47 protein-coding genes (2 of these 47 only partly in view) are annotated in these 57,671 nt (G+C 33.6%); 14 read left to right on the plus strand and 33 right to left on the minus strand.

What is annotated here, in order from left to right:
* Window positions 1–603: the end of an AIPR family protein gene (locus OA85_RS02085; RefSeq protein ID WP_039107853.1), read on the plus strand. It extends 1,785 nt beyond the left edge of the window; 603 of the gene's 2,388 nt are visible here — the last part of the coding sequence; its start codon lies off the left edge, out of view; it ends in the stop codon at window positions 601–603.
* Between the two features lie 12 nt (window positions 604–615).
* The gene (locus OA85_RS02090; protein WP_039107854.1) at window positions 616–1,038 is read left to right on the plus strand and encodes a very short patch repair endonuclease; all 423 of its coding nucleotides are present in this window, start codon (window positions 616–618) and stop codon (window positions 1,036–1,038) included.
* 55 nt (window positions 1,039–1,093) lie between these two features.
* Here OA85_RS02090 and OA85_RS02095 read toward each other — a convergent pair whose 3' ends face one another.
* The 4 genes from OA85_RS02095 to OA85_RS02110 all read right to left on the minus strand — a co-directional run bounded on the left by OA85_RS02095 (window position 1,094) and on the right by OA85_RS02110 (window position 4,640).
* Window positions 1,094–1,372, minus strand: a complete 279-nt coding sequence (locus tag OA85_RS02095) for a hypothetical protein (RefSeq protein ID WP_039107855.1) — start codon at window positions 1,370–1,372, stop codon at window positions 1,094–1,096.
* Between the two features lie 32 nt (window positions 1,373–1,404).
* Entirely contained in the window at window positions 1,405–2,229 is an 825-nt protein-coding gene (locus OA85_RS02100) for a hypothetical protein (protein ID WP_039107856.1), read from the minus strand.
* Between the two features lie 153 nt (window positions 2,230–2,382).
* Window positions 2,383–4,239 carry a tetratricopeptide repeat protein gene (locus OA85_RS02105; RefSeq protein WP_039107857.1) on the minus strand — a complete coding sequence of 619 codons (1,857 nt, stop codon included), beginning with the start codon at window positions 4,237–4,239 and terminating at the stop codon, window positions 2,383–2,385.
* Between the two features lie 8 nt (window positions 4,240–4,247).
* On the minus strand, window positions 4,248–4,640 hold the full coding sequence (locus tag OA85_RS02110) for a hypothetical protein (protein WP_039107858.1): 393 nt from the start codon (window positions 4,638–4,640) through the stop codon (window positions 4,248–4,250).
* 484 nt (window positions 4,641–5,124) lie between these two features.
* Between OA85_RS02110 and OA85_RS02115 the strand changes: the two genes are divergently transcribed.
* Both OA85_RS02115 and OA85_RS16950 read left to right on the plus strand, forming a co-directional pair.
* On the plus strand, window positions 5,125–11,520 hold the full coding sequence (locus OA85_RS02115; protein ID WP_039107859.1) for a hypothetical protein: 6,396 nt from the start codon (window positions 5,125–5,127) through the stop codon (window positions 11,518–11,520).
* Window positions 11,471–12,148, plus strand: coding sequence for a hypothetical protein (locus tag OA85_RS16950; protein WP_052257114.1), 678 nt, complete (start codon window positions 11,471–11,473; stop codon window positions 12,146–12,148). Before OA85_RS02115 ends, OA85_RS16950 begins: the two co-directional genes overlap by 50 nt.
* Window positions 12,149–12,908: 760 nt before the next feature.
* On the opposite strand, the gene OA85_RS02125 is transcribed toward OA85_RS16950, so the two are convergent.
* Window positions 12,909–14,456: a Fic family protein gene (locus OA85_RS02125; RefSeq protein ID WP_039107860.1), complete on the minus strand. Its 1,548-nt coding sequence runs from the start codon at window positions 14,454–14,456 to the stop codon at window positions 12,909–12,911.
* 1,041 nt (window positions 14,457–15,497) lie between these two features.
* Here OA85_RS02125 and OA85_RS02130 point away from each other — a divergent pair.
* Together OA85_RS02130 and OA85_RS02135 are read left to right on the plus strand one after the other, a co-directional pair.
* Window positions 15,498–15,920 carry a hypothetical protein gene (locus tag OA85_RS02130; RefSeq protein WP_039107861.1) on the plus strand — a complete coding sequence of 141 codons (423 nt, stop codon included), beginning with the start codon at window positions 15,498–15,500 and terminating at the stop codon, window positions 15,918–15,920.
* Between the two features lie 22 nt (window positions 15,921–15,942).
* Window positions 15,943–16,122: a hypothetical protein gene (locus OA85_RS02135; protein ID WP_039109286.1), complete on the plus strand. Its 180-nt coding sequence runs from the start codon at window positions 15,943–15,945 to the stop codon at window positions 16,120–16,122.
* A 244-nt stretch (window positions 16,123–16,366) separates the two neighbouring features.
* On the opposite strand, the gene OA85_RS02140 is transcribed toward OA85_RS02135, so the two are convergent.
* The 4 genes from OA85_RS02140 to OA85_RS02155 all read right to left on the minus strand — a co-directional run bounded on the left by OA85_RS02140 (window position 16,367) and on the right by OA85_RS02155 (window position 18,990).
* Complete coding sequence (locus OA85_RS02140; protein WP_039107862.1) at window positions 16,367–16,591, minus strand: hypothetical protein; 225 nt, start codon at window positions 16,589–16,591, stop codon at window positions 16,367–16,369.
* Between the two features lie 10 nt (window positions 16,592–16,601).
* A complete protein-coding gene (locus OA85_RS02145) occupies window positions 16,602–16,997 on the minus strand; it encodes a DUF5675 family protein (RefSeq protein WP_039107863.1) in 396 nt (131 codons plus the stop codon).
* Between the two features lies 1 nt (window position 16,998).
* Window positions 16,999–17,754 carry a hypothetical protein gene (locus tag OA85_RS02150; RefSeq protein WP_039107864.1) on the minus strand — a complete coding sequence of 252 codons (756 nt, stop codon included), beginning with the start codon at window positions 17,752–17,754 and terminating at the stop codon, window positions 16,999–17,001.
* A 1,008-nt stretch (window positions 17,755–18,762) separates the two neighbouring features.
* Window positions 18,763–18,990 carry a DUF4256 domain-containing protein gene (locus OA85_RS02155; protein ID WP_039107865.1) on the minus strand — a complete coding sequence of 76 codons (228 nt, stop codon included), beginning with the start codon at window positions 18,988–18,990 and terminating at the stop codon, window positions 18,763–18,765.
* 185 nt (window positions 18,991–19,175) lie between these two features.
* On the opposite strand from OA85_RS02155, the gene OA85_RS02160 reads away from it, so the two are divergent.
* The gene (locus tag OA85_RS02160; RefSeq protein ID WP_039107866.1) at window positions 19,176–19,679 is read left to right on the plus strand and encodes a hypothetical protein; all 504 of its coding nucleotides are present in this window, start codon (window positions 19,176–19,178) and stop codon (window positions 19,677–19,679) included.
* Between the two features lie 238 nt (window positions 19,680–19,917).
* On the opposite strand, the gene OA85_RS02165 is transcribed toward OA85_RS02160, so the two are convergent.
* From OA85_RS02165 to OA85_RS02175, 3 genes are all read right to left on the minus strand, one after another.
* Entirely contained in the window at window positions 19,918–20,361 is a 444-nt protein-coding gene (locus OA85_RS02165; protein ID WP_039107867.1) for an SRPBCC family protein, read from the minus strand.
* A gap of 264 nt (window positions 20,362–20,625) precedes the next feature.
* A complete protein-coding gene (locus OA85_RS02170; protein ID WP_052257115.1) occupies window positions 20,626–21,147 on the minus strand; it encodes a VOC family protein in 522 nt (173 codons plus the stop codon).
* Between the two features lie 42 nt (window positions 21,148–21,189).
* Entirely contained in the window at window positions 21,190–21,786 is a 597-nt protein-coding gene (locus tag OA85_RS02175; RefSeq protein ID WP_039107868.1) for a dihydrofolate reductase family protein, read from the minus strand.
* 783 nt (window positions 21,787–22,569) lie between these two features.
* Here OA85_RS02175 and OA85_RS02180 point away from each other — a divergent pair.
* From OA85_RS02180 to OA85_RS02190, 3 genes are all read left to right on the plus strand, one after another.
* Entirely contained in the window at window positions 22,570–22,746 is a 177-nt protein-coding gene (locus OA85_RS02180; RefSeq protein ID WP_039107869.1) for a histone H1, read from the plus strand.
* Between the two features lie 440 nt (window positions 22,747–23,186).
* Complete coding sequence (locus tag OA85_RS16955) at window positions 23,187–24,389, plus strand: DUF6600 domain-containing protein (RefSeq protein WP_156129398.1); 1,203 nt, start codon at window positions 23,187–23,189, stop codon at window positions 24,387–24,389.
* 193 nt (window positions 24,390–24,582) lie between these two features.
* Complete coding sequence (locus OA85_RS02190; RefSeq protein WP_039107870.1) at window positions 24,583–24,873, plus strand: YXWGXW repeat-containing protein; 291 nt, start codon at window positions 24,583–24,585, stop codon at window positions 24,871–24,873.
* A 202-nt stretch (window positions 24,874–25,075) separates the two neighbouring features.
* Here the strand turns inward: OA85_RS02190 and OA85_RS02195 are convergent, their stop codons facing one another.
* From OA85_RS02195 to OA85_RS02215, 5 genes are all read right to left on the minus strand, one after another.
* Window positions 25,076–25,516 carry a carboxymuconolactone decarboxylase family protein gene (locus OA85_RS02195; RefSeq protein ID WP_039107872.1) on the minus strand — a complete coding sequence of 147 codons (441 nt, stop codon included), beginning with the start codon at window positions 25,514–25,516 and terminating at the stop codon, window positions 25,076–25,078.
* Window positions 25,517–25,583: 67 nt separating this feature from the next.
* Complete coding sequence (locus tag OA85_RS02200) at window positions 25,584–26,159, minus strand: Crp/Fnr family transcriptional regulator (RefSeq protein ID WP_039107873.1); 576 nt, start codon at window positions 26,157–26,159, stop codon at window positions 25,584–25,586.
* 117 nt (window positions 26,160–26,276) lie between these two features.
* Entirely contained in the window at window positions 26,277–26,789 is a 513-nt protein-coding gene (locus tag OA85_RS02205) for a hypothetical protein (protein ID WP_039107874.1), read from the minus strand.
* Between the two features lie 433 nt (window positions 26,790–27,222).
* A complete protein-coding gene (locus OA85_RS02210; protein ID WP_231557061.1) occupies window positions 27,223–29,259 on the minus strand; it encodes a tetratricopeptide repeat-containing sensor histidine kinase in 2,037 nt (678 codons plus the stop codon).
* Between the two features lie 107 nt (window positions 29,260–29,366).
* Window positions 29,367–29,609 carry a hypothetical protein gene (locus tag OA85_RS02215; RefSeq protein ID WP_197056046.1) on the minus strand — a complete coding sequence of 81 codons (243 nt, stop codon included), beginning with the start codon at window positions 29,607–29,609 and terminating at the stop codon, window positions 29,367–29,369.
* Between the two features lie 112 nt (window positions 29,610–29,721).
* Here OA85_RS02215 and OA85_RS02220 point away from each other — a divergent pair, with 112 nt between their 5' ends.
* The 3 genes from OA85_RS02220 to OA85_RS02230 all read left to right on the plus strand — a co-directional run bounded on the left by OA85_RS02220 (window position 29,722) and on the right by OA85_RS02230 (window position 33,470).
* Window positions 29,722–30,393, plus strand: a complete 672-nt coding sequence (locus tag OA85_RS02220; protein WP_039107877.1) for a response regulator — start codon at window positions 29,722–29,724, stop codon at window positions 30,391–30,393.
* A gap of 523 nt (window positions 30,394–30,916) precedes the next feature.
* Window positions 30,917–31,726 carry an AraC family transcriptional regulator gene (locus tag OA85_RS02225; RefSeq protein ID WP_039107878.1) on the plus strand — a complete coding sequence of 270 codons (810 nt, stop codon included), beginning with the start codon at window positions 30,917–30,919 and terminating at the stop codon, window positions 31,724–31,726.
* Window positions 31,727–31,805: 79 nt separating this feature from the next.
* Complete coding sequence (locus OA85_RS02230) at window positions 31,806–33,470, plus strand: serine hydrolase (protein WP_039107879.1); 1,665 nt, start codon at window positions 31,806–31,808, stop codon at window positions 33,468–33,470.
* Window positions 33,471–33,633: 163 nt separating this feature from the next.
* Here the strand turns inward: OA85_RS02230 and OA85_RS02235 are convergent, their stop codons facing one another.
* A complete protein-coding gene (locus OA85_RS02235; RefSeq protein WP_231557062.1) occupies window positions 33,634–37,089 on the minus strand; it encodes a polysaccharide deacetylase family protein in 3,456 nt (1,151 codons plus the stop codon).
* A gap of 83 nt (window positions 37,090–37,172) precedes the next feature.
* Window positions 37,173–37,952 (minus strand): polysaccharide deacetylase family protein, encoded by a 780-nt coding sequence (locus tag OA85_RS02240; protein ID WP_039107880.1) that lies wholly within the window; start codon window positions 37,950–37,952, stop codon window positions 37,173–37,175.
* A 399-nt stretch (window positions 37,953–38,351) separates the two neighbouring features.
* Between OA85_RS02240 and OA85_RS02245 the strand changes: the two genes are divergently transcribed.
* On the plus strand, window positions 38,352–39,122 hold the full coding sequence (locus OA85_RS02245; RefSeq protein ID WP_052257117.1) for a DUF4382 domain-containing protein: 771 nt from the start codon (window positions 38,352–38,354) through the stop codon (window positions 39,120–39,122).
* A 499-nt stretch (window positions 39,123–39,621) separates the two neighbouring features.
* On the opposite strand, the gene OA85_RS02250 is transcribed toward OA85_RS02245, so the two are convergent.
* The 14 genes from OA85_RS02250 to OA85_RS02315 all read right to left on the minus strand — a co-directional run.
* Window positions 39,622–40,104 carry a hypothetical protein gene (locus OA85_RS02250; RefSeq protein ID WP_039107881.1) on the minus strand — a complete coding sequence of 161 codons (483 nt, stop codon included), beginning with the start codon at window positions 40,102–40,104 and terminating at the stop codon, window positions 39,622–39,624.
* Window positions 40,105–40,322: 218 nt separating this feature from the next.
* The gene (locus OA85_RS02255) at window positions 40,323–40,910 is read right to left on the minus strand and encodes an LUD domain-containing protein (protein ID WP_039109291.1); all 588 of its coding nucleotides are present in this window, start codon (window positions 40,908–40,910) and stop codon (window positions 40,323–40,325) included.
* Entirely contained in the window at window positions 40,903–42,297 is a 1,395-nt protein-coding gene (locus tag OA85_RS02260) for a lactate utilization protein B (RefSeq protein WP_039107882.1), read from the minus strand. The genes OA85_RS02255 and OA85_RS02260 overlap by 8 nt, the downstream gene beginning before the upstream one ends.
* Window positions 42,294–43,031 (minus strand): (Fe-S)-binding protein, encoded by a 738-nt coding sequence (locus OA85_RS02265; RefSeq protein WP_039107883.1) that lies wholly within the window; start codon window positions 43,029–43,031, stop codon window positions 42,294–42,296. Before OA85_RS02265 ends, OA85_RS02260 begins: the two co-directional genes overlap by 4 nt.
* A gap of 1 nt (window position 43,032) precedes the next feature.
* Window positions 43,033–44,394 carry an FGGY-family carbohydrate kinase gene (locus OA85_RS02270; RefSeq protein WP_039107884.1) on the minus strand — a complete coding sequence of 454 codons (1,362 nt, stop codon included), beginning with the start codon at window positions 44,392–44,394 and terminating at the stop codon, window positions 43,033–43,035.
* 13 nt (window positions 44,395–44,407) lie between these two features.
* Window positions 44,408–45,682, minus strand: coding sequence for a TIM barrel protein (locus OA85_RS02275; RefSeq protein ID WP_039107885.1), 1,275 nt, complete (start codon window positions 45,680–45,682; stop codon window positions 44,408–44,410).
* 10 nt (window positions 45,683–45,692) lie between these two features.
* Complete coding sequence (rhaM, locus tag OA85_RS02280) at window positions 45,693–46,010, minus strand: L-rhamnose mutarotase (protein ID WP_039107886.1); 318 nt, start codon at window positions 46,008–46,010, stop codon at window positions 45,693–45,695.
* 88 nt (window positions 46,011–46,098) lie between these two features.
* The gene (locus OA85_RS02285) at window positions 46,099–48,240 is read right to left on the minus strand and encodes a bifunctional rhamnulose-1-phosphate aldolase/short-chain dehydrogenase (protein ID WP_039107887.1); all 2,142 of its coding nucleotides are present in this window, start codon (window positions 48,238–48,240) and stop codon (window positions 46,099–46,101) included.
* Between the two features lie 46 nt (window positions 48,241–48,286).
* Complete coding sequence (rhaT, locus tag OA85_RS02290; RefSeq protein ID WP_039107889.1) at window positions 48,287–49,336, minus strand: L-rhamnose/proton symporter RhaT; 1,050 nt, start codon at window positions 49,334–49,336, stop codon at window positions 48,287–48,289.
* A gap of 277 nt (window positions 49,337–49,613) precedes the next feature.
* On the minus strand, window positions 49,614–52,301 hold the full coding sequence (locus tag OA85_RS02295; RefSeq protein WP_039107890.1) for an alpha-L-rhamnosidase: 2,688 nt from the start codon (window positions 52,299–52,301) through the stop codon (window positions 49,614–49,616).
* A 16-nt stretch (window positions 52,302–52,317) separates the two neighbouring features.
* Window positions 52,318–53,316 (minus strand): alpha/beta hydrolase, encoded by a 999-nt coding sequence (locus tag OA85_RS02300; protein WP_039107891.1) that lies wholly within the window; start codon window positions 53,314–53,316, stop codon window positions 52,318–52,320.
* A gap of 19 nt (window positions 53,317–53,335) precedes the next feature.
* Window positions 53,336–55,723: an alpha-L-rhamnosidase N-terminal domain-containing protein gene (locus OA85_RS02305; RefSeq protein ID WP_039107893.1), complete on the minus strand. Its 2,388-nt coding sequence runs from the start codon at window positions 55,721–55,723 to the stop codon at window positions 53,336–53,338.
* A 31-nt stretch (window positions 55,724–55,754) separates the two neighbouring features.
* On the minus strand, window positions 55,755–56,573 hold the full coding sequence (locus OA85_RS02310) for an alpha/beta hydrolase (protein WP_039109292.1): 819 nt from the start codon (window positions 56,571–56,573) through the stop codon (window positions 55,755–55,757).
* Between the two features lie 331 nt (window positions 56,574–56,904).
* A protein-coding gene (locus tag OA85_RS02315; RefSeq protein ID WP_039107894.1) for a family 78 glycoside hydrolase catalytic domain crosses the window boundary here: on the minus strand, window positions 56,905–57,671 show its 3' end. It continues 874 nt past the right edge of the window; the window shows 767 of its 1,641 coding nt (coding positions 875–1,641); its start codon lies off the right edge, out of view; its stop codon occupies window positions 56,905–56,907.

The following is a 57,671-nucleotide window of genomic DNA, read 5'->3' on the forward strand; positions in this document are numbered from 1 at the left end:
AAATTACTAAAAGAACAAACTTACAATCTTGATTTAAAAGTAATTAAATCTCTTTTGATCGAAGAAAGTGAAGTTTCGAAAAGAGAGATTGAAACTGATATTTTAGAGAATAAATCAGAAAATAATTTAATGGATATTGTCAAGATAATGAGCTTTGGCAATAAGTTTTGGGATGGCTTATCAAAATATTCTTTAACGGATGATTTTTTAAATCCTTTTTCAACAGATATTTGGGAAATTTCAAATAAAGTTAAAAAAGCTAAAAATTTAAATTCAAGAGATATTTCATTAGGTAATAAAGTCTTAAAAATTATTGAAGAGAATAATATTGATATAGAAATTATTAAGGAAATGTCAAATGAAATTGAAAAAGAAATAATTGATATAAAAGCAGTTTACGATAGATTAAAATTAATTAGTAAAAATGACTGGAATAAAATATTTGATATTGGTGAGCAAACAAAAATTTATGATGCACTTGAATTATCAAACTTAAAATCAGTTTTTAAATCTATCATTAAAGACGAAATAATAAAAGAAATAAACCTTATAAAAGCTTTAGAGTCTGTGAAAAAAGTTTCTAAATTTGGTTTACATTTTTAATATCTAATTGTTATGGATGTTCATACTCCATCCCAACGCTCCAAAAACATGCGTGCCATTAAAAGCACCGGAACCAAAGACGAGATCCGTCTGGCAAAAGCGTTATGGCATTTAGGGTATCGATACAGAAAGAACAACAAAACCATTTTTGGTAAACCCGACCTTACTTTTAAAAAATACAAAATTGCAATTTTCGTCGATAGTGAGTTCTTCCACGGCAAAGATTGGGAAACCCAAAAAAACCGTATTAAAAGCAATCAGGAATTTTGGTATAAGAAAATAGAAAGGAATATTCAAAGAGACATTGAAGTCAACAGCTACCTAACAGCCCAAGGCTGGAAAATAATTCGTTTTTGGAGTAAAGAAATAAAGAAAGAGCTGGAAATGTGTATTATGGAAATTCAAAAAGCAATTCATAAAAATATAAAGGAATAGAGCTTTCTAATATAAAGTGTTTTCAGTTTTTTCCATTAATTCGACGATCAAATAATTACTTATTCCCGCATAATTTTTTAAATTCATCTCTTACATCTTCAAAAGTTGGCGCACCTATATCTGATATTTTTTTATAGGAATCTATTCCATTATCTGTTGCCATTGCGCTCCAAAAATACTGTTCAACCTTTTCTGCACTTACTTGATCATTTAATCTCATTCTAGTTGCATTTACTTTTCGCTTGATTGTTACGTCAGCATTAGGGTTCGTTTCAACAGGAACCAATACATTTTCTTCTAAGAATCTAATTAGTTCTTCTTTCGTAGCATTCATATATTTTTATATTATCGATTCGGATGCCTCATTTATAGATTTAAATATTCTAAAAGTTTGGCAATAAATTGTTGTGGCGCACCATCTTCATTGTATGAATCAATAATCTTTGTTAAATTACCAGTCAAAGAGATGCCATTTAAGACATATTTTCCAAGTTTGTCAAGTAAAGATTTTGCTTCTTTTTTATCTCCAGATTTTAAAGCAAGTAAGACTTCGTTAATTGCATTTTTAACATCGTCTAAATCTGTAGCTTCAAGAGTTTTATTTATAATCTTTAAATCGTCGTTTGTAATTGCGTCAATTTTCAGAAATTCAGTATCAATAATTACATCAAAAAAATCATCAGCAGTTATGCTCTCATTTTGAGGGAAGTTTTCATCAGTAACTTTTCTCGCAATGCATTTAAAACCAAAACAAACATTTTGATGGATATTAAAAATTATTGCACTTCGTTTTGCTATCCTATTATATAAAATTTGAAATTGTCCTTGTGCATTTGCTACAAATTGCCCTTGCAGACCAATTGGAATTACGGGTTTATCTTTAAATTTTAAAACGGTTGGTATGTAATTTTCCGGAAATAATATTCCAATTGTAAATCCTTCTGGGACAGCATAATCATCAGCGAATGTGATTTCATTCTCTCGAACATAAATTTTTGTTTCTGGTTGCGGAGGATGACTTTGTATTTTTATGTCTTCACTTAACACTACGAAAGGGAAAATAACTGAATCAGATTCAATTTGCGTTCTTCTATTTTCAAATGTCCATTGTAAATAATCTGATTTAATAAGATGAAATTTCGCATTACCATCTTGCTCTAGCTTTTGTATTAAAAGAAATTTTGTGAACATTTAATGTATTTTGTTGTTTTTAGCTACGATTTTTAAAAGGTTTTCGCTAACGTCCGGTGGCGTGCCTCAGTGGCGTGAATGTCAACGAGCTATCGCAAATATAAAACAAACTTTTAGTTATCAGCGAGAATTAAGCCATTAGCTGCTGCTCTTTTATTTCATTATCATTTTCGTCATTTTGTTAGAGTCTGGAAATTGCTCAGCTCTTGTCAAAGCATTTATTGCAGAAGCTGTATGTGAATGATTCTCGCCAAAGATTTCAGTATAAATTTCAATAGCTTTTTTAAGATGAAAAATTGCAGATTCTTGTTCTCCTTTAAAAAAGTAACAAGTTCCTATGTTATAATATGCAGCAGCTTCACTTGGTCTTATCCCGATTTCTTTTGCAATTTCAAGTCCATTCTTTGAATGCTTAAAACAATTTTCATAATCTTTAATTTGTAAACAAAAATTCGATAAATTATGAAGTGACATACACTCACCTCGTCTATCACCAATTTGTCTCGTTACTTTTATACTTTCCATTACAAAATTAACAGCCTTATCAATGTTTCCTTTTTGAAAAAATGCTATTCCTAAACTGGTCAGCATACTTCCTTCAGATTGTTTACTTCCTGTAACAAGTGCAATAACTAAACCTTTTTGAAGAATTTTGATTGCGTTGTCATAATCTTCAATTTGATTATATACAGTAGCTAAATTACCTAAAGAAGAACACAAACTATCTGATTCGTTTTTTTCGGCTAGTGATACAGCCTTATTGAGAGATTCAATTGCATTGTCGAATTCTCTCAAATTTCTATAGATGTTTCCTAATGCCTGTAATTGAGATATTTCACCTTGAATATTAACAATTTCTCTACAAGCCTTTACAGATTCTTCCAAACATTTTTTAGCATCAGTAAATTTGCCAATGGCATTTAATGCCATCCCAATATTCCCGAGTTGTGCATAGAAAAACACGAGGTTATTTTCTTTTTGTGCAATAGATAAACCTTGTTCCCATAATTTAATGGAAAGACTATATTCGCCAATGTCGTAAAATAGTCTTGCTGAAATTTGATTTTTCATTCCAGAAGAATACACTGCGGCTTCTTGTAACCACTTGTCAATATTTTCTTTCCAAGAAATTTCAAATCGTTTTAATTCGTAAGGTTTTGAAAAAGTGCTTTTCCATATTTGCTTTGTGAATTCATCAGTATGAAAATAAATTCGTTTTCCAATGTAATCTTGAAATGGATTTTTGAAGTCTTTCAATGAAATATCTTCACTTTTAATTTCTGTATCAGATGAATGATGTTCTAGAAATGTGATTTGACTTTTATTATCAGCCACAGATTCAATTATTGGTGATATGTCAAATAAGTCAGAGCAGCTATAGCCGAAAATAAGTAAATTTGGATTGATTGTACTTGAAAAAAAAGATGAGATAAGATTACTTTTATGCTGGTTTATAGTTCTTCTTGCGACTAATTCCAACGTAATTGCCATTTCTTTCGTGTTTGAAATACAGCCGTGAATTTTTATTATCTTGATGATGTCACTTTGCCATTCAATATTTTCAAATTCTTTTTCTGTCGAAAAAACTTGGTAATTTGTACCTTCTGTTAAGCCTATTTTAATCAATGATCTTTCAATTAGAGTGTCGAAGTTGGTAGTCAAAACAGTTTTTACATAACCTAAATTCAATAGTTCTGCAATTAGGTCGTGATTTGTATTTGGTTCTCCTTTCGAAAATATTTCCAAAATATCGTCAACACTTGCTTCTTCTGTCAAAGTTTGAATAAATGCTTCAAATGGTAAATTTGATTGTAAAAGTTTATCGGCATCAATATTATTTACTTCAATTAATTTAAGAATATATTTCAACAAGTCGTTTACTAATGGAAGTCCCGAGTTAAATGAAATTCCAGCTCCACAGAATATAGCAGTTTCTTTGAGCTTTAAATTCTCACATACAGTCGAAATTGTCTTTTCGATTTCTTCGTTATTTTGATTTGAAAATGCCAACCAGTTTCTTATTTATTAGGTTGAGCAAATTCTATTCTGTAATATTCGCCTTTACTTTGCCCAAGCAAAACATTAAATCCACCATCATCTGAACTATAAGTGAATTCTTCTGGTATGTTATCAAGATCAATAGTTTCTTCGTCCAGTTCTTCAAAAACCTGATTTAAAGCCGTTAAAAATTCAGTAATTATTCCGTTTGGAACATACAAAGCAATACTTTTCCAGCCTCCATAATCGGAGTTTTGCCAATATTCATATCTAGAAAAAAAATAATTATGTACATCCTTCCCATCTATTAGAATTAAACCATTTTTGTTGCTTTCTTCAAAATCAAGATTGAATAAATTTCTATTAATTCCTGTTTTTTCAGATAGACTGTCAACTAATTCTTCGTATTCCATAATTTGAGTTTTGATTTAAAAGATAATGTTCTGGGAAATTGGCTATAACATTTCTATATCATCAAATATATACAACTTATTAAAAGGTTTGGAAAAAATATTTTAATCTTTTTCTTATATTTTCGAGTAACTATAGTAAAAAAAAAAAAAACCGCTAGCGCGGATTTGCAATCCGTGCCTTGCTCGCTTGTATCAATATTTAGTATCTTAAATACCGAAACGATAAACCTCTTTTATCATAATAAACCTTATTGGTTTATTATGCAATTTCAAGTTTACTAAACAAGGGCAATCCTTACCCTCAAAAACAATACAAGAGTAATTTTCATGTAAAATCGCCCTCGTTATTTATATTCCTATGTTCACAAAAAATACAAGTTTCCGAAGTAAATGCTCGTTATTGACAGGATTTTTCAGAAAAACAATCTAATTAAAGTTTAGATAACGTTACATTCGTGTATCTGGAACAAAAACATAAAATTTGATGGGAAAAATAAAAACAGTTTCCGAAGCACCTGAATCAAATGCAGGAGATGACTTTCATATTTTATGGGGTATTAAAAAAACTTTTGACCTTTTAAATTTTGATGAATTTGGTTTAAAAGCAATTACAATTGAAGGCATCGGTTTAGCTGAAAGTGAAAAAATCGACCCAACAGGTAGAAAATTATTAGGTATTGATATTGTAGAGTTTTATGGTGAAGAGAATTTTAAGGAAGCAACTAAAGTTATTGTTTCTCAATTAAAATATAGCACTAGAAGAGCTGACGAAGAATGGACTTTCTATAAATTATACGAATCAAAAAATGGAAAGGGAATAGAAAAATCCATTATTAATAAGCTGGCGTTAATATTTAAAACTTTTTTTGATGAACATGGCAGAGACGAAACATTGAGCAAATTATCTCTGAAATTTATAAGTAATAGAAATTTTAATTCTGCTCAAAAAAACACACTTCTAAAGTTCCAAAGCGCTTATAATTTATTGGATAAAAAGCCGGTCGAATATGACAAAATAGGAGTAGATTTCTCGAAATCTGAAAAAACTGCAATTGCGAAAATTTACCACGCGTCAGGATTGTCAAGTTTCGAATTTTCAGACTTTCTCAGTATTTTCGATTTAGATGATTGTGGTGCATTGTCAAGAGAATTTTTAAATGAAGAAATCTACAAAACGATAAGTTCATTAAGTACAAGCTCAACTGATGAATACAATGCGCTTCATACGTTGGTTTGGAAAAAAATGATGCCAGAGTCTAAAGCTAATAATTACATTACAAAAGAAGATTTGTTAATGTGTTTTAAATGTGTTTTAGATGACTTATTTCCAGTCAATCAAAAATTTGAACTAATCCAAAATAAAATTGACCGGGAACAACTTCCTGACATTCTTAATGAAATTAATAATACTTCATCCGCAATTTGCCTGCATGGAGGAGCGGGAATTGGAAAATCTACAATCTCACAATTAATAGCTTCAACCGTTCCGAATCATTGCGAAAGTCTTCTATTCGATTGTTATGGTGGTGGTGATTATCTCAATCCATCAGATAAAAGACACGACCATCGCGAAGCCTTAACACAGTTGAGTAATGAATTGGCAAAAAAACTCAGCACTCCATTTTTATTGTTAAGGCAAGAGGATTCACATATTTTTTTGAAACAGTTTTTTAAACGGGTTCGCAAGGCAATAGACATATTAAGAAAACGAAACCCATCCGCATATTTACTTCTTATAATTGATGCTGCGGACAATAGCATAACGGCTGCGGACAATAGCTTATCAGAAAGTTTTGTACAAGATCTTATGAATGAGAATCTTCCTGACGGATTTAAGCTCGTGGTGACGACCAGAACAAATAGAAAAAATACATTGAAATTACCTCATGGTTACATTGACATTCCATTGCAGAATTTTAGCTTGCCAGAAACTACTGCATATATTCAAAATTATTTTCCTTCCTTAAGTGACCGGGAAATAGCAGATTTCCATAAACTTACTTCAGGTATTCCTCGCGTACAGTCTTATACATTGGATTTCAAGAAAATGGGTATTCAGGAAGTGATTAATTATTTGAAGCCTAATGGTAAAGAAGTAAAAGACCTAATTTTAGATAGGATTACTGAAGCAGCTAAAAGAATTGGAGATAATGGACATCGCATTATTGAAGATTTCTTTAGACTTCTTATTGCCTTGCCACGACCGGTTCCCCTTTCATATCTTCAAAAACTCAATCCGGAAGATTCTGTATTCTATACAGATTTATCTACTGATATATGGCACGGGCTAGTATTGCATAATGGATTGTTATCATTTAGGGATGAGGATTTTGAAAATTTTATACGGGAAAAATTTGAAGTCGACAGTCAAACAAAAACACAAATTGCAAATCTGTTCATCGAAGAAGCTGATAGTAGCGAATATGCATCTATAAACTTAGGTTTTGCATTATATGATGCTGCGTATAAAAATGAGTTGAAAGATATTGTGATTGAAAATAAATTTCGAGATATGCCTTCTGATCCTATTAGAAGCAAGGAAATTTATATCGAGAGGACGAAATTGGCTATGAAACTTAGTAGTCATGAAGATGATAAAATTACCTACTTCAAGCTTTTAATGATTGCTGCCGATGAAGCAAAGAAAGAAACTGCACTCACAAAATTGTTGATTGATAATGCAGAATTATCAGCGCTATTTAGTGATGATTCCTCTCTCTATAAAATAAATAGGAATTCAGAAGAAAGTGCGTGGGGCGGTTCTTTTAATTTTAAACTGGCTGCTATTTATTCAAGAAATGAAGAAACACATAAGAAAGCAAAAGATCATTTAAAGATTGTCGAAAAATGGATTGATTTGCGTCAAAGACTTGCGAAAGAAGAACGCGGAAATTATAGTATAATAAATGAAGATCTTGCATACGGTATGGAGGCATATTTACGACTAAAAGGTGTCGAAAGTGCAATTACTTGGATTAACAGATGGAAACCTAAAGAAGTCCGTTTATTTTCTGCTCTGATCTTTATGGATAATGTTTTTAGCATATCGACAAATGATGAGATAGAAAAATGGATACATCAGATAGATTTGCCACTTGAAGTAAATATACTAATCATTAATAAATTACATCAATTTGAAAAAACAGAATATATAGATATTACCAGTATTGCTAAGCAATTTCTGCAATCTATTGACAAATTACGTTTTGCTAAACATTTCAGAGGTCAGCTAATAGAGTTCTGCGAACTATTGCTTAAAAAAAGAGAAGTTAACCATCGTGATATATTAGAGATTCTGGATCGTATAGAAACAACTTCGCTTAATAGAGTTCCTTCTTTTTACAATAAATATCATCGTAGTCCTGAAGATGTAGAAATGGATTTGTATTTAAGGAAAAAAGCTATTCAGGAAGTAATTAATGATCAGGACTTCAATATTGAAAATTATTACCCTAAAAGTCTTACTATATCTGATAAGGAGAAAGATTATGATACTCGTGATCGCAATTCAAGAGACAAAAATGATTTTCAAAGATTCTTTAATCTTGCTATTCCGATTTATAGACTTAATGCTAATTATTACACAGGAAAAATAACTAACGACCAGGCATTAATAGAATTCCATAAACTAACAAGTAAAATAAAGGGTGATTGGGAAATCAGATATCACAAAAGCCATGAGTCAACCGGTCTCCTAAATTTTTTAGCTATCAAGCTTTTGCCATTAATTAATATAGCAGAAAATCAAAATTCTTTTATTGCAGAAATTATTGAGTCTGCAAAAAATAAGAATGAGTATCAGATTCCATTAAGAATATTAATTGCCCAAATTCTCGTCTACAGCCAGTCAAAAAATACAATTACACTGACATTACTAAATGAAATTGATACATCTGTAGCTATTTTAAATTTGTTAGCGCATGATGCCGTTGAATATTATATTGATTGTGCGCTGATAGCTACAAAAATTGATAGTTCCATTGGCCAGCATTATTTCAACAGAGCCGTTGATGCAGTTTCAGGAATTGATATTGAAGCATTTGATCAGATTAAAGGGTTGAGCAGTTTGACCAAAATGGGCATTCCAAAAGAAAATCCAAAATTGGCATATGAATTTTCGCGATTTATCGAATTCAGTTATGAGAGTTTAAGTGGATATGACCATTTTCCGTTTTATGACGGAATTATTGGTTTGATAAATTTAGACATTCGAAGTGCATATGCAATCACTTGCAGGTGGAATCACAAAGACATTGGATATTTCTTCAGAAGTTTGAAAACGATACTGAAACAAACGTTGGATAACAATGATGTCGATGATAATGTTGTTGCATCATTGCTCACAATACCAGAAGACTATCAAGATGATGATAACCTACACATTTATAAAAATCTTATCGATAGATTTAGCAAAAATAGCAAGGCAACAGAACTGAATTATTTTTTAAAGGCAACAATTAAACAATTTAAATTACGTCACAATCATTCTTTTCTTCAGGTCATTTATGACGAAATAAAAGATAATCGCTTTGTTACAACTGAAATTAAAAATGAATTACATGAACATACTGAATTCCAAAAAATTATAAAGTTTAAAAAGTCAGATAGTAACTATCCAAAATACAAGGATAGAGAACAAAAACACAATCTTGATGTGTCTTCCATAAACTCAACATCTACTGCCTCATTGGAAGAAGCTATAAAAAGCATTTCTATAGATTTAGAAAAATATGAACATCGTCTTACAGTAGATAATTTATTAGAGGATTTAAAAGTAAAATGCTCAGTAAAAGATCAGGCTCCTCAACTAGACGCTATTCTTAATTTGGATAAGGATATAATTGATTTTTTCTCAATAGAAAAGGCATTTGAACAAAGGCTTTCAGAATGGAAAATTAATCCGGTAGTGAGAAATTGGGCTGCGGATAATTTCAAAATATTTATTGAATTATGGTTTTCTGAATTTATTGATGAAGGTTATGGAGTTAAGATTTGGTTAGTATATAGATTTGCAGAACTATTTGGGATTGAAAACAATAAACTCTCAAAACTCTTAACAGATATTTTCGCTGGAAAAATAGATGTCTTATTTTCAGAAGCGATATATTCAGCCATTGAATTATTAAAATACAATCTTACTCCAGAAGAGAATGAAGTTATCATTGCATGGTCGCTTGACAGATGGAATCTTAAAATAAAGAAGGAAACGAATAAAAGCGTTTGGAATGAAAATCTAATTCCTCCCCAAAATCACAACGAGGTCATCGCAGGTGTATTAAGATACATATTGGGACATCCTGATAAAAGAATACGTTGGAATGCTGTACATGCTGTCCGCAGAGTAATCAATTTAGGCTGTATAGATTTATTAAATATTTTATTTAGTGAACAAAATAATCCCCATTGCACTCCATTTCAACAGGAAAATTTTACTTTTTATTGGATGTCATCTAAGCTTTATTTATGGATTGGAATAATGCGGGTGAGTGAAGAAAATCCATCTGCGCTATATGGATTTGCAGACAAAATCTATGCTGAACTGAAAGATGAAACTCTGCCTCACGCGCTCATAAGACATTTAATTAAAAAAACCTGTCTAAACTTAATAAAAGCTAATGGTGAGATATATAATCGTGATACGATTGCATCTATAAAAAGTACTCTTAAAAACAATTTTGAATCTGTAAAAGAAGATAGATCAAAAATGAAATTGGTAAAATCAGGTACAGGCAAAAAAACAATTTTCCATTTTGATTCAATGGACACTTTGCCATATTGGTTTGGTCCTTTGGCTCGAAAATTCAATATGTCTGAAAATGACATTGCCAGATTATGCGATAATTATATTTCAAATATTTGGAACTATCGCGGTGACCCACATAAAGATGACCATACTTTTACACATGGTAATGATTACTACTTAACACGTAATGATCATGGTAGCCTGCCTGTAATTGAGAATTTGAGAACATATTATGAGTACCATGCTATATTTTGCGCAGCCAATGAATTAATTACAACAATTCCACTTGTTGAAAAAAGTTATATGGGGAATTGGAATGGATGGCTAAAATCAAATGCCATTTCTTGGGGGCAGCAATGGCTTTATGACATGACCGATGAAATACCAATGGAAAGTAGGTTTTGGCTATCTGAAACAAGAATCTATGATAAAAAATGGAAAGATGAAATATCAACCGAAGTCTACGATGAAGCTGTTCAGATTAAAACTGAAAATCCTTTTTTAAATGTTTTTTGGAATTTAAAGACATACGATGGCGATGTCACTGAAGATATACATGTTCGCTCATGTCTTGTATCCACAAAAACTTCTGATGCGCTCTTAAGGGCTTTAGTAAATACAAAAGATAGGCATGACTATAGTATTCCTTTAGAAAAAGAGAAAGAAGTAGAAAATGATAATGAAGATTTTCAAATGCTTGGCTGGCTAAGAGAATATAGAGGAAAAGATGATACCTTAGATAAACATGACGGTATGTCAACAGATAATGCAAAATATTTTATATCGCTAGGAAAATACATTCAGTCAATTTTCGAACTTAAATTTTCAGCAAATCGAAAAGAAGGTTATCACGATAACAAATTGGTTTCAAAATTTCAATCTTGGAGTAACGTGGTCGATGAACGATATCATAGTTATGAAACTTCTGGAGATCGTCTGCAGGTAGATAAAAAATATTTATTGAAAATCCTGAAAACTACAGGCAAATCTTTGGTAATTAAATGTTATATAGATAGGCAGCTAAAGGAGCGGGATTACCAGTATGGTACAGCTCATAATACAGTAAAACTTTATTTAATTAAACCCGATGGAACAGTCAAAACACTCAGAGAGCCAGATTTTAGAATTGGGCAGTAAAATTATAAAACAGCTAGGACTTGAAGATAGCCATGATACATTAGGAAAATGGATGGCACAATATGTGGCTGAACTAATGCGCAATATTGAGATTTGTGAAAATCCAGAAGAAAAAAGCAAATTGCAAGCCGAATGTGCAGATTTAATAATGCAGTTATGGAAAAATAAAAAGTTTTTGCCAATCGAACAACCTATAGAAAATCTTAAACCAGTAATTAAAATTATAGAGGGATTAAAAGATAGACAGTATTCATTTTCAAGATTCTTCAACCTCGATAATTTAGATAAAGAGAAAGATGTCGACTGGTACAACTTCATTTTGTTAGTCAAAAATAACACAATGGAGATTTTTGAAATTATAATTTTGGCAAATGCAGTTTTACAAATTTTAGAGCATAAGACTGCTGATAATGTGATACCACTTTCTAAGAAGGAAAATGATCTTGTTGAATCATTATTAGGTCTTCTTCAGTCTAATCATACCATTTACAAATCATCTGAACAAGAATCAGAAATAGAAAAATTCAAAAACGGTAAAAAGTTAAAATTGATATTCGATAAGTTAGATATTCTTGTGAATCAACAAAAGGTGGCATTAACAAAATTGCAAAAAAAAATGATAAAGTAAATAATTTTGTAAGTCATTACCTCATTCATCTGCCAAAAAACATTTGCTTTTTATATGATTCATGAGCACTTTAAACATGATATAATCAATGAGTAAAGGCTAATAAACTTGTTTATAATAGATTTAATACTAGAACGATAAACGTAAATCTGCACAATAAACCAATCAAGTTTATTGTGCGATTTTAAGTTTACCAAACAAGGATAATGGTTACCATCAGAAAACAAAACGAGAGTAATTTTTATATAAAATCAACATCGTTATTTATATCCAATACTCCAATGTTCGCAAAAAACATCCGTTCACGTTTTCGTGAACAAACAAAAAAAGTGAACGCATGTTGCATATTGCGATATGTAATATGAGGTTTAGTATTGAAAAAGATATTAATTCTTTTATAATGGAAAATATTTTCCAAAAACACCATTTTACTGGAAAATTAAATCCGTTTTATCATCATAAAGTATTTATAATGGAAAATAGTTTAGTTTTATTCTTGTTCACAAATAATGCGTGTTCACGTTTTCGTGAACATTAAAAAAAAGTGAACACAGTATCTAAATAAATCCATTACAACGGCGATAATCGCCGTCAAAACACCTTTTTGTAAATAAAATAAGTGCTTTTCACCAATCATAGATACTTTTTACCCGTTTTTCCAAAATAATACTATTTTACACCTGTTTTTCCAAACTAAAACCAATTATTCCAAATAAATAACAATAAAAATTCACATTTCAAACAATCGAAGAGCATTCAATTAAATCTTAGCAATTGGTTTCCCATTGATAGAGGCTTCAACTAAATAGGCAATAAATCTGGCAAAGGGTTCAATATTCTGATCCACACTTGCCTGCTCAAGGGCGTCCATGTAGGCATCTCTTTCTTCAACGGGTATTACGGTCCATGGATAGCCTCCGGAAGACAACATGGCATTCATCAAAAAGCGTCCAATACGTCCATTTCCATCCATATAAGGATGAATAAAAACAAAAATAAAATGACCCAATACCGCTCGAACCGATGCTTCTTCCTCTTGCTCCAATAATTCAAAAAGAGTAGGCATTACATCTCGTATTCCATCTCTATTTATAGGAACATGTTTAGACTGACCTATATAAACCTGATGTGTTCTATAACCTGCTAAATCAGAAGGCTTCAACAAACCAATGGCAACACTGGGTGCAAACAATTCTCGATACCAGTCTCCATGCTCTTCATCAGCTACTTTTCCCGCATTTTTCCCGTCTAAAATATGACTAACACTTATTTTAACAGCATTAAAGGCTTGCCAATAGCCTCTGGCTGCCATGGCATCACGTTGCTTTCTGTCATCTTCATTTTCTTTGGCATTCCATGTCCCACTTCGAACCCTTTCAATCAGTTCTGGAGTTACTCGGTATTTTTCAATCGATAAAGAGTGATAGGCATCTGTGATATAAATTTCTTCAATACGTTTTAAATAACCTGCTTTGTCATTAGGTATTCCCAAAGATTTCGGGAAAACGGCAATAACTACCTTTCGCATCTCATGCCACATCAACCGTATTCTGTTAACATAAGGAGACCGTTCCCGAGTCGACAAAGTTATGGGTGTTTTTTGCTCAAACGGATCCACTTCTCTAACATCATAACCTGCAGACTTCATTGTTTTTTGAATGTCATTTGCAATTTTATCCTGACCAATATTTCTAAAAGCACCTACAATTCTTCCAGCCTTTAGACTATGCCCGCCATCAAGTAGCATTCCTAATAGTTCCGATGCGTCGCTAATTAAACTTAAAGCAGTTCTGACATCTGTTGGATTACTTGTAAATAAAGAAGGGGAACAATAAACAATAGAAGAAGCCAAATTTAAAATTCTAAGTCCCTTTATAATCTCAATCGATTCTATGTCCGACAATGGAGATTTCATGGTAAACAAAGTGGTGTTAAAAAGTAAAGGAGTTAGTGAATTATTCCCTTTTGTAGATCGAATAATCATTTGATGAGGTACAGAATCATTTCCGGCATGCATCAACAAGGATTGGTCTGCAGCAACACAATAATCATCTCCATAACGATCTTTTAAATACCTCGAGCAAAACCCCCAATAGGAAGTATACCAAGAGGTGCTATCTCCTTTTCTTTCATCATGTGGAACAGAAATATACCATCCTTTAAAAACTTCACGAATAAAACCTTGATCTATCAAGCGTTCTTTATGCACCCGACTCAAATCCGTTGCTTTGATACCAACGATTTTTTGGTCCTGTAGCTTTTGAAGCAATTCTAATGATGCAGCTAATTTTTCTCCTGGTGTTGCCATTTAATACCATTTATATTTAGTATACTGTTCGATTGTATAATCGGTATAATTTGTGTTTTAAGCATTGTATTATGCTGTGGGTTATTTATTAAATTATGCCGTGCAAATCTTATTGTATATTGACGTGTGTTTGTTATTATATAATGCAAATATACAAAAGGATTTAAAATATAAAGAGGATGAACTGAAAAATAATTGTTAAACATCACGGGCAATCAAGCGGTCTCTCTTCGGTCGTTCTCTTTGTTCCGTTCGGCAGCTACAGTCAGTCAACCTTACATTTATATAAGAACGCTTTTCGCAAATAAACATTTTATTCTTTCAATACAATAATTAGGTCTCCCTCCATTCCGCAGACACTTCACAGCACTAAAAAAAACAGCAGCTTGAAAATAAGCAGCTGTTTTTTTGCACTGTTTCGTTCCTCATCTTCACACGTTCACTTCCTTCGTTTGGCAGGGCTATTACATCCACAATACCGCTTCATTCCGTTACACTCCGCAAGCTACGTTCCACTACATTCCAGCAGTATTATGTCTGTCGCCCTTTATTTTTTCAGCGGTTGCTCCTTCGCACAGCCATCGGGGTTGGCGCCGTTCCGTGAAAAACGTCACTTCGCCCTAAATCAAGGAACGCCACAGGCTGTCTCTTATTTTCTCCCCCGCCGTTTCACGCCCTTACTCCTTCATTTTGCGTCTCGTCCCTCGCCAGCTGCAATTCTCGGCTTCAGGTGGCTGTTCGATTGCCGCAACCCCGCCTCTGCGCTCCTCGTCTCGTCCGAAAAGGACAAGACTGCGGTGCTTGGGGGTGTTTGATTGCCGTTTCCATAATAAAGTCCCCAGAGGAACCTCAACAAGACAATAGTGCAATTTCTTGAAAAGAAAGAGAAAAAAACACAGCAAACATAGCATCCATTCCTCACTTTCAGTCGGTCGTTCCTTCCTCCATTTTCGTTCTTCATTTCTGCTGTTATAACGGCTTTCTTTTTTTCTCTTTTTTCTTTTCAAAAAATTAAGGTCGAATCCCTAACACCAATGTACGATGCCAAAATTCATCATTAAAACACACCAAAAAAATGCCGTTTACAAAGCAAACCAAATCTTCATACTTAACAAAGGGATGAACAGTGGCAAGCCTCAAAAAGAACCATATACCAATAGTTTTGTAATCCTATTTCAAAACGAAGAAGATGCCGAAACAGTGTATTGGTTGGCCTATAGTTTATGGAAATCCAAATTCTGGCACCAATCATTAGTTGGTTCCATAATTCCATTTTTACGACTTTCGGACTTCAAAAACGAGTTTTACACAAAAGCTAATCTGATGATGCAAGAGCATGATGAACATATTAAAAATGTTGCAGCACTCAAACTTTTAGAGCAAAATGAAAAACAATTGCATAAAAATATAAATCTTATCAATGACTTACGTAAAGTCATTATTTACAAGTATTACAGGAAATAATTATAAACTTAAAGCAAAAAAAATGAAACTTTTTATTTTATATCAAACAGATAATTGGAAGAGTAAAGCTTCAAGAGTTTGCTTTGGAGTTTTTGATACCAGAAATAAGGCAATTGACAGTGCAAAATATAATGGGCTATATTGTTCTTGTGCTGAAGTAGTAATTGAAGAAGTTACTTTAAACCTATTTGAAGAAAATTAATTTTTAGAAATAAAAAATGCCCAATCCATTAGGAAAGGGCATTTTAATGTCTAATTCTAGGTCACCACAACTCGAATCAAACTATTTTTTGTGCTTCTTAATAAAAAATTTGAGTACTAAAGATATTGTAAAACTAACAAAGGCACCAACAGATGCTAGTACAACCGTTTTTAAAACATCTTCCGAATGCAAATTCGGCAATACACTTAAAAATGTACCGCCAGCGGTACCCATTAATGTATGATTACTTGCTTGCATTAGCATCTTCGCTGCTGGTTGTAATCTGACTTACGGCCGATAGTACACCGCCAGCAACAGCCAAATAACCTCCAATTGAACTAACAATAATGGGTAGAGCAACTGGCGCTGCTAAAATAGTTGCGCCAACAGTAGCCAATGCTAATCCTATATTTCGAAGCACTTTAAAAAATTTAGGTGTTGGAGCTTTTGCTCTTTTTACTATATTCATAATTAGAATTTTAAGATTGAATAATTAATAAAACCTTTTCCTCTCGCTCCAAAGTTTTGTATACTAAATTTTTCAATTTAACAAAAGCTTGTCGCGATTGAAGACCTAAGCCAGGTCCAGAAAATTTCGTTATAGGAGCAATACAACCATTTAATTCTTTTTGAGCATTATTGGCAGGATGAAACAAAATCAAACTTCTGTTTTTTACATCAACTACCTCAATATGCCATTGAAATTTCCGACTATATCGCTTTCTTAATAAATATTTCCCTTCCGGAATGCAGGAAACCCTTTTCTCGTTATTTTTCCAAGGTAATTCAATAGTACAACAGATGAATTTGCCCTCATATTCGAGTTTTCCGTTTGTTCCATCAGGGAAATAAGTTCTGGATAGTACTAAAACCATCTTACAATCCGCTTACTTGTACCAATGCTAATGGGTTGTAGGATCCATTTTTCAAGGAATACATTTGCCCATTTACTTCTTGATAAAACTCAACTCCCAAAGCTAAAAATAAAGGTTTTGTACTCCCCGGAGTTACTGGATTAGTTTGACTGATAGCAACTGTAGGAGCGGTATCCCATGGAAGAATAGCAGTTTCTGAATTGGTAACAACAAAAGTTTCTGCTTCAAAATCAATTTCTGCTCCTGCTGAAATAATTTTAAAGTGAGTAGATCCACTTGGAGCTATAATCATATTCGTTGGAATAAAAGAAGCTAAATCAACACTAATATCTCCCGTAGCACGGTCAATTGTTCCCACAAAAGGAGCAAATAAACTAGTTCCCAATTTCCCTCTGATGTTGAACTCAAAACCAGATAATAATTCTGCTTCTCCATCAATAATATTTCGCAACCCTCTCACGCTGGTAACATCAGCTTGAATAACTTTGACCATTTGTTGTGTAAGACGACTTACCATTCTTCCGTCAGCAGAATTTATCAAAACAGCTCTCAAAGCCGTTCTTAAAATCTTTCCAGCCTTTCCAGCTCTTCCAAATTCAGCCCCATTTTCACGGGTTCTTTGAAAAGCAGGATCATTCTTAATTCTGCTAGCGTCAATTCCTCCTTTTTCACGAGCCAAATGACCGTCCTGAGTTTTATAAAAAGTAATATCCCCGATAGTGCCTTTCAATTTAATTATGCCTTTCTGTCTTGCCATAATTGCTAAAATTTAAATTAATAAATTGTCTAAATCATCTTTCTGTTGCAACATCTTCCGATTGATTATGAAGCAAATTTTAGTCAATTAAACCATATAAAAAATACTCCCCCATTCCATATGTCACTTTATGACACAAATGGCATAAATAGACATAAATGCCCTTTTAAAAGCATCATAAATGAAAACAAATAGCCGCTTCTGAACCAAAGGTTTTATTCATTATTTTTATTGACTGGAAGAACTTGAATCATAAGAGTTTCAAGTTAAGCAAATCCTAATCAAAGCTATAGATAGAGTATGAAAACCGAAAACAAGAGATTATGTATCTACCCTAAAGATATTCAACGCATAACAGGAAAGAGTTACCGTCAAAGCATTAGGCTACTACAAAAAATGAGAAAGGAGCTCAATAAGCTCCAAAATGAGTTTGTATCCATCGAAGAATTTTGTCAATACACAAGCCTAAAAATTGAACAAGTTGAACCTTTGATAATTGGGTAGGAATTGTGTTTTAGTAAACTAAATTTTGAACTAATGCCAATACAATAATAGTAGTTAACCAGTTCAAATTTTAAACAATGAAAGACCTTTTTTATCTTTGATATACCTTCAATTATCACTATATTTACAGTGATAAGATTACATGATTTTTTGCCTATCAATTGTAGGAGTAAAATCGAGACCCTTGTTTTAAAATAGTTTGCGAAACAACGTAAACACTGACATAAATAGAGAGATACAAATCCCTCTTTCTCCGCAAAGAAAACCCGAAATGAAAGTTTCGGGTTTTTTATTTAAAAAAATTATTTTAGTTTAGACTTTTTTACAAAGCTAACCCTACCGGTATAAGTAGAGTTTCTTTCTCCACGTCTAGCATTAAAAAAAACTCAAAAGTTTAAAAGCCTCTAATTTAGATTTTAAAAAGTGCTGTATAACTGAACCGCTGTTACTGGACATAGCTTGTTTATTCATCATACCTAATAATCCGTTCTCAGACAATCCGTTTTAAAATTCAATTAGCTGACACAACAATATTAAATTCTTAGCGAACCACGGAATGCCTTGACTGCAATAGTAAGAGGGTGCACTATTATGATACAAAAAGACAGTCCCATAGCGAAAATCAGTAAATAGGGCACCTCCCAGTTTTCTAATCTCAGAAGGTTTTTTTACAATATATTGCAATTGTTTATCTTCATTTTGAGCTGACTGGCCCTTTAGTCTTGTAATCATCTTTTATTTGGGTTAAACCAACAAACGCACAAACATAAAATACTTATTTTTAGATAATTACATTTGTTTTTAATCATAAATTAACGTTTTTTAATCCGCATAATCAAAGAATATATAGTGAGGATTAGCTACCTTTACTAGGATTTTTTTAGAACTGATTAAATAACTTTTAATGATTAAGAAAAATGAAAACCAAGTTTACAATCTTAGCGTTAATCACTACTATTTTAGGTAGTGTATTGTTTTTCGTTTCGTGCTCGAATGAGGATGTGATTGAGACTCAATCCAGTTCAAATTTTGCGCGTCAAACGAGTATTAGTAGCAAGAATAGTACGACAGGTATTGCGAGTGCCATTCCTGCTTATTATGATGCGAAGTTATTCAATATTATATTCGTTGAATTTACTCCACAAGCGTCAGCAATACTTATTGCTCAAAACCCCGGTATTAATTTTATTTATCAATCTGATGCTGGGTTACCAGGTGGTTTGCCATTTATTAGTGTGATAGATGCTATTCCTGGTGATGGTATGAATCCTATTTGGGAAGAAGTGCAAATTGCTTTCAATTCCGGTCACACTGCCCGCCAATTATTTAGTGATGATGAAATATCAGCAGCCGTAGCAAACAATGAAATTACTTTGATCCCGACAGGCGAAGTTTATAAATGTCCTGTCATTGGTAAATAATTACAGAACGATTATATGATCTAAAAACCCGCTTTTACTTGTTTTAAATAGTAAGAGTGGGTATTTTTTTGTTTCATGAAACAAGCTTTATGCAATTACCAGAAGTGTTTTGTCGCAAATTTCATGTTTCATAATCCGTAATTTTTGGTACTGCTCTAGCTAACGTCAGTTTGTCTAAAAAAACTTAAAACTACGTTATTTTATGAATTAGAAAATAAAAAACCAGTCGCTAAAAGATTTAAGCATCCGGAATTTCAGGCTCAACTAATTTTGCCAATTTCTCTAATGATTCCTGCCAACCTAAATAACACATTTCTGTTGGTATAACGGAAGGAATCCCTTCTTGAATAATTTCAAGTTCTGTCCCGCAAGAAACCTCTTTGAGCCAAACCGAAGTGACCATTTCACCGGGCAAATTCGGGTCGTCAAATTTGTCAGTATATTTGATAAATTCATTCAATTCCAAGTATGTTCCGCCAAATGAGTGTCCATTCCCTATTGAAAAATTGATAAAAGACATTCGGTAGTTCCCACCTTCTATTGCATCCATGCTATGAACAACACATAAAAAACCATATGGAGGAATCCATGATGCCATCGCATTTGCATCAGTAAACGCACGATAATTTTTTTCGGGAGATGCTTTAAGAACTCGGTGTAATGATACGCTATTATTTGTCATAGTATTAATTTTGGGTTAGTAATTATTAATTAAGAGGCTGACTTGAAACATTAAACATCCAGCGGATTCTAAATTTGTCTTTACAAGTTCCCCAGTAACCCCAAAATTAATCGTGGGGTGCACATCTTCTGTTCCAGCTTAAAAAAGTTCTTTATACAAGTGGGGTAAGCTTCTTCTTTAGTGTCAGGATTTAAACGGATTGTTATTATAGTATTACCCTCAATAAATGTCCCATGCTTTCAAGCATATCGGTTACTAGTCCACTCACTGCTGTGCCAATCCAATTTTCATTTCTTGAACAGCCTTTTCGCCTTCTTTAGTAATACCCATTATTTCCGTAAAAACACCAATGGCTGACCGTGTGTCAAAAAACACAATTTTAGCTATTGGCGTGTCGAAGCTGCTTATTACTGTAAAGCCTTTATTCTCAAACTCTGAAATTACTTTGTCAAGATTTGCAATTGGCGTGCCGTATGCAATATGTTGAACTCCGCCTGTTGGGTTATGGTCTATGTAATCCTTAAAAATACTTTTTCCCGAAATGGGTTGAATGAGTTCGATAAATGTCCCACCGGAATAAGCCATTGCAAGAAGGTTTTCTGCATCAGATGGTTCTCCATAATAAGTTCCGTCATACTCTTTTAAGCGAGTGGTAACAGTCGGGCTAAAATTGGTAACGCCAAGCATTTCCTGAAAAAAAGTCTTTGATTTCTCTATATCTTTCACCACCCAAGCAATTTGAGTGGGGGTTAATCCAGAGCTGGCTTTCTTATTTGTCTTGTCCATAGATTGAATTTTATTGGTAAATTTATTAACAGCTTAGCCACCTTAAGTTCCAACAGTACCTGTCTTGACTTCTCCAGCTCGCTTGTAGTTGGCAATGATTACTCCAGTTGACGTAGTCAAACTCTCCGTTAATGTAAATGCTGCCGGAATCGTGCCATCGTCAAATAATTTTTTTCCTGTACCAAGAGTCAATGGGTAAATTTTAAGTCGGAGTTCGTCCACTAAATCATTCTTAAATAACAGCTGAATAAGCATACTGCTGCCCCAAACTTGAATATCAGGACCTTCTGAATTTTTAAGTTTTTTGATAGCTTCCAAACTTTCAATAAATACGGTGTTTTTCCAGTTTGACTTTTTCATGGTCTTGGACATAACGTATTTTGTGCCATCATTGATGCCTGGCCAAATGTCAGCATGTTTAGGCCAAAAGGATGACCAAATCTCAAATGTTTTCCTGCCCAAAAGATAATCTACTGGTTGTTTCAGCTCTTTTTGCACCACCTTACCACCTACTTCGTCACCATACGGTGCAGTCCAACCGCCATATTTGAAACCGCCAGATGTATCTTCCTCAGGTCCACCAGGTGCTTGTAGTACTCCATCTAATGTTATCATTGATAAGACAATTATTTTTCTCATATAATTACAGTTTTTAATCGTTAGTAATTATTGTTTGAATTGAAATTGAATTTTGCGTACGATAACCAAACGGCTTTGCAGAAATGGTTTTCGGCTACTGTCCGCTGTTCAATTTGAAAGTTGGAATGTCGCCATACGATTACGACCAACGTATTTACATATTCATTTTTTAGATTAAAAATTGAGTATGATTTTTTATTTTTTGTAGTAAACACGCTACTCTGGCTGAGCATTATAATCCAAACCTACAAAATCATTTCTACTATTCTTTACAGCCTTTTTCATTACCTTAAAGATAACAATCTTATGCATAAAATACACCCATTAAATGCCTAACTTTTTTTGCGGGTGGCATTCAATCTCAATATCTTTCAAACGAACTCAATTTTGTTCATTAGCAAGTAAATATCTAAGATTTAAACTACAATTAAAACTTTTCCTAAAAAAGTGACTTTCTCGTTCTTAAAGAAAACAATCCGTAAAAAGCGTTAAAAACAGCTATTAGATCCTCAAAAATAAAACAGTACTTCGTACATATTGTTTTATTTTTTGGCCAATCAGATTAAAAATCCGGCGCAAATTGTAGGCTAAAAAAATCAATCATTATTTGCTCACCGTTGTGGGCACAATTAAAAAAACTGCGCGCTAACGATTGTGATATATCAGCGTGGTCGGGTTTACATGTCCGAGTTACTCCTAAAAAAAGTGAGAATTTAACAGCAAATTAGTTATATCTAGTAAGCAAATTTTTATTTTTGCGCTCTAATTTAATAAAGCACTATCATGAAAGATTTAATCGAAAAAATCAACGCAGAATTCGAAACATTTAAAACAGAATCTGAATCACTAATTGAGAAAGGTGTAAAAGCTGCCGGACCAAGAGCTCGTAAATCTACTTTGGAACTAGAAAAACTATTAAAAGAGTTTAGAAAAGTTTCTGTAGAGGAATCAAAAAAATAAATTTAATTTTACAATTGTAAAGCTCATTAGCAACGCTAATGGGCTTTTTTATTAATTACTTCGCTTATTGCGTTTTTATTTTCAAATCGCATTCTTTCAAGCTAAAATAGATTCACAGTAATGGACTATCCTATTTTATTTACCATTTAGAACTCTTTCTCTACAATGCCTCTCCCCGATACTTCCGTACGGACTTGAAAATCAAAAAACTTATAATAATTATTAATAGATACAATACTCTACCTCAATTAATCTTCTTAAAATAAAAGGTAGATTATTTTAAAATTGGAAAATAATCTACCTTATTTTTAGAAGTTGTTTAACAGTTATTAATTTATAAAATACTTACCTTTAACATGATACGATTTCAATTGTATTTTTAAAAATCAATAGCTAATTAAACAATTACTATTATGAAAGCAACGGCTAAAATTTTTATTTTGTTCCTTGCTGTCAATTCGGCTCTCTTGATGGCACCTCAAAAAGCAACTGCACAAGTATCCATTAGCTTCCAGATTTTTTATGATGATTTAAGCCCATACGGTTATTGGATTGATACCCCAGAATATGGATACGCTTGGGTTCCCAATATATCCTCCGCGTTTATCCCTTATAGAACTAATGGCTATTGGGTATTTACCAATGTAGGTTGGACTTGGATTTCTAATTATTCATGGGGGTGGGCGCCTTTTCATTATGGACGATGGTATTATGATTCTTATTATGGATGGATATGGGTTCCGGGTTATGAATGGGGTCCGGGATGGGTTATCTGGAGAAGATCCGAAGGTTTTTACGGATGGGCACCGATAGGGCCAGGTATTAGCATTACTATTGCTTATAGTAGTGGTTATCGTTTGCCCTACAATTATTGGACATGTGTAAGAGATAGGGATTTTGGAAGAACGAACATTTATAATTATTATGTTCCTACATCAAATAATGTTACAATCATTAACAATTCAACAGTAATAAATAATATTCAGAGAGACAATTCAACTCGAGTAAAATACAATTCAGGACCAGATAGAACAGAAGTACAAAGACAAACCGGTACAACAATCTCCCCAGTAACGCTAAGGGAAAGAAATAACCCGGGTCAAAATCTGAGTAAAAGAGAGCTTCAAATATACAGACCACGGGTGGAAAAAAATAGGGCTGCACAACGTGAACCTGCCCCTTCCAAAGTGGTGCGCTTGAAAGATCTACAACCTGCTGCGCAAAGAAACGTTAGAATTCAGCCACAGAGAGAAAACCAACCAGCAAGGCAGCAACATGATGATCAGCAACGACAACGTAATGAGCAACAGCAGCCAGCAAGACAACAACGTAATGACCAGCAAGCTAAGGAGCAACAGGTCAAACAACAACAAATACAACAGCAAATGCAACAGCAAGCTAACGAGCAACGGGCTAGACAACAACGTAATGATCAGCAAGCTAAAGAACAACAACGCAATGACCAGCAAGCAAAGGAACAACAGGCAAAACAACAACAAATGCAACAGCAAGCTAACGAGCAACGGGCTAGACAACAACAAATGCAACAGCGAGCTAACGAACAACAGCCCAGACAGCAACAAATGCAACAACGAAATGATCCACAAGCGAAACAACAACAAAAACAGAAGCGAAATGATTAGTAAGCTAAACAGCAGTATTAATGAGCTTCATCACTTAATTCGATAACAGCCTACTATTCGGTAAATTAAACATGGGCAATTGGAATAGTCAGGAATTGGCATTTCGGAGTATAAAAGAAATTTATTTTTTAAATGAAGTATATTGAGAAATGAAGTAAACCGTAAACGATTTAATTTACTTAAAATTAAGAACATGAAAAAATTAATTTATTTAATCAGTTTCGCTGGGGCCGTATTATTATTTAATGCCTGTTCAGCGGGCTATGTTTCTATAGAACCTGCATATCAAGAAGTTTACAGACCAACGCGTCCCGGAGATAGCTATATTTGGATAGAAGGCAACTGGTATTGGAATAATCGAACACGCTCCTATTATCGCGGTGATGGTTATTGGACTATGCCACGTCAAGGTCGGAATTATGAACGAGGTCATTGGAATAAAGCTCGACGTGGTTATCATTGGGTACCCGGTCGATGGCAATAATTCTTTTATTAATTCCATCAATGGAGGGGAAAATCACAATGTAATATCAAAATATAAATACTATATTAACGATGTAATTTTCAGTCATAGTTGCACAAATAATCCAAAGATGATCTAAAAAGCACAAAGTCGGGAGGGTTCATGAAGCACCCCCGACTTTGTGCTTTTTTCTTTTTAAGAAATACTTCGCAAAGCGTTCTTTTTATTTTCCGGGTTCTAATTGTGTACTTACCGCAATTCGGTTCCAGGCGTTTATGGTTACGATTGCCATAATGATTTGAGCGATTTGGTTTTTGTCAAAAAAAAGTACTGCTTTTTGGTAGCTTGTCTCAGATAGGCCTTGATTGTGGATCAAAGTGATTTCTTCGGTCATGGATAGAATTACTTTTTCTTTCTCAGTAAACAAATCAGTTTCACGCCAAGCATTTAGTAAAAAAATACGTTGGTTGGTTTCTCCGTATTTCAAGGCATCTTTGGTATGCATATCGATACAAAAGGCACAACCATTGATTTGTGAAGCTCGAATTTTAATTAATTCTTTTTCCGTTTTAGATATTTGGGAAGTAGCCAGATATCCTTCTAAAGCTAACATGGCTTTAAATGCTTGAGGTTCTGTTTCGTTGATGTTGACTCTTTTTTCCATTTTTGTTTTTCTTTTAAATTAATAAAGCAAAATTCGGGAATAGGCAACAGAAAAAACTTAAACTGGTTTAAGAACGATTTTTATTTCGAATTTCACTTAAGTATTCCGGGGTAAATCCTAGAAAAGAAGCAATTAAATATTGTGGAATTCGCTGTACAAATTCAGGTTGGGATTTGCACAGATGATCGTAGAATTCTTCTTTTGTAAAATCGTATAGGTATTTCATTCGCACTTGTGCAGCAGCATAGGCACGTTGGTATATAAATCTAAAATAGCGTTCCATTTTGGGGAACTTCATTAGTAATTGTTCTTGTGATTCCCTATTGATAATTAAAATTTCAGAAGACTCCACAGCTTGAATATAAAATTCAGTAGGCAATCTATGCTCGTAGGCAAGGTTATCAGTAATCCACCAATTTTCTATGGCGAACTCAGTAGTTTGTTCGACGCCTTTGTTATTTATGAAAAATTTCCTCAAACAACCTTTAAGCACAAAAAAATGTGATTTACAAATAGCTCCTTCAACAACTAAATTTTCTTTCTTTTTGATACTTTTAACTTCAAAAAATGTCATGATTTCCAAAAATTCCTTTTCGTTTATTTCAATGAATTTTTCTAAATGGGTTTTGAAAAGATGAGTCATTGTTTTTATTTGATGTATTTGTTTGTATAAACGAACCTTTTCTTTGTTTCTCAATATCAAAAACAGTAGTCTTCCCTATTCTTTGGTAGATTTATCTATTCCTGTATTAGCACCCACTTACTTTTTCTTTTCTTCGTCAACAATTAGTTTCAAAGAATTAATATAATCCGTATCAAATTCTATAACTCTTATTTTGTTTTGCTTAAAACTCATTTCACCATCAAATTTCCCTTCGGTTCCCAAAAAATCTATTACCAGTTCTTCCTCATTTAGTTCTAGGAGTTTACCGAGATAAACCGCTTTATCTGACTTTTTTGTAATCTGAAAAATCTCATATTTATTTGCTAAAAAATGTATAATGGAAGACAAATCTTTAAGCGGAATTATTTCCGCTGCACTTGTTTTTAAACCTTTAAGTTTAATTACTCTTGCTGTGAATTCATGATCTTTGTCTTGAATAATTGACTTTACATTTTTATTTTTTAATATCGTATAGCCATCAATTATAAAATCAAAAGGGTTATTTTTTAGTAAAATCCAATCTTCAGTCCAATCAATAAGAAAACCACTAAAAATTTCTTTTTTGTCGTCAAATTCTATTGAAATTAATTGTCGTAAGTATTTTTCCATTATGTTTTTTTAAATTTTGAGAGTGTCTGCTACTAGCATCAATTAGCCCGAAGCGTCTGGGTAGAACCTCTAAACGAGCTTTATTTTGTTAATTAAAAAGTAAATATATGAGATTTAAACTTCAATTAAAATTCTTTTCAGAAAAAGTCACTTTATGGTTCGTAAAAGAAAACGAACCATAAAAAGCGATAAAAACAGCTATTAGAACCCCAAAATATAAAGCAATACTTTTAGATATTGTTTTAATAGGTTTTGGTCAATCAGATTAAAAATCCGACGCAGATTATAGGCTAAAAAAAACAATCACTATTGACTCACTGTATGAACACAGTTTAAAAAACTGCGCTAACTATTTTGGTATATCAGCACAATCGATTTAGAAAATAAATTTAAGGGTAAATCCTCGAAAACTAAGCTTAGCCTTTACGAATATTTAATAGGATAGTGCTTGAAGATTAAAAATAACTTCAATTTTTGTTCCTGCTCCAATTTTTGATTCAATGTCAAATTGACCTTTTAAAGAATTCGTTCTTTCTTTCATATTACTTAATCCGATACCTCCTTTTTTAATTTTCGTATCAAATCCTGCTCCGTCGTCAGTAATACTCAGTTGCAAAATATCATTATCCTTTCTCTGAATTTTTACCGTACAATTCTTTGCGTTTGCATACTTATTAATATTTAAAATCGCCTCCTGAATAATACGGTATAAATTAATCTTATATATATTATCAACAGTTGTCCATTCAAACATTTCTTCATTTAAATAGTTAAACTGGGTCTTAGTAAACTCTTTTTGATTTTCTATTAAACTTGACAATAGTACATTAAAATCATTACCATCAAAAAAAGAACCTCGGCTTAAATCATGTGCAATACTTCTAATCTCACTCTCAATATTTTGTAATTCAGTAATATATACTTTCCTTTTTTCAATTGTTTCCTCGTCTATTAAAGAATTAAAGAAACCTAAATTCATTCGAACACCATAAATTTTATTCATTACGCCATCATGTAATTCTTTGGCTATTCTGTCCTTCTCACTCTCTTTTGCAAGATCAATTTTTTTATTTTGTTCGGTCAGCAGATGGTATATTTCATCATTAGCTTTTTGCTGTTTCTTAAAGAACTGTAACTCTTTATTTCTATATTTTAAATATCTTAAAACAATAATTAATATCAGTATTAAGACTAACCCAAACGAACCCATTAAAATAAAAAAGTTCTCTTTTGTCAAAACTTTATTTTCATCCTCTATTCTTGAAGTTTCATACTCAATCCTGGCATACTTATTATGAGCATTTTTTTGAACTCCATTAATGCTGTCACTTACTTTGATGTATTGATTTGCGTAGAACAACCTGTTTTTCTTATCTAATTCGGATAACAATTTTAATGAAGCCAAAATTTCATTACTGTTCTTAATTTTAGTGGCTAATTGATTCGCTTCTTTTAAAGTTTCTATTGATTTTATAGTATCCTTTTGAGTTAAAAAATATTCTCCTATGTGGATCTTTTTATATAAAATTTCCGACTCAATCCCCATACTATCAACAATTCTTAAGGATTCAAAAAACATAGGGGCTACATTTTGATAATCTCTATTTTTCATCTTGGAATAAGCCAAATTACTTAAAACATTAGCATATAATCTCGGGGATCTCTTTTTTAAATCTTCTGTAAGTAAGACTTGTAACTTTTCTATAGACTTCGAGAACTCTTTTTTTAAATCATATAAATTACATATATTCATGACAGAAATCACATTGTAATTATTTATTACATCTTTATTTACACCCTGATTTTTCATTATTTCGAGGTCACGCAATGCTAATTCATGATATCGTAAGGCTTCATCATATTTAACTAGTTTCTCTAAACAATTACCCATTAACGTATTACAAGGATAAATAAAGCGGTGATTGCTAGATTTTTTTAAATACTGTAATGCTTTAGAAATTTCAACTTCACATTCTACATAATTTCCTTCATAAAATAAAACATAGGCTTTATTAAATAGCATTTTGCCCAAATTATCATAATCGTGGATTTTATAATATAATTTTTCTGCTTGTAGATAATAAAAGTAAGCGCTATCCCTTTTTGAGTTTTGATAACAATCGCCAACATAATATAGCGCCTTTGGAATTCTGATACTATCGTTAGCTTGTTTTGATAGTTTTAAAGCCCTTAAACCGGAAGATAAAGATTTTTCTAAATTATTGATATTAAAATATTCCGTTGCGACTTTTAAATAAGTCTCTCTGACAATGGAATCATTATCCTTAGATTTTAATAAATGACCAATTGAATCTAAGTATTTCTCTTTTTTATTTTGACCTAAACCATCTAAATACGTTTTGTCAAATAAGGTAGTGCTGTTTTTTACAGAGGTATCTGAATCATTCTTTTGGCACGAAAAAAAAAGGGACAGCAGAAAAAAACAGATAATTTTAGTAGGGGTACTCAAAATCTAATTATTATTTTATAATTTCAAATGTAGTATTTAGAAATAAGAATACCATATGATTTACAAATAAATCATATGGTATTCTTATTTCAAGTTATAACTTAATACTATCTTGGCATCGGTGGATTAACTGGATCACCATCTGGCGCACTACTTGTTGGTGCTGCATTTATTTTTGTACCTGATTTTACTGTAGTGGAATCAATAGTTTTTGCAGTCAAAACAGTCTGAGGTGTAATCTCAAAATTTTTAGCTTTAACCTCTTGACCTTCATAACTATCATCATTTGAACATGAGTAAGTTAATAACGTAATGCAAACAAGTCCCGCTATGTGTAATTTATTTTTCATAAACATTAATTTAAGTTAGACAATCTTTTTTTACAAAAAAACAACTTTGCTTCAATTAAATAGTACGGTATAACCGTAATATTTAATTAATTTTGCAGAAATTGAAAAACAGATGAAAAGCCTTAATATTTTGATAGTTGATGATCACCCCATGACTGTTGATAGCTATACTAATCTTTTATCTGATAATGACTTTCAAAAAAACACTCCCAAATTCATAAAGAGTTATAACTGTCAAGATGCCTACACCAAAATATTTTTTCATCTCAAACAAAATACAACTATTGATTTAGCATTATTGGATATTAGCCTTCCTCCTTATAAAGAATTTAATATTGAAAATGGTATTGACCTGGCTTTGCTAATTAGAAAAAAATTTACAAATTGTAAAATAGTTCTTCTTACAATGCATAGTGAGCCCCTTACAGTAGATACAATCATTAAAAAGATAAACCCTGAAGGTTTTGTTTCTAAAAGTGATATCAACTTTGAATTATTCCCTATTATTTGTAAAAAAATTATGGATGGAGATACATTTCGAAGCACTACTATACTAGAATCTCAGCGAGAATTGTTTCAAAAAAATATAAATTGGGATAAACATGATAGTCAGATTCTAATCTTAATCTCGCAGGGAACTAAAACGGTTAATCTTCCTGACTATATTCCTCTTTCTATGAGTGCAATAGAAAAAAGAAAAGCAAATATAAAAGAGCAGCTATTAATGGGAAAAGGCAGCGATAGAGACCTAATTACGAAAGCTAAAAAATTAGGTTTATTATAAATTTAACGTAAACATCCAATACAATTGTAACTAAATATTAGCTTGATATTTTTCTTTCAATTCAACGCTCTACCTTCCTTAACAAATTCAAAATAAGACCCCGCATTGCCTCATTAATTTTTTCTAATGCTTTATCAATGGTAAACCATTGTACCTTGTCTATTTCAGGAAAGCTTTTTAATGTCCCTGACTTTGGAGGCCATTCGATCTCAAAAGTATTACTTACTACAGTATCTGTATTAATATCCTTTTCCAGAGACTAATGCCATTAAAGTATTAAAATAGAAAAAGCAAATCCAGAACCAAATAGCGAAAATTGTGTAATTAATGAAGAATGGTATACTATAGAAAGGCGATCGCGCAACACACGTCTCTAGCCATTTGCAAATTTAGTGGAATTACCGTTTTAAATCGTATTTTCGTTTGGCAGAAAATACTCGTTTTCATAACTTGCTAACGCCTAGAGGCATGAGAATGACATTGTGTGCTATTTTAAAGGACCTAAATTCAACCAAAAACAATAATGAAACAATCACAAAAAGGAGAATTTTATGGACAAACTAATAACACTATTAATTTAGAAGGAATTACCTTGACTGATACTGTTTATACTCACGATAAAGTAGATTGGCATTATCACGAAAACGCTTATTTTACTTTTATACTTCAAGGAAATGTAATTGAAGGAAACAAAAATGAAATTTATAATTGTTCTGCAGGTAGTTTACTATTTCATAATTGGCAAGAACCGCACTATAATATCAAACCCGAAGGATTTACAAGAGGTTTTCATATCGAAATAGAAAAATGGTGGTTTGATAATTTGGAATTTAATACAACAAATTTACAAGGTAGCATCAATATTGCAAACCCCGATTTGAAATTTTTAATGTATAAAATTTTTAGAGAAACAAAAGTTGATGATAATGCAACGCAACTTTCAATTCAAACATTATTATTAGAAACTTTAGCAAAAATGCTCCGATATAATCAAACTAAATTTAATAAAAAACCGACTTGGGTTTCTGAAGTAAATATGATATTGAATGACCAGTTTTTAGATCATCTTACATTAGAATATTTGTCAAAAACTTTAAACATTCATCCTGTTCATTTGTCAAGAGATTTTTCAAAATACTTCAATTCCAGTTTGGGAGAATATATTAGAAAATTAAAAGTCCAAAAGTCTTTACAACTAATCTCAGAAAAAAAGCTCGATTTGACATCAATAGCTTTTGAGTGTGGCTTTTCTGACCAAAGTCATTTTACACGTTGTTTTAAAGAAATCAACGGAATTAATCCGTCCGAATATAGAAAAATCCTTTTCCGTTAATATTTTCCAAATGTTAATCCTGTTCTATTTTTCAACAGTATTTGGTTCTACTTTTGAGACTTAACTATATCAAATAATTATGAAACGGATTTCACTTGCATTTTTAGTTATTCTTTTTTTTCAGACAACGTTTGGGCAAACAAAAGACCTTGTAACAACTGACGGAATTACCAGCAGTTTGCACCAATCTAATATTGGCAGGGTTACCTTTATGAATGGGAATATACTATTGGATAAATATACTGCATCTGATTTTCTTAAATCCTTTCACTTAACCTATCGCTCAGACTTAAATATTCGGGTTTTTATGAGCAATTCTGTAACGAATTATCTTCATCAGCTTGCCCCTGATTTATCAGCGGAAGAATTACTTAAAAAAGGGAACCTCCAATTTGCATTCTATATTGATACTAAATTTATCTATAAAGAAAACATTAATTTCGGATGTAACTTTGGTTCTGGGGGCAACAAAAATACTTCCACTACATTCAGGGTTCCTTTGACCAGCACTAAAGGAGAAGATTGGTGGGCCATGTATATGTGGGACAGATTTAAAGGTAATGGTGGCGAAAAAGCATTGAACATAGGTAGTCACAAACTCAAAATCGAGATTAGACCTTATGTGAAAATTGATGAAAATAGTGACGCAAAGGTTGGTGGCTTAATTGCAGAAGGTCAAATTCAACTCGTTATACAAACACCAAAAATAACTACAAAACAAATTGCAGTTCAACCAATACAACCCAACAGTGATTGGAAACTTTCAGATTTAACATTCAACAAAAAGAATATCGAAGCCCTTAATACTGAAATTGCCAATTACAATCTAAAGGAAATTACGAGTGTTGTTGTAATTCATAAAGGGAAGCTTTTGCTGGAAGAGTATTTTAATGGTGCCGATAGAAGTACATTGCACGATACCCGTTCTGCAGGGAAATCTTTTACATCAACGCTTATGGGAATCGCTATTAATGATGGTTATATTAAGAATGAAAATCAAACACTGAATACATTTTACAACTTAAAAACGTTTGAAAACTATGAAGTTAAAAAAGACAGTGTAAAAATAAAAGATTTATTAACCATGAGTTCCGCTTTTAATGGTTCCGATATCGATAGTGATTCGCCAGGAAATGAGGAAAACATGTATCCTACTGACAATTGGGTAAAATTTGGTTTAGACCTTCAAATGGATCAATCAAAAACTAATGGAGGCCGATGGGATTATTTCACTGCCGGTGTGGTGCTTTTAGGCGATATTTTAGATAAAAAAGTTCCTGATGGTCTAGAAAAATATGCAGATAGAAACCTTTTTAAACCATTAAATATCACAAAATACCAATGGCAATATACCCCGCAAAAAGTAGTTAATACAGCAGGAGGTTTACAAATGAGATCTTTAGATTATGCTAAGTATGCTCAATTGTACAAAGCCAACGGTGTCTGGAATGGCGAACAAATAATACCTCTTGAATGGGTGCAAAAAACTTTTACTCGCCAAATTCAAATTCCTGAAAGAGATAATCAATTTTATAGTTATTTATTCTGGAATAAATCTGTTGCTTATAAAGGTAAAAACTATGAAACCTTTTATTGTGCAGGAAATGGCGGAAACGAATTCATAATCTTCAAGGACCTTCCGATTGTGATTATTATAACTTCTAAAGCTTACAATAAACCTTATGGACACTCACAAGCTGATACCATTGTTAAGGATTTTATTTTACCGTCATTAATGCCGTAAAACATCACGCAACAACTAAGGTTGCGTTGCGTGCACAGCACGAAAGATAAACTCTGAAAGTATCCGTTATACCTTTTAATTAATTTTTATAAAAAAAAGATTGTCTACATCTACAAAATGATAAGACCACTATTTTGTTTTTCATTAAGGTAATCTTTTAAACTTACTGCACAGTTTTTACATTTCCAGTACGTTTCAAAACACCCCAACCTTGACTTTCCCCTTTTATGGCTTTTTTAATTGCCTTAAAAAGAATTATATACATCAATTGTCTGTATATGAATCGTTGTGGAATGAGCCATACTAATTTACTTAATTTTTCTTTCTCAAACACAAAAGCTACGATGCTAACCAATACATCCACAAACATAAAAACGACATAATAAATACCTATTTTATATAAATTTTCGGGATTATTATGGTTCCAAATTAAACTAAATATCAAAACCAAATCAGCTAAAGGAGCAAAAATGGGTAATATGATTTGAAAGATCAAAATATTAGGCAAAGCCACCATTCCCAGACCTTTATATTTTGGATTAAAACAAGCATCTTTATTTTTAGAAAAAGCTTGCATAACCCCATAACTCCAACGAAAACGTTGTTTCATAAATTCCTTAAACGTTTCCGGAGCTTCGGTTATGGCAATGGCATCTACACAATTAACAACTTTATATCCTTTTCTTAAAATACGAATAGTCAAATCACAATCTTCTGCCAAGGTATCAATTGTAAAACCACCTGCTTTAGCAATAGCTTCTTTTTTGAAAGCACCAATAGCACCTGGAACAACGGTAATTCCATTAATTAAATCAAATGCCCTACGGTCGAAATTTTGAGCTGTTGTATATTCAATACTTTGCCATTTGGTGAGCATTGTATTTTCGTTTCCAACCTTTACATTACCTGCAACTGCACCAATTTCTTGATTGTTTTTTGTTTTGATCGTAAAACATTTCATCAATTGGGAAAGTGCATCGGTCTTAAGTTGTGTGTCGGCATCGATGCAAACAACATAGTCATTTTGGGTTAAATTTATACCATAATTTAGCGCTGATGCTTTTCCTCCATTAGGTTTAGTATTTACGCTTACTTTTGAATTCATACCAAAAGTATCCATTATCATTTGATAGGTTTTATCTTTTGATCCATCATCAATAAAAACAATATCAAAATTGGGATAATCTTGCAAAAGTAAATTGTTGATCGTTTTTACCGCATTTATTTCTTCGTTATAAGCAGGAACAATGATACTTACTTTTGGATTTATATTTTGCAAATTATAGATAGGCGGCTGTTTTTGATCTTTGTATTTTTTGATAAAAACCATTACAAACATCAATAAGATTCTTAAAAATCCTAAAATAATGGCAACCCAAAATGTAGCTGCAATAAAATGACCAAACCAATAACCAAATTCAAATATAAAATCATCAACGCTCAAAAAACTCTCGTGTGCTTTTGGCATTAAATCATTTTTGGTTTTGCCAAGCAAATGAGCAACAGTTGTAAACTGTATTCCTTTACTTTTAAAATAGTGAATAATTCGTGGCAAAGCTTCTACAGTAGCTTCACGGTTACCGCCCGCATCGTGCAAAAGAATTATTCCTTTATCTGGATTAGCTTCATATTGTTTTATGGTTCTGGCATAAATGCTGTCCGCTTTTACTCCTTTTTCCCAATCGTTGGGATCGATGCTTTCGCCAACACTGTAATAATTTTGTTCTTTGCTTAATGTTATGGGTTTTAATTCGTTTTCGGTTGTAGGTTCCGCATCTGCATTGTATGGAGCTCTAAATAAAACCGTGCTTCTTCCCGTTACAGCTTCTATCAAAAGTCGGGTACTTTCCATTTCGGTTGATGCTCTTTCTAGACTTACTGCGGCAATATTGGGATGAGTAAAAGTATGATTGCCTATTTCGTGCCCTTCAGTATAAATGCGCTGCAGTAACGGTATATTATTTTCGGCTTGCAAACCAACCACAAAAAATGTCGCTGGCACTTTTTCTTTTTTTAAAATATCTAAAATTTGTGGTGTGTATTCTGGATCAGGACCGTCATCAAAAGTTAGAATGACTTGATTATGCACATTTCCATATTTTTTAATAACATATTTAGTGGGCAATTCTAAATAGGTTTGCTTCGAAATAATGTTTTCTTTTTTATTTATGTCCAGCTTTATTTTACCCAGTTCTGGATTGGTAACCACATTTAATATTTCACCATCACCAATATAATCCGGTGTTGAATACCCAAAGTTTACATTTTCTAAGGTTTTATAATCAAAAGGTTTGTTTTCTAAACTCACATCTGTCAAACTGCGATTGTAGAAACGCCAAAGTCGGTCGTCTTCGCTACCCAAACGCCACAAAGCTGTTCCTGCCGTTCCATATTCATCTGCAAAACGAATAGTGTTGAAATTAGTTGCGGCATCAGTAAAATTTACAATATGTTTATTGCCATTTCCATCTGTATAAGTGTAATTGTTGTTGTAACTAGTATTGTCAAAATCTATTTTTGCTTTGTATAATTTTGCGTTTGACAATGCTTCTTGATAAGTTACAGTTTTACCTTCTTTGCCTTGTTGCCAGTCGTATCCGTAGCCTGCAAAACAAAGAATTATTTTGTTTTCGGGAATTTCTTTTGCGGTTTCATCCAGCACACTTTCTATCCATTTTTGACCGCTAATGTCACCAGGAACACTTCCTGCATAATGCTCATCATAAGCCATCAGAAACATATAATCGTTGTATTTGGCAAGCTCCTTTAAATTAAAATCTTCATTATTAACCATTATGTCTTGTGACACAATCAACCCCATAGGATGTAATTTTTCGTATAAATCTTTTTGAAAAGCAATAATAGGCGCATCACTATTTTCTTTAAACTCTTCAAAATCAATATTAATACCTTGGAAATTATATTGTTTCAAAATCTTTGCAATATCATTAATCAATCGGGATTTTTTAGCTGGATTGTTAATAATACGATGAATTAGATTTCCATTAAAATCGCCATCTTCTTTACTAATATCAATATTATTGATTAGTGGAACAATTCTAACATTGTTTTTTCGCATTACTTTTAATGCTGCTGTATCGATTTCGGTTTTTAATGATTCGGTTTTGGGGTCAATAAAAAACCATTCCGGAACCACCATATTGAGCTTCTTGATGTTCTTTTGTAAAGAAAACAAACTTTGTGGATCCCAATCTACATAAAATGCAGCTCTGACTTGGTCTTTATGTTTTGGTTCTTCAAAATTTTTTAATTTTTCATTTTTTTCTTTCATTCTTAAAAAAGCATCAAAACCTTTGTACTTTTTTAATTCATCTTTGCTAAATACGAAAGGAATATTAGGATTTGAAAGCATTTGAACCTCATTGTTGACATTGGTTAATAATGGCAATGCTGGTTTTAATCCTTTATGGAGTGTAATAATAAAAATGGGAATTAATAGCAGTATTCCAAAAATCAAAATTCTAGTTGACCACTTGAAGGCTCTCCATCTTGTTTGGGTTGCGGTCTGAAATATTTGTTTATTATCGCTCATCATTTTATGTTTTAAACCAATTCCTATCTTTCCTAAATGTAAGCATAAAAATAAAAGCCATTCCATTTTTTAATTTATACCGCTTTTACTATCATCACTCTTTACTGCTCATTGGCGAATAAAAAATATTTAATGTATAAATGTTTTAATTAATTGACCATTTCTAAACTATCCAAATCTGATAATTTATAAAATTTCAGATCATTAAGCTTCATATATTTACAAATAAACTCTAAAGTCTCCATCTTTGTTTGATAATTTTCGGTCAAATTTTTAACTGGTTTGTGGCTAGATAAAATCAATATTTTATTTTTTTTCTTGGCATCATCTAATAATTCCAAAAGATAAGGAATATTAAAATGAATATGATTATTGTCGATATCAAACGCATACATTAATTTAGAATTTCTAAAATAACAACCCTCTTTTTCAGGAGCTAGTCCTTCAAAATCTCTACCTCTTATCACTTTAAATATTGGAGATAATGCTTGGTCAAGTTCATCTGATCTTTCGCCATAAGGATAAGCAAAAGATGAAACGTTGAACCCCTTTTTCTTCATCGATAGTAACATTGGGTCTATTTCTTGTTTTATATACTCATCTATTCCATTTTTTGCAACAAACTTAACGGCGTTGTAATGATGGTATCCATGACCTGCAATTTCGTGACCTTCTTTTTGCAATTCGAGTAACTTTTTTATTTGAGGTGCACCAATGGAATCTATTCTGCAAACACAAAAAGTAGCTTTCCAATTGTATTTTTTTAAGACTTTATCAGCTTCAAACCATTCATCTACATAAGCATCATCAAAAGAAATAACAACCCCAGCCTTATACGGTTTAGGTACTGGTGTTGATTTTTTATTTTCACACGAAAACAAAGTTAAGAACAATGAAACAAGTAGGATTTTGAAAAAAAACAACTTCATAAATTACTGTGTTAATTAATAAAAATAGAATGCAGTAGTTCAAATATAAACCATTTATTTAATGATGCTTTATTTATAAAAAAGGATACCTTATTTTTTAAAATAAAAAAGTCAACTATAAGTTAGTGAGCCATTAATTTCATAATTTATGAAATTAAAATTGTTCTGTTTATTCTTATTTAATCCCTCTGTTTTTGAATTCAATTCAATTTACAAACTAAAGTTCCGTCTGCTAGAAATCAGAATTTTTAAGTTCTTGTCAAAATAGTTACAATTAATCCAAACTTTATTCAACTTTTAGGGTCTAATAAATATCCAAAAGAAAACTATAGCTACTATTTTGGATAAATACTGATTATTTTTTTGTGAAAATTAATTTATAACCTAAAAAAAACAAAAATGAAAAAAATGAAAATTATTCTGTCTTTCATCCTTCTTGGATTATTAATGTATTCCTGTAACAGTAATGATGAAACAAATGCCAGTTATCCTTATACTGTGCGATTGACTGATGCTCCTGGTCCGTATGATAAAGTAAATGTGGATATACAAGGTGTGGAAGTAACTGGTGATGCAGGACAAACTGTAACATTAAATGTGACTAAAGGTGTTTATAACCTGCTTGATTTTTCTAATGGTGTCAGTACACTTATCGCTACTGATTTACTAGAAATTTCTAAAGTGGAACAAATAAGACTTATTTTAGGAACAAATAACACAGTGGTAGTTGGTGGCGTAAGTTATCCTTTGAGCACTCCAAGTGCTGATCAAACCGGATTAAAACTTCAAGTACACCAAACGCTTCAACAAGGTATATCGTATAGTGTTCTTCTTGATTTTGATGCAAACAAATCTATTGTTAGTACAGGCAATGGAACTTATAAATTGAAACCGGTTATCAGAACAATTGAAACAGCCATAAGTGGTACCATAAAAGGTAAAATCACCCCAACAGGTACAATAGCTGTAGTTGATGCAAGCTCAAGCTCAACCCCACCCTTATCCTATTCAACAAATGTTAATGCAAACGGTGAGTTTTCAGTTATGGGACTTCCTCCAGGAACCTATACTATAACTATTACCCCCGCTCTACCTTTACTGCCTGCTACGAAAACTAATATTATTGTAACTGCAGGAGTTACTACAGACATTGGAACTATAGCTCTATAAACTACTTACCGATTACGCTAAAAAAACACTTAATTTTCAAATGAAAAATTAGTGTTCCTTTAAAAAGACAATACGTTTTAAATCATTAAAAGCATCATTCTATATTTAGGATGCTTTTAATGATTTTTTTTAGAAATTGTATTATCTGATTCTTTTAAATTAGTAGAGGAATAAAAATTTAAATCCTCACTTATGCTCATTTTCCCCTAATTCTGGTGCTCTATTGCATCAAGTATACTGCTATTAGAAAGATAAAACTGAGCATTGGCCACAGCGGAGTAATTGCGGATTCGAGTGTGAAACACGAGCGGCCGGGGTCACGATAGGAAGATCCGTCCGATGATTTTCGGGATAAAAATATTTAGGTTTGAAATTGAAGATACATGAATACCAAAAATAACCCATGAATATTTTTTGTTCTTTTTTTATCATGGAAAAAAGTAACGATTTTCATTTAATATAAAATCAGTACTCACATAAACATACTCCAATTTGTTTCTTATTTATCGACGCAGTCAACTGTTTTAAATTTAAATTTTACACGTTCAAAATCTATAGGTACGCCTTTAACAAAATAGGAAGCGCCCATAGTAGTTTCTATTTTCCCATTGCCTAAAATGAGTTCGTTACCTCGTTTTAGAAATGCCATTGGATTTTTGTATGTTATTTTATCATACGTTCCCTGAATAAAAGTATAGCTGGCAAATAAAGTATCTCCACGGAATTCTCCGGCTATTTTCCCAACTTTTTTCGGCATATTAAAAAATTTCATCACCATATCACCGGTTATTTTTCCGTTTTTCAAGGTATTCATTTTTAATTCAATAGTATCTTCTTGATACAGCGCTTTATAGCACTGCATGTTTATAGGATTTCCAGTCTGGACTTTGGTAGCTTCAACGACTTTTGGGCTTTGATTTTTTTTACAGCTTTGGAATCCAATACAAGCAAACAGCAAACAAAAAAGACCTAGATTTTTCATAATAGTAAATATTTAGTTAAATTATTGTAGCAATAGCCATTGCTAATTTACGCATAAATAACGTATAATTATTTGGGGAATGCGACAATATATAGTAAATAGAGTAAAAAATCCTCTTAGCCCCGCAAAAGAAAAACCCGAAACTTTGTTTCGGGTTTTCTGTTTTTTATTCATCCGGAATCGTTTTCAAGACAAGATAAAGTTATAATTCAACAAACTCAATCCATAAGAAACACCGTCAATCCTCTGGCTCCATGAGCGCCTAAAACTAACGATTGCTCAATATCGGCAGTTTTTGAAGGTCCGGCTATAAAAGTCCCGAAACCATATTCTTGATCTCCAATTCGATTATAGGCTTGATGCATCGTCGCAACAATATCTTTTTTATGCACTACAATTGCCAAATATTGAGTAATAAATGGAGCAACGCGTTGTCCTAACAAATCATCCGTTACCCAAAGAGCTGAATTTTCAGCAACACCAAAATGAGCTTTAACTAAAGTCAATTCGACATTTTCTAAACTATGTGGATCATCATTAAACCAATCAGTCGCTGCAATTTCAGCAAGTTCCGGAATCGTCGTAATCATCCTTTTTTCGGCAGCATAATTTTTTTTGACAAAGGCAATTATAGCATCATAATTAGGCACTTCTACAAAGTCTCCTCCTATTCCCTTCAATACCGCTTTATAGGTATCGAGTATCTCAAAAGATTCCAATCCTAAAGTACCCAAATTAGGTAATTCAATGGTTGTTGTCGGTTGGTTCTGTTTTATTTTTTCTAAAATAGTGGCTCTGCTACTCATTTTGCTTGTCTTTGGATTCTTTTGCATTTTTCTTGTACCATTCTCTGAAGGATTCCTCAGGTGGCGCAGGCATTTCTCTTTGTTTGTACCAAGGATTAAGGCTGTTATTGACCAAAACCGGTATGTTTTTCATCACAAATCGTCCTGCTTTTCCCGCTAAATCAAAAACCATAGGATTGGCAAGAACGGTTGCCATTCCTTTCATCGCGACCGTTTTCCCCAATGGAGTATGTCCTTCTTTTACCAATACCTGACGCCATTTATACAATTGATCGTGAATATCAATTTTTACCGGACAAACATTGGTACAGGAACCACAAAGGGTACTGGCAAAAGGCAAATCGGCATTTTTACTCATATCGAGATTTGGTGCCAAAATAGAACCAATAGGTCCCGCCACTGCATTATGATAACTGTGTCCTCCACTTCGTCTGTAAACCGGACAGGTATTCATACAAGCCCCACAACGGATGCATTTCAATGAATTTCTGAAATCTTCCCTGCCCAATTGGGTCGTTCTGCCATTATCGACAATAACAATATGCATTTCTTTTCCGTCCCTGGGTGTTTTAAAATGACTTGAAAAAGTGGTAATAGGCTGTCCCGTTGCACTTCTTGCCAATAATCGAAGAAAAACACTCAAGTGCTTGCGTTGCGGAATTATTTTCTCAAAACCCATACAGGCAATATGTACATCAGCAAGATGCACACCCATATCCGCATTTCCCTCATTGGTACAAACCACAATTTCACCAGTTTCGGCAATGGCAAAATTCACTCCCGTCAAAGCTACTTTTCTCGTAAGAAAAGTATCTCTCAAGTGCAATCGTGCTGCTTCGGTTAAATATTGTGGGTCGTTATTTCCTTTTTGGGTTCCAAGGTGCTCGTGGAACGTTTCACTTACATCTTCTTTTTTGAGGTGAATTGCTGGTAAAACAATATGACTTGGCGGTTCTTTTCTAAGCTGAACAATTCGTTCCCCTAAATCTGAATCGATTACGTCAATTCCTTTTTCGGATAAATATTCATTCAAATGGCATTCTTCGGTAAGCATTGATTTAGACTTAACCATCTGCTTCACGCCCTGTTTTTCCATTATGGAATGGACTATTTTATTGTGTTCATCGGCATCCGCAGCCCAATGAACTATGATTCCGTTTTTCTGGGCATTCGATTCGAATTCAAGCAAATAATCATGAATATTCGAAAGCACATTATTCTTAATCTCTGAAGCCGTTTCCCTTAGCAATTCCCATTCCGGAATTTGATGTGCCGCTTTATCTCGTTTTTCACGAACAAACCAAAGCGTTTCATCATGCCAATCTACTCGTTTAACATCTTTATTAAAAATCGCTGCGGCTTCGCTATGTTCTAAATTACTTTTCATATCGTAGCGTTTAATATTTCCGCAATGTGAATAATTTTTATCGGGCTTTTTTGTCTTTTCAAAATGCCTTCTAAGTGCATTAAGCAGGACATATCCCCACCAGTAATGTATTCTACCTGATGGTCTTCATGGTCTTTTATACGGTCCTGTCCCATTTTTACAGAAATCGCTTCTTCGGTTACACAAAAAGTCCCCCCGAATCCACAACATTCATCTTTCCTGCTTAATGAAACCAGATTAATTCCTTTTATTTTGCTTAGCAATTGTTCCGGTTTAGAGAAAAATGGCGCATTCAACTCACTCATTTGCGAAAGCTTCAATCCACGTTGTCCATGGCAACTTTGATGCATCCCTACTTTGTGGGGAAAATTTCCGGAAATCATTTCGATTTTCAAAATATCGGTGATAAACTCGGTTAATTCGAAAACTCGCTTTCTCATTTGAGAAACCAATGCTTCATTGTTTTCATCATGCAAATGCTCTTTGACATGCAATACACAACTTCCCGAAGGGCAAACTATATAATCAAACTCGGTAAAATTGGCAATAAAATTAGCATCACAACCTTTAGTTAAGTGAGCATACCCGCTATTGGCCATGGGTTGACCACAACACGTTTGCTTCATTGGAAAACGAACATCACAGCCTAATTTTTGCAATAATTCATAGGTTGCAATAGCCACTTTTGGGTAAAATTGGTCCACATAACACGGTATAAAAAGTCCAATTTTCATATTAATGTTTGTAAAATTTTAAATCAATCAAATCATTTTGAATCGGTTTTGGATTCCAATTTTTATGAATCGCCAAGGCGGCACCAAGAGCGCTGGCTTGTGCCATTGAAGCGGCATATACTTCCATTTCAGGGAAAGCTTCTGCCAGTAAATTCATAAAAATAGCGTTTTTACTAAAACCACCATCCACGAATACTTTTTTAACGGGACTGTTATGAATCACTAATTGAGTGGAAAGAATTTGCTGTGCAATGATATCCAACATCAATTGATGATAGGCCGTTTCGTAATTTTTGAAATCATTGAGGTTTCTCTTTTCGAAAGGAGACTCTCGAAGAATTATATATTTATCCCCCTTTGAAGAATACCTTTTAAGGTTGTTTTCTCTTAACTTAGAAATAATATTTTTATCGTAAACCACCTCTTTATAAGTATCCAACGGTACCCCAAAATGACTCGCTAGTTTTTTGGTTTGTACTTCATGTTCATTACCAGCAAACAAACGAGCTGCTTTTACTGGTTTTTCTTTGTATTGTAAATAACACAAACAGTCGTATTTTAATTCTTCAAAAGTCAATGGAGTGTCATTGAACGGATTCATGGAAATGCTCCAGGTTCCCGTTGACAACAAAACGAAAGGCTCCGTAAAATTTATCATATAGGGAATAATCGCTGAGGAACTATCATGTAATCCAGCACCTACAGCTACATCACCTACTATTTTTATGGTATCTTCCGCATAATGAATAGGCGGAATTTTAGCTGCTATATTTTCTTTTTTAAGCCATTTGTGATACTTCATCTTCTTGAAATTCCAAAGATTGGTATGACAACCGATACTGGTAATATCTGCAAAATATTTCCCCGTTAAAAGAAAGCTTAAATATTGCGGCAAGTGCAAACAATAGGTCACTTTTGCAAACAATTCCGGTTTTTCTTCTTTCAAACGGTAAATCTGCATACCGGAATTTAAGCTTCCTAAAACAGGAGAAGCCGTTTTTAAAGCAAAAGCTTCTTCTCCTTTGTATTTGTCATAAAACTTCTTTTTTAGCGTTTCAGGATATGGTTTTAGATAATTATATAACGGAGTTAAAGTGTCTCCCTTTTCATTCACATAAATAAAACTGGCTCCGTAGGTGCTAAAATTTATCGCTTTTAAAACATATTCTTTTAATGCCTGCATTTCAGACAATCTATAAACAATCCAGTTTCTGAGTTCAGCAATATCTTCACAAGGAAAACCATCTTCATCCACTGTTTCGGGAAGAATCACCGATTTTTCCCAAACAATTTGATAGTTTTCATTAAACAGAAAGACTTTTTTGTTTGTTTTGCCAATATCAAAAATCGCTACTACATTCATTTTTGATTGGTTTTTATAAGCCCGTTGCTATCGTTTTAAATCCTCTTTCCGTAATAAGCCCCTTTCTTACTGCAAGATCACGGTATAATCCAACCGGATTCAATGCAGCACCAGAGCGCAAACGTGCTTCGGCAACTAAGGCGCGAACATCCGTACGGAAAGCATTTTGTAAAATCTCTTGTGCGGTCACGACATCATTTTCATTTTGTGCAATTTCTAACGCTTTTCTATCAACTGAAAGTGCTTGTGCATAAGCAACCATAATTGCTTCTACCGATTGCAATAAATCTTCCATCGGATCTTTTACATTATGGGAAGCATCAATCATCCAACCTAAATCTTTAGCATGATTCATTCCTCTGGCATCCATTCCTTCTACCAATTCGTTGAAAATCAAGAATAATTGGTATGGTTTTAATGCACCGGCCGTTAAATCATCATCGCCATATTTTGAATCATTGAAGTGGAAACCACCTAATTTTTCTTCCATCAATAATAAAGAAACGATTTGCTCAATATTAGCATTTGGAAGATGGTGCCCTAAATCGACCAAAGTGAAGGCTTTGTCTCCTAATTTTTTTACATACGAATACGATTGTCCCCAATCAGCTACTGTGGTAGAATAAAAGTTAGGTTCAGCGCATTTGTATTCTAAAAACAGTTTCCAGTTTGATGGCAATGCTGCGTAAATTTCTTCTAAACTTTCTAAGGTATTTTGGTACGCTTTACGGAAATTCAATTGTCCCGGAAAACAAGAACCGTCAGCAAGCCAAACCGTTAATGATTCGGAACCTAAAGCAATTCCTTGTTGAATCACTTCGATATTATGGGCAATCGCTTGTTTACGAACTGCTTTATTTACGTTTTGCAAAGAACCGAATTTATACGAATATTCTTGAGCCGCTTGGTCTTGAAACGTATTCGAATTAACCGCATCGAATTTTAAGTTGTGTTGTGCCGCTAAGTTTTTGATCGCTTGGTAATCCGTTGGTATATCCCAAGGAATGTGTAACGATATGGCACCCGAAGCATTGTTCAAAGCGTGTAACAAACCTACATCTTCAATTTTTTCTTCTAAAGAACGTGGTTCTCCTCCACCTGGAAAACGACCAAAACGAGTTCCTCCTGTTCCTAAAGCCCAAGATGGAATTGCGATTTGGAAATCAATTAATTTTTGGATAATACTTTCGGTTTCACCAATTTCTGATGCAGTGAAAACCAATTTATTAGTATGAGATTTTAGTAAATCTTCATTATGGGAGGCTATTTTGTTTGAATCAATTAACATGATATTTTTTTTAAGGTAAATAAAAAACTTCTTTTAAAGGAGTGCTTAAAGGGGAATAATCAGGATTTGTTTCCATAATATCACTCATGTATTTCCACCATTTTTGGACGATGGGATGCTTCTTCGATAGTTCGTCTAACAAAGCTGGGGATTCCATTTTTAAAACTGCAAACAAAGCATTTGTGCTTGGGTCTAAGAAAATGGAATAATCGATAACTCCAGTATTTTTTAGTAAGGCTACAAGTTCTGGCCAAATTTCATCATGTCGGCGTTGGTATTCCTGAACCTGCCCATGATGAAGCTGCATTTTGAAAGCTACGTTTTCCATAGTATGTTGCTATTTACAAATTTAAATAAATCTAACGTCCGAAAGATACGGACGTTAGAAAAATCAATCTAAAAACCAAACATCTAATTTATCTATAAAAGCCCATTGCTACACCACCGTCAACATTCAAGGCATTTCCTGTTGATTTATTCAACAAGCCACCTACAAATGCAAAACAAGCATTAGCAATATCATCCGGCAATATAATTTCATTCAACAACGTACGTTTTGCATAGTAAGCAGGCAATTCTGCTACAGTAACGCCATACGCTTTGGCACGGCCTTCAGCCCAACCACCTGACCAAATATTGGAATCAGAGATTACAGCATCCGGATTTACCGTATTTACACGAATTTTATCGGCTCCTAATTCGGCAGCCATCAAACGCGTTAAGTGAGCCTGAGCAGCTTTTGCTGAACCATAACCAGGGTTGTTTGGTCCTGCCACCACTGCATTTTTGGATACAATATTCACTAAATCCCCACCAAATCCTTGTTTGCGCATTACTTCTATTCCAGCTTTAGAAACAATAAATTGTCCTTTTACCAAGATATCATATAATTTATCCCAATCTTCTAAACTGTGTTCTGCAATCGATTTTGAGATACTGATTCCGGCATTATTTACTACAATATCTACCCCTCCAAATGCCAAACAAGCAGCATCCAATGCTTTTTCAGTACTTTTTTCATCGGTTACGTTTAGTAAAGCACTTGAAACGGCATCTTTGCCAAAAGTTTTTATAAAATCAGCTGTAGCTCCCTCTAAACGTTCCTCATTGATGTCATTGATAACTACACAAGCACCTTCTTCTGCAAATCTTTTTGCGATAGCTTTACCTATCCCGCCCGCAGAACCAGTAATCAAAGCGATTCGCCCTGACAACGCTTTTGGTTTTGCCATACGTTGCAATTTAGCTTCTTCAAGCAACCAATATTCAATATCAAAAGCTTCCTGACGCGGCAATGAAGTATATTCTGAAACCGCTTCCGCACCTTTCATCACGTTTACCGCATTAATGTAATATTCTGATGCTAGACGCGCCATTGTTTTATCTTTTGCGAAAGTGAACATCCCCACTCCTGGATATAAAATTACCACAGGATTTGGGTCACGCATCGCTGGTGAATTCGCTTTCTTACACGTATTGTAATAGTCTGAATACATCTTACGGTACGCTTCAAATGCAGGAGTTAATTTTGCTTTGATCGCTTCCACATCTGATAAATCTTCGTTTGGATCTAATTCCAATACCAAAGGACTGATTTTTGTACGCAAGAAATGGTCTGGACAAGAAGTTCCAAGCGGAGCCAATTTCTCCAAATCATTTGAATTGATGAACTCCAATACTCTGGCGTCATCTGTATAATGACCAATCATTTTGCGCTCTGAGGAACAGAACCCACGCAATATCGGAGCTACTTTAGCCGCTTTCAATTGACGTGCTGCCACATCTAAACTTTCTATTTTTTGACCTCCAAAAACAGCACGGTTTTTACCATAGTTGCTTTCCAGATATTCGGCACATTTTTCAATTACTTCAAGCGTATTTACATAACTTTCATAAGAAGTGTCTCCCCAAGTAAACAAACCGTGAGAACCTAACATTACTCCTTTTAATTTTTTTCCTTTTGCTTCCGCTTCTTCCAGACAAGCACGCATTTGTAAACCCAAGTCGAAACCTGGACGTTGCCATCCCACCCAACCGATTTCTCCGTTGAATAATTCTTCGGTGATTTTCGCTCCGTCTTTTGCAGCAGCAATAGCAATAGCCGCATCTGGGTGCAAGTGATCAATATGTTTGAAAGGCAAGAAACCGTGTAAAGGGGTATCAATTGAAGGTGCTTTTGACGCTAAGTCAAAAATACAGTGATTGAATAATTCCACCATTTCGTCTTCAAAATCAATTCCTCTGTATACGTTTTCTAAATTGCGAAGTCTTTCTAAATAAAGTGCCGCACAACCTGATTTTGTTAATGTTCCAATGTCTCCACCAGAACCTTTGATCCACATTACTTCAGAATCAGTTCCTGTTAATGGGTCTTTGTCAGTAATTTTCACGGAAGTGTTTCCACCGCCATAGTTCGTTAGTCTCAAATCGGCTCCTAATAAATTAGAGCGATATATGAAAAGTGCTACTTCATCTCCTGCTAATTCCTTAGCTTTAGCTTCATCCCAAAGGTAGCTTACGTGCTGAAAAGTCATGTTATTTGTATTTATATTTGACATAGTGTTATATTAAAAGTGATATAAAAAGTATCTGATTTTTTGATTATTAAAGTGAATTTCCAATTCCAACCAATACGATTGAAGCTAGAATCAAACCAATACCCCAGAGGAATGTTCTAAAAGTCTTTTTGGATACTCCAGACCATTCTTTGAGATAAAATCCCCAAAAATTAGCCGTCAGAATAATAGTTGCCATGTGTAAAATCCAAGAGCTGGCTCCGTTACCTAATTTGCTTTCGCCCATTCCATAAAAGAAGAATTGTAAAAACCACATGGTACCTGCAAGGGCTGAGAAAAAAGTATTTTTAGCTATTGGAGTTTTAGAATTTGTATAATCTCCAAAAGTTTTGTTTTTAAAATTTAGGTACATACACCAAATAAAATTGGTTGTCAATCCACCCCAAAGTAACACCACATAAGTAACATTATTTTGAAACAAAGGATTAAAACCCTGTCTTACAGCTTCATCAGCCATTGGTTTTCCTGCTTCTATTCCAAAATTGAAAAATGAACTCAGAATACCTGATATTACAGCTATAATCAATCCTTTTACCAGGCTAAAATCTTTGTCTTTACCCTCATGTCCCGTAGCAAAATCTGCTTCTTTGAGCATTCCTGCTTTTCCAGAAATAGCAATACCTATCAAACAAACTAAAACCCCTAACAAAACAATTTGACCTCCGGTATTAGAAAGCATATCAGTAAAAGAAACTTTACCGGCAACCGGATAAAAATTATAATAAATAGAAGGTACTAATGCTCCAAAAGCAGAACAAAAACCCAATGTAATAGAGTTTCCTAATGACATTCCCAAATAGCGAACACCAAGACCATACGTAAGTCCTCCTATTCCCCAAATCAACCCCATAGAATAGGTAACTGCTTTTACTGTTGGAACTGCTGCACTAATAATTTCGGCAAAACCAGGAATGGTTAAATAAGCTGCAACAGGCGGAACTACCAACCAAGAGAAAAATCCACCTACAATCCAGTAGCTTTCCCAAGCCCAACCTTTTACCTTTTTGAAAGGCATATAAAAACTTCCTGAGGAGAAACCTCCTATCGAGTGAAAAAGAATTCCGAGTAATGATTCCATTTAATATTAATAATTTATGGTTAGTGATTCTGGTGTTGTAAAATAAGAGAATATCTAAAACAAAACAGTCCTATACAGTCCTTATAAAAACACTTTTTTTTCCTCTCCCCGACCCTCTCCAAAGGAGAGGGAGACGTGATACGAATGTGGGAGTAGTTATTTATATTTTTTTGAGTGTTCCGTCATTGCGAGGAACGAAGCACTCACATAACCAGAGAGAGCAACAAATGGGATTGCTTCGTTCCTCGCAATGACACAAGTAGGAATATAGAAACCGTTACAATTCCATTTCAAAATGATACTTTCCTGAACCAACTGTTTTAGTTTTTACATTTAAAACAGCATTGTTTTCTTTTATAGTTTCTATTTTATTTGTTGGAAATTCAATCGTAGCATTTGTATTTGCAGGAACCTCAACATCAAGAATAAATTTGTTCTTTTCTATTTTCCAAGAAGAAGAAACCAAACCATAATTCGTTTCTAAACTTCCTTTGGCATAAGTAAGGTTTCCACCAAGTTCAGGCTTAATTATGATTGATTTATATCCTGCACCTTCCGCTTCTTTGGTATCAATACCTGCAATGGTTCTATACATCCAATCTCCTACTGCGCCATAAGCATAATGGTTGAAAGAAGTCATGCTTGGATCTTGAAAAGTACCGTCTGGTTTCATAGAATCCCAACGTTCCCAAATTGTAGTCGCGCCGTGTGCTTTTATTGGATACAACCAAGAAGGATACGTATCTTGAAGTAACAATTTATAGGCCACATCATTTCGTCCAAAACGGGTCAAAACGGGATTTAAGAAAGGCGTCCCCAAGAATCCGGTAGTCAAATGATACTCATAACTTTCGATATTTTTCACCAAACGATCAACCGCTTGCGCTCTTAAGTTTTCTGGTAACATATCAAATTGCAAGGCCAAAATATAAGCAGTTTGTGTTTCTGAAATTAACTTGCCTGATGCCGTCATATATTCGGTTTGAAATGCTTTTTTGATGCGTTCCAACAATGCTTGATACTCCTGTACTTCATCGGTTTTACCCAATAAAGTAGCCGCTTTTATCATAATTTGAGTATTATAGGCATAGAAACATTGGGCAACCAAATAGTTATCCGTAATGGCTGACTTCATCCCAATCATTCCTTTTGAATCATCGACTCTATAACTCAACCAATCCGCAAACTGAAAACCCGTATTCCACAAATCATTTTTAGCAGCTCCACGTACATAATTCAAATACGCTTTCATACTTGGATATTGTCTTTCAACAACTTCTTTGTCACCAAAACTTACATACATATTGTACGGAATGATAATACTCGCATCTGACCATCCTGCAGCTCCAACAGGCATATCAAAAGAAGATCCTTTTAAAGCATTGGGAACAACAAATGGTACTGCTCCATTTTCTTTCTGGTCAGCAGCCACATCAATTAGCCATTTGGCAAAAAACTGATCTACGTTAAAATTATAAGCCGCAGTTCGTGAAAATACCTCAGCATCACCTGTCCATCCCAAACGTTCATCGCGTTGCGGACAATCCGTAGGAACATCCAAGAAATTACCTCTTTGACTCCATTGAATATTAGATTGTAATTTATTTACATATGAATTTGAAGTTTCAAAAGAGCCTGTTTTTTTAACATCCGAATACAAGGCAATAGCTGTAAAATTCTCAGGATTTATCTTTCCTGTAATCCCTTCTACTTTTACATATCTAAAACCAAAACTGGTAAAATGTGGTTCAAAAGTTTCTATTCCATTACCGCTTAAAGTATATGTTGCTTGTGCTTTGGCAGAACGAAGATTTTCAAAATATGGCGTTCCTTTTTTATCTAACATTTCCACATGAGAAAGTTTGATGATATCACCCGCTCTTCCTTGAATACTTATTTTTACCCAACCTGCCAAATTCTGACCAAAATCCAAAATAGTTTCCCCTTTTGGAGAAGTCAAAACAGCAATTGGTTTCAAATTTTCGTGTTTGCGAATTGGTTCATTGATGGAAGCCGTAATATAATTTGTTGGAAAGTCTTTGCTAACAACTGAATTCCATTTACTGTCATCGAAACTAGCAACACTATAGTTTTTTTGTTCTAAACGCGCATCTTGAATTTCTCCATTATAAATTTCAGAATAAAGAATGTGACTATTACTCGCTTTCCAAGAAGTATCAGAAACTACCGTTTCCGTTGTTCCATCAGTATATTTAATGACCATTTGGAAAAGTAATCCTGTTTCTTTTCCATAAATATTTTGTCTGTTTTCCCAAGCTAAACGCGTGCGGTACCAACCACTTCCTAACAATACCCCAATAGCATTTTTGCCTTCTGAAAGTAAATCAGAAACATCATACGTCTGGTATTGCAAGTGCTTATCATAACTGGTCCAACCTGGTGACAAGTAGGAATCTCCCATTCGTTTTCCGTTGATTTGAACTTCATACAAACCTCTTGAAGTTACATACACTTTTGCGGAAGCTACTTTTTTATTGGCTAAAAATGATTTTCTGAACATCGGTACAACACCATTTACGGTATCGCTTTTTAACCCAGATCCAATCCAAGTTGCTTTCCATTCATTCGAATGAAGTAAAGCGGTTCCGAATGAAGCTGTTGCCCATTTAGAAGTTTTGCCTAGGTTATCCCAAACGCGTACTTGCCAAATGTATTTGGCATTAGAAACTAATGATGAACCGGCGTATTTATTAAAAATAGACGTTTCCGAAGCTACTTTTCCGGATGACCACACGGTATTGTTTCCTTCTTTAACCTGAATTTCGTAGGCAGTTTGTTTTACGTTTCTTTTATTAGAAATCAATTGCCAACTAAAACGAGGTGTTTTCACTCCAATCCCAATTGGATTGGATGCATTTTCAACGGTGAGGTTGCGAAGATCGACTTGCGCAAAAACTATTGTATTGAAACAAATGAATAGTAAAATCAGAATATTTTTTTTCATTATTTAATCTATTAGGTTAATTTTTTTTTATAATCCTTAAAATCCAAGCTGCACAACTGTCAATCCATTCTACATCACTCGTTGGATTATCCATGCTGTAACCGTGTCCGCCTTTGGCATAAAAGAAAGATTCGACCGGAACTTTATTTTTTTGCAACGCCGCTATAAACAAAATAGAATTTTGCACTTTAACCGTATTATCATCTACCGAATGAGTTATAAATGTGGGAGGTGTATCAGAGGTCACCTGAAGTTCATTAGAATATTCTTTAATTTTATCTCCATTCACTGGTAGATTGGCTAATTTTTGTTCCGATGTTTTCCAGTCACTCATAACTACTTTCAATTCATTAGGAGATAATCCATCACCTATCAAATTGTATCTTGACCCCATGTGTGTCAAACTATCCGCCATACTGATAACAGGATAATTTAAAATCATAAAGTCCGGACGCAAACTGGTTTTTAACGGATTGTCAATTAGTGCTTTTTGATAATGTGTCCCGGCTGTGGAAGCTAAATGCCCTCCTGCCGAATTTCCTTCTATACCAATTTTATGAGGATTGATTCCCCATTTTTTAGCATTTTCCCGAACCAATTGAATCGCACGTTGTGCATCTTGCAAAGGAACTATTTGTTTGTTATCGACATATAGCGCATTGGGCAAGCGGTATTTTAAAACAAAACCTGCAATCCCTTTTTCATTTAATTTTTTGGCAATATCATACCCTTCATGGTCAATTGCCAAACCCGAATAACCTCCACCAGGACAAATAATAACTGCTATGCCAGTAGCTTTACTTTTCTCTGGCAAAAAAACAGTCAAATCCGGATTAGCAACCCTCAAAACAAAATGAATCATTTTATTTCCTGATGGGAAAACAGCTGTTGTATCTGTTAATCCAGATATTTCTTTAGAGTTAGGAACTTTCCCATCATAAAGTGGAATTACTTTTTGAGCATTACTAATTGTAAAGCTCAATAACAGGACGATCATTAAGAATTGTTTTATCATTTTTTTGTTTTAATTTTAATTACTGGAATATTTGATTTATGCCTTCTTTTAGTACTATTGTCTTAGCTTTCCACACTAGTTTACCTGTTATTGTTTTTGGTAATTCTATTTGAATATTCCATTTTCCATTTTCTAATTTATAACTAACTGAAATTTTTCCTTTCGGATGTGGTATAGTTCCGCTCATCTCAGTCATTTGTCCTAAATGTGGCTCAATTTTAACTTTTGAAAAGCCAATACCATCACTATCTACGCCTAAAATAGTTCGGAAAATTTCGATATTTGGGCTTGAACCCCAAGCATGACAATCAGATCGGGTTTTGTCCACATCTGAAGTTTCTGCCCAAGTGGTAAGCCCCATTTGAATATTCTCACGCCATTTATCTAACCATTTCATATAGTCATCACCATAACCAGCTTTTATAAGCGCCTGATGTAAATAATATTTGAAATATATGGATGCGGGTGCTAAACTTTGATTGGTTAATAGCTGTTTAACAATTTCAATCTGTTCGCTTTGGTTGGCTATTCCTGTCAATATTGCTAATGCATTTGTATGCTGTGAAAACAAATCTTTTTCTTCTCGGTCAGCAAACATTTTTTTCTCTTCATCCCAATATTTTGCTCTAATAGTTTTCTTCAAAGTCTCAATAGATTGCTGATATTGATTAGCAAAGGCAGGAATACCTAATTTATTCTCTAAATCAGCAGCTTCCTGAAATGCCCACAAAAGTTGTAAATCAAGTACAGCAGATGTTCCGTTGGCACTCATTGGAGCAATACCGTCTTTCCATCCTTTGGAATTATCAACCCAATCAGTAAACATCCATTGCGGTACATTTTTCAATGATCCATCGGTTTGTTGGTATTTTTTGAAGTAATCCAATATTTGACGAACCCCACTTACTTTATCTTTTATAAAAGCTACATCGCCACCATACCTGCTATAGTCATGTAAGATACCTATATACCATAATGAAAATGTAGGAATGTATTGTGGTGTATAGGACGGATGCCTACTCAATGTAACACCTTCAGGTTGCCTTGAAAAATCCATCAAATTAATAGCATTTTTTATCAAACGGTCATCCCCACTATTGTAGAGTGATACTAATGCTTGAATCCTACTATCCCCAATGTATTGCAATTGCTCATAATAAGGACAATCCATGTATGTTTCAGCAGCACATAGACGAGCAGTTCTCCATCCAATCTCCAACATCTTATTCATCTCATCGTTTGTTGTAACAAGATTGGCATTCATCTTAAACGGATATCCAGTAAAAGTTCCGTAGATATCATTCAACGTGAGTGGCTCATTTTGTGTAACAATACTTAATTCTATGTAACGATAGGTTCGGTAGGTAAGACTTGTAAATTTTTGAATTTTACTACCGTCAGAAATCAAACTATCTTTGCGACCTAAAAACAGTTTGCCCTCCGTTTGGTTTCTGTTTCCTTTAGATGGATATTTTGAGTACATAGACTCTGCATAACTTAATGTTATCAAAGCATCTTTTCCGCCACTAAATTCTAAATTTAGATATCCATTAGTCAAATATGTTTGATCAAATATTATTTTAACGGAAGATTTAGCAGGAATATTTATTTCATTTTTCTTCTCAGGAAAATCCTTTGGTATTGAACAATTCCCTTCAATTTTGACCACTTTTAATAATCGCTCCTCTTTCATCTCCATTTGAGGAATCTTTGATGGTACCAGCATCCAACCACTAGTGGTACCAAAAGCCCCTAATTGATTTTTAGGAGAACCTCTAAATATTTGTTTGGCATTTTGCCAGTTTAAATCATCATAACTTTCACTTTCCCAAGATTTTGGGTGCAATGCCATGTTCCGAATCTCTCCCGCACCTGCCACATAGTAAGTAGGTACATCAAACTTAAGCGGAGCGAAACTATTGTCTTTTTCACATTTCCAAGTGTTGTTGGTATTTAGAATTGATTCGGCAGCAGTAGCTCCCTGAAGTATAAAGCCTGTTCTATATGAAATCTGTGCTTCGGGCTTCCACTCTCCTTCATTCCAAACTTGTGCTGCAATCGTATTTTTACCTGTCTTTAGATTTCCTGCAATATCCACTGTTTCATAATTCCAATGATTCATGTCACCACGAGCTGGTCCCATTGAAACTAATTTCCCATTTACAAAAAGTTTGTAACGGTTATCTGCTGAAATATGAACAATAAAAGAACTTGGTTTAGATGCTAATTCAATTGTTTTTCGGAATAAATAAACACCGTAACCATCAGTCGTAGCACTTGGTACAGTAACCCAAAATGCTTGCCACCTATTTTCTAAAATTGAAGGTGCTATTTTTTGGGCAAAGGAGATTGTTGAAACCAATAACATGTGCAAACATATTATGATTATAGTACGATTTTTTTTCATTTTAAAAAGATTTCTTCTAATTATTAGACTTTTATTTTAGCTCACTTTTCAAAAAGTCAATTACTCTATTTCTTATTTCATCAACATCATACATGGTACCAAAATGCGGAGCATCTTTTACTATAATAAGTTCATTTTTAACACCTTTTACTGTTAACCATCCGCTTAGAAGTTTTGATTGTTTATTGCTAACAATGTCATCTTTTTCTCCATGAATAATTAAAAACGGAGGGTCATTCTTATCAACATAAGTAACAGGGCTTGCTATTTTTGCTAAATCGGGTCGTGAAACGGGACTTGCACCGAGCAAAATACCTTCAGGGGCTTTAGGGTCTTCACTCCCTGCTAATGCTGTTAAATCTGAAGGACCATAATAATCAACCACAGCCTTAATATTAAACTTTTGAACTGAATTACTCATAAAGAAGGTCGGTACTTTGTTATTATTTGATAAGCCTTGCAAAGAAGCTAAATGTCCTCCTGCTGAAAAACCCATCAAAGCCATTCTATTCTTATCTAAATTATATTTTTCAGCATTTTTATACAAAAAGGAAATGGCTTGGTTACAATCTTGAATTTGAGCAGGAAATTTAGCTTGTGAAGCAAAGCGATAGTCGATAGAAACAACAGCAATACCATTGTTTATCAAGTCCGAAACGGTACTGCCCATATAACCAATATCAGCATATTTGTCATTAACTAACCATCCACCACCATGGATAAGAACAACAAATGAAATTTTGCTCTTGGTTTTAGCAGGTAAATAAATATCTAATAAATGCTTTTTTAGTGTGTCGCCATTAAATGGGACATTACCTATCAATTCAGTCCCTTGAGGAAAAAGTTTCAAGACTGGATTTACCGTTTGAGAAAAAACAAAATTGGTTTTAAAAAAACAAATACATAGTAATATGAATAAATATTGTAAACTACAATTTCTGAATTTTAGCATTGGAATAATAACGATATACTCTGCTAATTCCTTTATTGTTGCTCTATTTTGTGAATGCGATTGAGTCATATTAAAATTAATTTATAAGTTCTTTTTTAATAACCATAATTCATTGATAACCAAAATATAATATAATCATAGTTAACAATTTTTGGGATTTATCAACTCCCACTAGGGTGCTTTGCCATTGTAAAGCTCAATAACAGGACTAAAATTGCTGCTTGTTTTATCATTTTTGAAAGATTTCAGGATATTTTCTAATAAAATACACTGGAGTACAACTCCAAGCGTGGCAATAACTGTTGACCAAAAAGGCATTGTAAGGCGATAAGAAATCATTTTTAGGATCGTAAACTTCCCAGAATGTATCGGCACCTTTATTGACCATATCTCCCCAATAATTAGTAATGATATCTTTGGCTTCTTTTTTCATTCCCACTTGTATCATCGCCTCGATAACATAATGGTATAAATACGGAGCTCCAGGATACACTACATTTTTTGCAGTTGGTAATGCTTTTAATGCTTTTGCGCCTTCCGCTTTTGTGGCAACACCACTCAAAACCATCCAAGCTTGTGAGCAATAGGAAATTTGCTTGTCTTTTCCGCTTACAAATAGTCCGCTTTTGGCATCGTATAAATTCTTGTGCGCCGCTTTTGTCATTTTTTCGATAAGAGCAGGCAATTCAGCTACTTCATTTTCTTTCCCTAACATTTTAGCTAATTCATAAGTGTTTTTATATGCCCAAATTACAACTCCTTGCAATCCAGCTTGTTTATTTAGACCATCTCTCCAGTCAAAAAATAACCACCATTCTTTATTGGCACGTTCGTAATCCATCATACCATCAGTTCCAATGTATTTTTTTGGAATTTCAATTTGATTTTTGGCTACTTGCCAAAGATCTAAGGCTGTCTTTTTATCTCCTGTGGCTACAAAATATTCTTTAAGCGCCACATTATAAATAAGCGCATAATCAAAAAGAGGATTGATTT

It is taken from the genome of Flavobacterium sp. AED (assembly GCF_000812945.1).
Taxonomy (GTDB): Bacteria; Bacteroidota; Bacteroidia; order Flavobacteriales; family Flavobacteriaceae; genus Flavobacterium.

Bases quoted from the DNA above. Each gene is read 5' to 3' on its own strand.
- OA85_RS02090 (WP_039107854.1), top strand. From the start codon at position 616: ATGGATGTTCATACTCCATCCCAACGCTCCAAAAACATGCGTGCCATT.
- OA85_RS02095 (WP_039107855.1), bottom strand. From the start codon at position 1,372: ATGAATGCTACGAAAGAAGAACTAATTAGATTCTTAGAAGAAAATGTA.
- OA85_RS02100 (WP_039107856.1), bottom strand. From the start codon at position 2,229: ATGTTCACAAAATTTCTTTTAATACAAAAGCTAGAGCAAGATGGTAAT.
- OA85_RS02110 (WP_039107858.1), bottom strand. From the start codon at position 4,640: ATGGAATACGAAGAATTAGTTGACAGTCTATCTGAAAAAACAGGAATT.
- OA85_RS02115 (WP_039107859.1), top strand. From the start codon at position 5,125: ATGGGAAAAATAAAAACAGTTTCCGAAGCACCTGAATCAAATGCAGGA.
- OA85_RS16950 (WP_052257114.1), top strand. From the start codon at position 11,471: ATGGAACAGTCAAAACACTCAGAGAGCCAGATTTTAGAATTGGGCAGT.
- OA85_RS02125 (WP_039107860.1), bottom strand. From the start codon at position 14,456: ATGGCAACACCAGGAGAAAAATTAGCTGCATCATTAGAATTGCTTCAA.
- OA85_RS02130 (WP_039107861.1), top strand. From the start codon at position 15,498: ATGCCAAAATTCATCATTAAAACACACCAAAAAAATGCCGTTTACAAA.
- OA85_RS02135 (WP_039109286.1), top strand. From the start codon at position 15,943: ATGAAACTTTTTATTTTATATCAAACAGATAATTGGAAGAGTAAAGCT.
- OA85_RS02140 (WP_039107862.1), bottom strand. From the start codon at position 16,591: ATGAATATAGTAAAAAGAGCAAAAGCTCCAACACCTAAATTTTTTAAA.
- OA85_RS02145 (WP_039107863.1), bottom strand. From the start codon at position 16,997: ATGGTTTTAGTACTATCCAGAACTTATTTCCCTGATGGAACAAACGGA.
- OA85_RS02150 (WP_039107864.1), bottom strand. From the start codon at position 17,754: ATGGCAAGACAGAAAGGCATAATTAAATTGAAAGGCACTATCGGGGAT.
- OA85_RS02155 (WP_039107865.1), bottom strand. From the start codon at position 18,990: ATGATTACAAGACTAAAGGGCCAGTCAGCTCAAAATGAAGATAAACAA.
- OA85_RS02160 (WP_039107866.1), top strand. From the start codon at position 19,176: ATGAAAACCAAGTTTACAATCTTAGCGTTAATCACTACTATTTTAGGT.
- OA85_RS02165 (WP_039107867.1), bottom strand. From the start codon at position 20,361: ATGACAAATAATAGCGTATCATTACACCGAGTTCTTAAAGCATCTCCC.
- OA85_RS02170 (WP_052257115.1), bottom strand. From the start codon at position 21,147: ATGGACAAGACAAATAAGAAAGCCAGCTCTGGATTAACCCCCACTCAA.
- OA85_RS02175 (WP_039107868.1), bottom strand. From the start codon at position 21,786: ATGAGAAAAATAATTGTCTTATCAATGATAACATTAGATGGAGTACTA.
- OA85_RS02180 (WP_039107869.1), top strand. From the start codon at position 22,570: ATGAAAGATTTAATCGAAAAAATCAACGCAGAATTCGAAACATTTAAA.
- OA85_RS02190 (WP_039107870.1), top strand. From the start codon at position 24,583: ATGAAAAAATTAATTTATTTAATCAGTTTCGCTGGGGCCGTATTATTA.
- OA85_RS02195 (WP_039107872.1), bottom strand. From the start codon at position 25,516: ATGGAAAAAAGAGTCAACATCAACGAAACAGAACCTCAAGCATTTAAA.
- OA85_RS02200 (WP_039107873.1), bottom strand. From the start codon at position 26,159: ATGACTCATCTTTTCAAAACCCATTTAGAAAAATTCATTGAAATAAAC.
- OA85_RS02205 (WP_039107874.1), bottom strand. From the start codon at position 26,789: ATGGAAAAATACTTACGACAATTAATTTCAATAGAATTTGACGACAAA.
- OA85_RS02215 (WP_197056046.1), bottom strand. From the start codon at position 29,609: ATGAAAAATAAATTACACATAGCGGGACTTGTTTGCATTACGTTATTA.
- OA85_RS02220 (WP_039107877.1), top strand. From the start codon at position 29,722: ATGAAAAGCCTTAATATTTTGATAGTTGATGATCACCCCATGACTGTT.
- OA85_RS02225 (WP_039107878.1), top strand. From the start codon at position 30,917: ATGAAACAATCACAAAAAGGAGAATTTTATGGACAAACTAATAACACT.
- OA85_RS02230 (WP_039107879.1), top strand. From the start codon at position 31,806: ATGAAACGGATTTCACTTGCATTTTTAGTTATTCTTTTTTTTCAGACA.
- OA85_RS02235 (WP_231557062.1), bottom strand. From the start codon at position 37,089: ATGGAATGGCTTTTATTTTTATGCTTACATTTAGGAAAGATAGGAATT.
- OA85_RS02240 (WP_039107880.1), bottom strand. From the start codon at position 37,952: ATGAAGTTGTTTTTTTTCAAAATCCTACTTGTTTCATTGTTCTTAACT.
- OA85_RS02245 (WP_052257117.1), top strand. From the start codon at position 38,352: ATGAAAAAAATGAAAATTATTCTGTCTTTCATCCTTCTTGGATTATTA.
- OA85_RS02250 (WP_039107881.1), bottom strand. From the start codon at position 40,104: ATGAAAAATCTAGGTCTTTTTTGTTTGCTGTTTGCTTGTATTGGATTC.
- OA85_RS02255 (WP_039109291.1), bottom strand. From the start codon at position 40,910: ATGAGTAGCAGAGCCACTATTTTAGAAAAAATAAAACAGAACCAACCG.
- OA85_RS02260 (WP_039107882.1), bottom strand. From the start codon at position 42,297: ATGAAAAGTAATTTAGAACATAGCGAAGCCGCAGCGATTTTTAATAAA.
- OA85_RS02265 (WP_039107883.1), bottom strand. From the start codon at position 43,031: ATGAAAATTGGACTTTTTATACCGTGTTATGTGGACCAATTTTACCCA.
- OA85_RS02270 (WP_039107884.1), bottom strand. From the start codon at position 44,394: ATGAATGTAGTAGCGATTTTTGATATTGGCAAAACAAACAAAAAAGTC.
- OA85_RS02275 (WP_039107885.1), bottom strand. From the start codon at position 45,682: ATGTTAATTGATTCAAACAAAATAGCCTCCCATAATGAAGATTTACTA.
- rhaM (WP_039107886.1), bottom strand. From the start codon at position 46,010: ATGGAAAACGTAGCTTTCAAAATGCAGCTTCATCATGGGCAGGTTCAG.
- OA85_RS02285 (WP_039107887.1), bottom strand. From the start codon at position 48,240: ATGTCAAATATAAATACAAATAACATGACTTTTCAGCACGTAAGCTAC.
- rhaT (WP_039107889.1), bottom strand. From the start codon at position 49,336: ATGGAATCATTACTCGGAATTCTTTTTCACTCGATAGGAGGTTTCTCC.
- OA85_RS02295 (WP_039107890.1), bottom strand. From the start codon at position 52,301: ATGAAAAAAAATATTCTGATTTTACTATTCATTTGTTTCAATACAATA.
- OA85_RS02300 (WP_039107891.1), bottom strand. From the start codon at position 53,316: ATGATAAAACAATTCTTAATGATCGTCCTGTTATTGAGCTTTACAATT.
- OA85_RS02305 (WP_039107893.1), bottom strand. From the start codon at position 55,723: ATGAAAAAAAATCGTACTATAATCATAATATGTTTGCACATGTTATTG.